At 53.3% G+C, this 57671-nt stretch carries 49 protein-coding genes, 1 tRNA gene and 2 rRNA genes; 24 read left to right on the top strand and 28 right to left on the bottom strand.

What is annotated here, in order from left to right; all coding sequences use genetic code 11:
- The first annotated feature begins 7 nt into the window (after nt 1-7).
- The 3 genes from rrf (ACQE3Y_RS16920) (at nt 8) to rrf (ACQE3Y_RS16930) (ending at nt 415) form a co-directional block, all read left to right on the top strand.
- Nucleotides 8-123 (top strand): 5S ribosomal RNA (gene rrf / locus ACQE3Y_RS16920).
- A gap of 14 nt (nt 124-137) precedes the next feature.
- Nucleotides 138-213, top strand: a tRNA-Thr gene (locus tag ACQE3Y_RS16925).
- A gap of 86 nt (nt 214-299) precedes the next feature.
- Nucleotides 300-415 (top strand): 5S ribosomal RNA (gene rrf, locus ACQE3Y_RS16930).
- Nucleotides 416-594: 179 nt separating this feature from the next.
- Here the strand turns inward: rrf (ACQE3Y_RS16930) and ACQE3Y_RS16935 are convergent.
- The 17 genes from ACQE3Y_RS16935 to ACQE3Y_RS17015 form a co-directional block, all read right to left on the bottom strand.
- The gene (locus ACQE3Y_RS16935) at nt 595-1350 is read right to left on the bottom strand and encodes an amino acid ABC transporter ATP-binding protein (protein ID WP_426982136.1); all 756 of its coding nucleotides are present in this window, start codon (nt 1348-1350) and stop codon (nt 595-597) included.
- An 11-nt stretch (nt 1351-1361) separates the two neighbouring features.
- On the bottom strand, nt 1362-2462 hold the full coding sequence (locus ACQE3Y_RS16940) for an amino acid ABC transporter permease (RefSeq protein WP_426982137.1): 1101 nt from the start codon (nt 2460-2462) through the stop codon (nt 1362-1364).
- A 15-nt stretch (nt 2463-2477) separates the two neighbouring features.
- The gene (locus ACQE3Y_RS16945; RefSeq protein ID WP_426982138.1) at nt 2478-3656 is read right to left on the bottom strand and encodes an amino acid ABC transporter permease; all 1179 of its coding nucleotides are present in this window, start codon (nt 3654-3656) and stop codon (nt 2478-2480) included.
- A gap of 65 nt (nt 3657-3721) precedes the next feature.
- Nucleotides 3722-4747, bottom strand: coding sequence for an amino acid ABC transporter substrate-binding protein (locus tag ACQE3Y_RS16950; RefSeq protein WP_426982139.1), 1026 nt, complete (start codon nt 4745-4747; stop codon nt 3722-3724).
- A 417-nt stretch (nt 4748-5164) separates the two neighbouring features.
- Nucleotides 5165-6085: a kdo(2)-lipid IV(A) palmitoleoyltransferase gene (gene lpxP, locus ACQE3Y_RS16955; RefSeq protein ID WP_250651568.1), complete on the bottom strand. Its 921-nt coding sequence runs from the start codon at nt 6083-6085 to the stop codon at nt 5165-5167.
- Between the two features lie 192 nt (nt 6086-6277).
- Nucleotides 6278-6574, bottom strand: a complete 297-nt coding sequence (fis, locus tag ACQE3Y_RS16960; RefSeq protein WP_000462905.1) for a DNA-binding transcriptional regulator Fis — start codon at nt 6572-6574, stop codon at nt 6278-6280.
- Nucleotides 6575-6598: 24 nt separating this feature from the next.
- Entirely contained in the window at nt 6599-7564 is a 966-nt protein-coding gene (dusB, locus tag ACQE3Y_RS16965; RefSeq protein WP_250651569.1) for a tRNA dihydrouridine synthase DusB, read from the bottom strand.
- A 311-nt stretch (nt 7565-7875) separates the two neighbouring features.
- Nucleotides 7876-8610, bottom strand: a complete 735-nt coding sequence (locus tag ACQE3Y_RS16970; RefSeq protein ID WP_426982140.1) for a carbonic anhydrase — start codon at nt 8608-8610, stop codon at nt 7876-7878.
- Nucleotides 8611-8781: 171 nt separating this feature from the next.
- The gene (gene prmA, locus ACQE3Y_RS16975; protein WP_250651571.1) at nt 8782-9663 is read right to left on the bottom strand and encodes a 50S ribosomal protein L11 methyltransferase; all 882 of its coding nucleotides are present in this window, start codon (nt 9661-9663) and stop codon (nt 8782-8784) included.
- Between the two features lie 11 nt (nt 9664-9674).
- On the bottom strand, nt 9675-11126 hold the full coding sequence (panF, locus tag ACQE3Y_RS16980) for a sodium/pantothenate symporter (RefSeq protein WP_426974878.1): 1452 nt from the start codon (nt 11124-11126) through the stop codon (nt 9675-9677).
- On the bottom strand, nt 11116-11376 hold the full coding sequence (locus tag ACQE3Y_RS16985) for a YhdT family protein (RefSeq protein WP_426974877.1): 261 nt from the start codon (nt 11374-11376) through the stop codon (nt 11116-11118). Before ACQE3Y_RS16985 ends, panF begins: the two co-directional genes overlap by 11 nt.
- 59 nt (nt 11377-11435) lie before the next feature.
- Nucleotides 11436-12785, bottom strand: a complete 1350-nt coding sequence (accC, locus tag ACQE3Y_RS16990) for an acetyl-CoA carboxylase biotin carboxylase subunit (protein ID WP_426974876.1) — start codon at nt 12783-12785, stop codon at nt 11436-11438.
- A gap of 11 nt (nt 12786-12796) precedes the next feature.
- Nucleotides 12797-13264 (bottom strand): acetyl-CoA carboxylase biotin carboxyl carrier protein, encoded by a 468-nt coding sequence (gene accB / locus ACQE3Y_RS16995; RefSeq protein ID WP_426974875.1) that lies wholly within the window; start codon nt 13262-13264, stop codon nt 12797-12799.
- A 21-nt stretch (nt 13265-13285) separates the two neighbouring features.
- Nucleotides 13286-13738, bottom strand: a complete 453-nt coding sequence (aroQ, locus tag ACQE3Y_RS17000; protein ID WP_250651574.1) for a type II 3-dehydroquinate dehydratase — start codon at nt 13736-13738, stop codon at nt 13286-13288.
- Nucleotides 13739-13973: 235 nt separating this feature from the next.
- Complete coding sequence (gene msrQ / locus ACQE3Y_RS17005; RefSeq protein ID WP_426982141.1) at nt 13974-14579, bottom strand: protein-methionine-sulfoxide reductase heme-binding subunit MsrQ; 606 nt, start codon at nt 14577-14579, stop codon at nt 13974-13976.
- Nucleotides 14580-15584, bottom strand: a complete 1005-nt coding sequence (gene msrP, locus ACQE3Y_RS17010; protein WP_426982142.1) for a protein-methionine-sulfoxide reductase catalytic subunit MsrP — start codon at nt 15582-15584, stop codon at nt 14580-14582.
- A 118-nt stretch (nt 15585-15702) separates the two neighbouring features.
- Nucleotides 15703-16686, bottom strand: a complete 984-nt coding sequence (locus tag ACQE3Y_RS17015; protein ID WP_426982143.1) for an MDR family oxidoreductase — start codon at nt 16684-16686, stop codon at nt 15703-15705.
- A gap of 212 nt (nt 16687-16898) precedes the next feature.
- Between ACQE3Y_RS17015 and csrD the strand changes: the two genes are divergently transcribed.
- The 8 genes from csrD to tldD all read left to right on the top strand — a co-directional run bounded on the left by csrD (nt 16899) and on the right by tldD (nt 29394).
- Nucleotides 16899-18848: an RNase E specificity factor CsrD gene (gene csrD / locus ACQE3Y_RS17020; RefSeq protein WP_426974871.1), complete on the top strand. Its 1950-nt coding sequence runs from the start codon at nt 16899-16901 to the stop codon at nt 18846-18848.
- Nucleotides 18849-19153: 305 nt separating this feature from the next.
- Nucleotides 19154-20197, top strand: a complete 1044-nt coding sequence (gene mreB / locus ACQE3Y_RS17025) for a rod shape-determining protein MreB (RefSeq protein ID WP_003855260.1) — start codon at nt 19154-19156, stop codon at nt 20195-20197.
- A gap of 69 nt (nt 20198-20266) precedes the next feature.
- Nucleotides 20267-21325: a rod shape-determining protein MreC gene (gene mreC / locus ACQE3Y_RS17030; RefSeq protein ID WP_426982144.1), complete on the top strand. Its 1059-nt coding sequence runs from the start codon at nt 20267-20269 to the stop codon at nt 21323-21325.
- Nucleotides 21322-21810, top strand: a complete 489-nt coding sequence (mreD, locus tag ACQE3Y_RS17035) for a rod shape-determining protein MreD (RefSeq protein ID WP_085068391.1) — start codon at nt 21322-21324, stop codon at nt 21808-21810. Before mreC ends, mreD begins: the two co-directional genes overlap by 4 nt.
- 8 nt (nt 21811-21818) lie before the next feature.
- The gene (locus ACQE3Y_RS17040) at nt 21819-22406 is read left to right on the top strand and encodes a Maf family protein (protein WP_426982145.1); all 588 of its coding nucleotides are present in this window, start codon (nt 21819-21821) and stop codon (nt 22404-22406) included.
- Nucleotides 22406-23875 (top strand): ribonuclease G, encoded by a 1470-nt coding sequence (rng, locus tag ACQE3Y_RS17045; protein WP_250651580.1) that lies wholly within the window; start codon nt 22406-22408, stop codon nt 23873-23875. Before ACQE3Y_RS17040 ends, rng begins: the two co-directional genes overlap by 1 nt.
- A gap of 178 nt (nt 23876-24053) precedes the next feature.
- On the top strand, nt 24054-27884 hold the full coding sequence (yhdP, locus tag ACQE3Y_RS17050; RefSeq protein ID WP_426982146.1) for an AsmA2 domain-containing protein YhdP: 3831 nt from the start codon (nt 24054-24056) through the stop codon (nt 27882-27884).
- A 64-nt stretch (nt 27885-27948) separates the two neighbouring features.
- On the top strand, nt 27949-29394 hold the full coding sequence (gene tldD, locus ACQE3Y_RS17055; RefSeq protein WP_085068385.1) for a metalloprotease TldD: 1446 nt from the start codon (nt 27949-27951) through the stop codon (nt 29392-29394).
- Between the two features lie 33 nt (nt 29395-29427).
- Here tldD and aaeR read toward each other — a convergent pair whose 3' ends face one another.
- On the bottom strand, nt 29428-30348 hold the full coding sequence (gene aaeR / locus ACQE3Y_RS17060) for an HTH-type transcriptional activator AaeR (protein ID WP_426974868.1): 921 nt from the start codon (nt 30346-30348) through the stop codon (nt 29428-29430).
- 271 nt (nt 30349-30619) lie between these two features.
- Between aaeR and aaeX the strand changes: the two genes are divergently transcribed.
- The 5 genes from aaeX (at nt 30620) to ACQE3Y_RS17085 (ending at nt 35658) form a co-directional block, all read left to right on the top strand.
- Nucleotides 30620-30823 (top strand): p-hydroxybenzoic acid efflux pump operon protein AaeX, encoded by a 204-nt coding sequence (aaeX, locus tag ACQE3Y_RS17065; protein ID WP_085068381.1) that lies wholly within the window; start codon nt 30620-30622, stop codon nt 30821-30823.
- An 8-nt stretch (nt 30824-30831) separates the two neighbouring features.
- Nucleotides 30832-31764, top strand: a complete 933-nt coding sequence (gene aaeA / locus ACQE3Y_RS17070; protein ID WP_250651584.1) for a p-hydroxybenzoic acid efflux pump subunit AaeA — start codon at nt 30832-30834, stop codon at nt 31762-31764.
- 11 nt (nt 31765-31775) lie between these two features.
- A complete protein-coding gene (gene aaeB / locus ACQE3Y_RS17075; protein ID WP_426974867.1) occupies nt 31776-33740 on the top strand; it encodes a p-hydroxybenzoic acid efflux pump subunit AaeB in 1965 nt (654 codons plus the stop codon).
- 131 nt (nt 33741-33871) lie between these two features.
- On the top strand, nt 33872-35323 hold the full coding sequence (locus ACQE3Y_RS17080) for an NAD-dependent succinate-semialdehyde dehydrogenase (RefSeq protein WP_426982147.1): 1452 nt from the start codon (nt 33872-33874) through the stop codon (nt 35321-35323).
- A 47-nt stretch (nt 35324-35370) separates the two neighbouring features.
- Complete coding sequence (locus ACQE3Y_RS17085; RefSeq protein ID WP_426974865.1) at nt 35371-35658, top strand: barstar family protein; 288 nt, start codon at nt 35371-35373, stop codon at nt 35656-35658.
- Between the two features lie 152 nt (nt 35659-35810).
- Here the strand turns inward: ACQE3Y_RS17085 and yhcN (ACQE3Y_RS17090) are convergent, their stop codons facing one another.
- From yhcN (ACQE3Y_RS17090) to argR, 3 genes are all read right to left on the bottom strand, one after another.
- Nucleotides 35811-36080, bottom strand: a complete 270-nt coding sequence (gene yhcN, locus ACQE3Y_RS17090; RefSeq protein ID WP_426974864.1) for a peroxide/acid stress response protein YhcN — start codon at nt 36078-36080, stop codon at nt 35811-35813.
- A 118-nt stretch (nt 36081-36198) separates the two neighbouring features.
- Entirely contained in the window at nt 36199-36462 is a 264-nt protein-coding gene (yhcN, locus tag ACQE3Y_RS17095; protein WP_085068369.1) for a peroxide/acid stress response protein YhcN, read from the bottom strand.
- Nucleotides 36463-36971: 509 nt separating this feature from the next.
- On the bottom strand, nt 36972-37442 hold the full coding sequence (argR, locus tag ACQE3Y_RS17100) for a transcriptional regulator ArgR (RefSeq protein ID WP_250651589.1): 471 nt from the start codon (nt 37440-37442) through the stop codon (nt 36972-36974).
- Between the two features lie 440 nt (nt 37443-37882).
- On the opposite strand from argR, the gene mdh reads away from it, so the two are divergent.
- On the top strand, nt 37883-38818 hold the full coding sequence (gene mdh, locus ACQE3Y_RS17105) for a malate dehydrogenase (protein ID WP_426974863.1): 936 nt from the start codon (nt 37883-37885) through the stop codon (nt 38816-38818).
- A 99-nt stretch (nt 38819-38917) separates the two neighbouring features.
- On the opposite strand, the gene degS is transcribed toward mdh, so the two are convergent.
- The 3 genes from degS to zapG form a co-directional block, all read right to left on the bottom strand.
- Nucleotides 38918-39973 carry an outer membrane-stress sensor serine endopeptidase DegS gene (gene degS / locus ACQE3Y_RS17110; protein WP_426974862.1) on the bottom strand — a complete coding sequence of 352 codons (1056 nt, stop codon included), beginning with the start codon at nt 39971-39973 and terminating at the stop codon, nt 38918-38920.
- A gap of 94 nt (nt 39974-40067) precedes the next feature.
- Nucleotides 40068-41438 carry a serine endoprotease DegQ gene (gene degQ, locus ACQE3Y_RS17115; protein ID WP_426974861.1) on the bottom strand — a complete coding sequence of 457 codons (1371 nt, stop codon included), beginning with the start codon at nt 41436-41438 and terminating at the stop codon, nt 40068-40070.
- Between the two features lie 108 nt (nt 41439-41546).
- Nucleotides 41547-41948, bottom strand: a complete 402-nt coding sequence (zapG, locus tag ACQE3Y_RS17120) for a Z-ring associated protein ZapG (protein WP_085068359.1) — start codon at nt 41946-41948, stop codon at nt 41547-41549.
- Between the two features lie 174 nt (nt 41949-42122).
- Here zapG and zapE point away from each other — a divergent pair, with 174 nt between their 5' ends.
- The 5 genes from zapE to sspB all read left to right on the top strand — a co-directional run bounded on the left by zapE (nt 42123) and on the right by sspB (nt 45746).
- A complete protein-coding gene (gene zapE, locus ACQE3Y_RS17125; protein WP_426982148.1) occupies nt 42123-43250 on the top strand; it encodes a cell division protein ZapE in 1128 nt (375 codons plus the stop codon).
- A 225-nt stretch (nt 43251-43475) separates the two neighbouring features.
- Nucleotides 43476-43904 (top strand): 50S ribosomal protein L13, encoded by a 429-nt coding sequence (gene rplM, locus ACQE3Y_RS17130; RefSeq protein ID WP_006121722.1) that lies wholly within the window; start codon nt 43476-43478, stop codon nt 43902-43904.
- 15 nt (nt 43905-43919) lie between these two features.
- On the top strand, nt 43920-44312 hold the full coding sequence (rpsI, locus tag ACQE3Y_RS17135; RefSeq protein ID WP_085068355.1) for a 30S ribosomal protein S9: 393 nt from the start codon (nt 43920-43922) through the stop codon (nt 44310-44312).
- Between the two features lie 298 nt (nt 44313-44610).
- Nucleotides 44611-45252 (top strand): stringent starvation protein SspA, encoded by a 642-nt coding sequence (gene sspA, locus ACQE3Y_RS17140; protein WP_249893174.1) that lies wholly within the window; start codon nt 44611-44613, stop codon nt 45250-45252.
- A 5-nt stretch (nt 45253-45257) separates the two neighbouring features.
- Nucleotides 45258-45746, top strand: a complete 489-nt coding sequence (gene sspB, locus ACQE3Y_RS17145) for a ClpXP protease specificity-enhancing factor (RefSeq protein ID WP_085068351.1) — start codon at nt 45258-45260, stop codon at nt 45744-45746.
- Nucleotides 45747-45797: 51 nt separating this feature from the next.
- On the opposite strand, the gene ACQE3Y_RS17150 is transcribed toward sspB, so the two are convergent.
- Together ACQE3Y_RS17150 and gltB are read right to left on the bottom strand one after the other, a co-directional pair.
- The gene (locus tag ACQE3Y_RS17150; RefSeq protein ID WP_085068349.1) at nt 45798-47216 is read right to left on the bottom strand and encodes a glutamate synthase small subunit; all 1419 of its coding nucleotides are present in this window, start codon (nt 47214-47216) and stop codon (nt 45798-45800) included.
- Nucleotides 47217-47226: 10 nt separating this feature from the next.
- Complete coding sequence (gene gltB / locus ACQE3Y_RS17155) at nt 47227-51696, bottom strand: glutamate synthase large subunit (protein WP_426974859.1); 4470 nt, start codon at nt 51694-51696, stop codon at nt 47227-47229.
- A gap of 858 nt (nt 51697-52554) precedes the next feature.
- On the opposite strand from gltB, the gene arcB reads away from it, so the two are divergent.
- Together arcB and mtgA are read left to right on the top strand one after the other, a co-directional pair.
- A complete protein-coding gene (arcB, locus tag ACQE3Y_RS17160) occupies nt 52555-54891 on the top strand; it encodes an aerobic respiration two-component sensor histidine kinase ArcB (protein ID WP_426974858.1) in 2337 nt (778 codons plus the stop codon).
- Nucleotides 54892-55808: 917 nt separating this feature from the next.
- Entirely contained in the window at nt 55809-56495 is a 687-nt protein-coding gene (gene mtgA, locus ACQE3Y_RS17165) for a monofunctional biosynthetic peptidoglycan transglycosylase (RefSeq protein WP_426982149.1), read from the top strand.
- Nucleotides 56496-56503: 8 nt separating this feature from the next.
- Here mtgA and npr read toward each other — a convergent pair whose 3' ends face one another.
- Nucleotides 56504-56776: a PTS phosphocarrier protein NPr gene (npr, locus tag ACQE3Y_RS17170; protein ID WP_085068341.1), complete on the bottom strand. Its 273-nt coding sequence runs from the start codon at nt 56774-56776 to the stop codon at nt 56504-56506.
- Entirely contained in the window at nt 56773-57627 is an 855-nt protein-coding gene (gene rapZ / locus ACQE3Y_RS17175) for an RNase adapter RapZ (protein ID WP_250651597.1), read from the bottom strand. The genes npr and rapZ overlap by 4 nt, the downstream gene beginning before the upstream one ends.
- Between the last annotated feature and the right edge of the window lie 44 nt (nt 57628-57671).

Genomic DNA, 57671 nt, shown 5'->3' on the forward strand with positions numbered 1-57671 from the left:
GAATTTGCCTGGCGGCGAGAGCGCGGTGGTCCCACCTGACCCCATGCCGAACTCAGAAGTGAAACGCCGCAGCGCCGATGGTAGTGTGGGGCCTCCCCATGCGAGAGTAGGGAACTGCCAGGCATCAAATTTAGTGTGCTGATATGGCTCAGTTGGTAGAGCGCACCCTTGGTAAGGGTGAGGTCCCCAGTTCGACTCTGGGTATCAGCACCAGTTTTATCAGGGCGGCAGTAATGTGGCCCATGCTTAAAAAGCAACAGTTTAAATAAGTCGTCTTAGACAACTTATAAAAAGATTTGCCTGGCGGCAAGAGCGCGGTGGTCCCACCTGACCCCATGCCGAACTCAGAAGTGAAACGCCGTAGCGCCGATGGTAGTGTGGGGTCTCCCCATGCGAGAGTAGGGAACTGCCAGGCATCAAATAAACGACAGAGCCTCAGCGAAAGCTGAGGCTTTTTCGTTTCTGCTTATCAGAGAAGTTTTGCCGGCCGTTAATAGATATATTCTGTTGGGCAGTTAGAAACTATCTACCCCAGCCCAGCCCAGCCCAGCCCAGCCCAGCCCAGCCCAGTTCGGAGTAGATCTCAAAACTGGCTTAATGAATAACCTGCGATAAAAACATACGCGTACGTTCTGATTTAGGATACGCGAAGAATTCTTCAGGCGGTGCCTGTTCTACAATCTCCCCGCAATCCATAAAAATCACCCGATCGGCCACGGTACGGGCGAATCCCATCTCATGTGTGACGCAAAGCATCGTCATACCATCTTCTGCCAGACCAATCATGGTATCCAAAACTTCTTTTACCATCTCAGGATCAAGCGCTGATGTTGGCTCATCGAACAGCATAATTTTAGGTTTCATACAAAGTGAACGAGCAATCGCTACCCGCTGCTGCTGACCGCCAGAAATCTGTCCGGGAAATTTATGGGCATGTTCAGCGATACGAACCCGCTCAAGGTAATGTATCGCTAACGCCTCAGCCTCTTTTTTTGGCGTCTTTCGCACCCAGATTGGCGCAAGGGTACAGTTCTGCAACACTGTGAGATGCGGGAAAAGATTAAAATGCTGGAATACCATGCCGACTTCAGTACGGACTTTTTCAATATTGCGCAGGTCGTTATTTAAATGAATGCCATCCACAATGATTCGTCCCTGCTGATGCTCTTCAAGATGATTAATGCAGCGTATTGTTGTTGATTTTCCGGAGCCAGAAGGGCCGCACAGCACGATACGTTCACGCGGTTTTACCGTGAGGTTAATATTTTTCAGCACATGAAACTGCCCGTACCACTTGTTCACATTTTCAAGCGTAATCATTGTATCTGTAGAATGAGTCACTGGTTTCATTAGAATACTCCTTAATGTGCTTTACGCCCGGTGTTAAAACGGTTTTCAAGGTGCTGACTGTAACGCGACATACCGAAGCAAAAGATCCAGTAAACCAGCGCAGCAAAAACGTAGCCTTCGGTCGACGTACCGAGCCAGGCTGGATCGACAGTAGCCTGCTGTACGCTACTGAACAGATCAAACAGACCGATAATGATTACCAGGCTGGTATCTTTGAACAGGGCGATAATGGTATTGACCAGGCCAGGGATGGTGAGTTTGAGAGCCTGAGGGAGAATAACCAGCAGTTGGGTTTTCCAGTAGCCGAGCGCCAAAGATTCCGCCGCTTCAGTTTGTCCTTTTGGCAACGCCTGTAATCCGCCGCGCACCACTTCTGCAACATAGGCCGACTGAAAGAAAATAACGCCAACCAGGGCCCGTACCAGCTTATCTATCGATGTTCCCTCAGCCATAAACAGCGGCAGCATAACGGATGACATAAAAAGTACGGTAATCAGGGGCACGCCGCGCCAGAACTCAATGAAAATCACTGACAGCGCCCGTACCACCGGCAGGGTTGAGCGGCGTCCCAGAGCCAGTAAAATGCCCAGCGGTAAAGCGCCGGCAATCCCAACAGCCGCAATAATCAACGTCAGCGTTAAACCACCCCATTGACGCGTTTCTACGCGCTCAAGGCCAAACAGACCGCCATAGAGCATCAGCCAGACAAAAAGGGGAAATACCATAGCCCAGACGGCAATATAGCGACCACGGCGTGGCATTTGCCTGATAAACATTGGTATAAGAGAAAGCAGCCCGATGATTAACGTAATATTGATACGCCAGCGCAGTTCATGCGGATAAAGCCCATACATAAATTGGCCAAAACGGGCATGAATAAATACCCAGCATGCCCCTTCTTTTGTACAGTCGGTACGGCTTTCGCCAAACCAGTTAGCTTGAAAAATCAACCAGTTCAGCGCAGGCGGGATAACGCTCCATATAATCCATAAGCAGAGCAAAGTAAGCAGCGTATTGAACCAGCTGGAAAAAAGATTTTTCTGAGCCCACCGCGACATGCGCATAACAACATTTGTCGGGACGGGAGACGGATCGTGTGTGGTTACTGTCATGGTAAGCCGTACCTTTTAACGTTCAACCAGGGCGATTTTGCGGTTGTAGATGTTCATAAGTAGCGAGATCAACAGGCTGATCGTCAGATAAACCGCCATCGTCATGGCAATCGTCTCTATTGCCTGGCCGGTCTGGTTAAGAACCGTGCCGGCAAACAGCGAAACCATATCGGGATAGCCGATGGCAGCCGCCAGCGAGGAGTTTTTTACGATATTCAGATACTGGCTGGTTAGCGGTGGAATAATGACCCGCATCGCTTGCGGAAGGATGACCTGTCGCAAGCTAACCGGATTAGGCAAGCCCAACGACATGGCTGCTTCATGTTGTCCATGCGGTACTGATTGAATGCCTGAACGGATCACCTCGGCAATAAACGAAGAGGTATAAATAGAGAGCGCCAGGGTGAGCGCAGCCAGTTCAGGTATCAATACAAAACCGCCACGAAAGTTAAAACCACGCAGTGCAGGAATATCCCAGTGCATCGCCGCGCCGAACAGCAAATGTGCGATCAGCGGTAAAATAACCAGCATTGCTACAGCTGCGGGCCAGGTGCGGCGTAGCCTGCCGGTTTTCAACTGATAGTTGCGATTAAAACGAAACTGGGCAACGGTAGCGATAGTGGCCAACAGCAGGGCGACGATAAAAGGCCACGTCCCCGGAGCATACTCCGGCCAGGGAATATAAAGCCCGCGATTACTGATAAACGCCAGATCAAAAGCATTCAGCGCCTGCCTGGGCCCGGGCAAATTACGCAGCACGGCGAAGTACCAGAAGAATATTTGCAGCAGCGGCGGGATATTACGGAAGGTTTCGATATAGAAGGTTGAGATTTTACGCAGCAGCCAGTTATCAGAAAGGCGCGCCAGACCGATAAAAAAGCCCAGCACGCAAGCAAAAACAATACAAAGCGCAGAGACCAGCAGCGTATTGGTTAAGCCAACCAGAAAAACACGCGCATAGGTATCGCCGTCAGAATAATCGATAAGGTGCTGAACGATCCCGAAACCAGCGCTGCGTTCCAGGAAGCCGAAGCCGGAGGTAATGCCCCGGTTGGCCAGATTGAGAACGGTATTATGGATGAGATATCCCACTACGGCGAAAACGGCGACAACGGCGAAAATCTGGTAAAGCCAGGCGCGAACCGCAGGATTAGAGAATGAAAAGTCCCTTTTCACGGTTGGGCGTTGAGACATGATCGACCTCAAAAGCGAAAATACTGGCGAGGGCACCGTAGCGGTGCCCGGTGTACTGGCAGGAATTAACGTACGGGAGGCGCGTATTGGATGCCGCCATCTTTCCAGAGCGCGTTTTGCCCACGCGCTATTTTAAGCGGGCTATCTTTACCTACGTTGCGATCGAAACTCTCCTGATAGTTGCCGACCTGTTTGATGATGTTATAAGCCCATTTATTATCCAGCTTCAGATTTTTACCGAAATCGCCTTCTGAACCCAGCAAATGCGCCATATCCGGCGTGCTGGGTTTGGCCACCATTTGGTCGACGTTTTTCGAGTTGATGCCCATCTCTTCGGCATTCAGCATGGCGTAGAAAGACCATTTTACGATAGTGAACCAGTCATCATCACCTCGACGAACAACCGGGCCAAGCGGTTCTTTTGAAATCACTTCAGGCAGGACAATAAATTCGTCAGGCTTGCCCAGCTTGATGCGCAAGGCATAGAGTTGTGACTGATCGGAAGCCAGCGTATCGCAGCGACCGCTGTCGAGCGCCTTCGCTGACTCATCGGAGCGATCGAAGGTTACGGGCGTGTACTGCATCTTGTTTGCTTTAAAGTAATCCGCCACGTTTAGCTCAGTATCGGTCCCGGCCTGGATACATACGGTGGCACCATCAAGCTCTTTCGCACTTTTCAGCCCGGCTTTGTTATGGGTAAGAAAGCCGATGCCATCATAGTAGTTGACGCCAGCAAACAGGAAGCCCATCCCGCCGTCGCGTGAGGATGTCCATGTCGTGTTACGCGATAAAATATCCACTTCTCCCGATTGCAGGGCAGTAAAGCGCTCTTTAGCGGTAAGCGGGGTATATTTAACTTTGCTTGCGTCGCCAAATAGCGCAGCGGCGGTGGCCCGGCACAAATCGACATCCAGTCCGGTAAATTTACCGTTGGCATCAGCCCAGGAAAATCCTGGCAGACCATCGCTAATCCCGCACTGAATAAACCCTTTCTTTTTAATGGCGTCAAGCGTAGCGCCGGCATGAGCCTGATTCGCGATAGCCAGCAGCGACGCGGTAGCTAACACAGCGGAAAGCATCATTTTATTCATAAATCATCCTGTGTGGCGTGATCATATCGTTATGGGGTGACGAGCGCTTGTGCTGCGCTTTTCCTGTCTGCGGCGGTTAGCCATTCACAACAGTGCAAGGAGAGTGCCAGAATTGCAGGATCCTGGTTCTTTGTAGAAACGCGATTAATAACGGAAGGTAACGGAAAAGTTTGGCTACTATCGCGCACCAGTATGAGGCGAGGTAAGGTGTGGCGATCACAAAGAGTGCAAGAGTGCAAGAGTGCAAGAGTGCAAGAGTGCAAGAGTGCAAGAGTGCAAGAGTTTAAGAGTTAAAGAGTTAAAGAGTTAAAGAGGATAACTGGAATGTGAACTGGCGCGCACATTACACTTGTGCCGCAACCTGCATAAAAAAGCCCGTTAGTGTTACCACTAACGGGCTTTCATCGATCGGATTAACTAATAGAGTGAGGCAGTGCCTACCGGACGGGTTTTAAAACGTCGGTGTAGCCATAGATATTGGCTGGGCGCGCGCAGAATTTCCCGTTCAATAATTTTATTCATATAGGCAGCGGCAGCCTGTTCATCTTCCAGCGGATAGTTTTCCAGCTCTGGCTGTATAACCAGTTCATATCCCTGGCCGCGCTCTTTACGAATCAACACCACGGTAATCATCGCCGGTTTCGCCATGCGGGCCAGCATAAAGGTACCGTTAGTGGTCGCCGCCTGCGGAACCGCAAAAAGCGGAGCGAATACGCTGCCTTTCGGGCCGTAATCCTGATCGGGAGCAAACCATACGGCCTCGCCTTGCTTAAGCGCTTTTACCATACCGCGCAGGTCACGACGATCGATCATGGCTTTATTAGAGCGCATACGGCCTTTGGTTTGCACCCATTCCATCAGCTTGTTGTTATGCGGGCGGTACATCGCCATCATCGGCTGACACAGACCCATCGTGCGGCCGCCCAATTCCAGCGACATAAAATGCACGCCAATAATCAGCGCGCCGCGTTTGTTTTTCTGTGCTGCATGGAGGTTATGTAAACCATTAACGGTAAACCAGCGCTTTACGCGTGCGTCGGACCAAAACCACGCCATGCCGGTTTCCATCAGGCCCATGCCTAACGATTCGAAATTATGGATGATGCGCTGTTCCAGCTCAGATGGGCTAAGATCGGGGAAGCAGAGCTCTAAATTACGACGTGTAATACGTACGCGGCGCGGCAAAAAGCGCATCGAGGTACGACCCATCCAGACACCCAGCTTCTCAAGCAGCGGAAAAGGAAGCTGAACCAACAGAAACAGAACGCCAAGACCAAACCAGGTAAGCCAGTGGCGAGGATGCAGCATATCAAGGGTAAAACGTGGTGATGATTTCATGACGCTCTCATATGCGTAAAAAAAGATGTAACGCATAAAGATGGCAATCAGTCGCGGTACAGTTTCTCAGACAACGATGGTACACAGAAGTTAGGCCGGGCAGGCCAGATTTACAAAAAACGGACAATTCTTGAGGTCCAGACATTAAAAAAGGCGCATCCGAATGGAGCGCCTTTTTTCACAGCGAAGAAATTAATTCATGCCGTATTTTTTCAGTTTCTTACGCAGCGTACCGCGGTTGATACCCATCATCAGGGCTGCACGGGTCTGGTTGCCACGGGTATATTGCATCACCATGTCCAACAGAGGCTGCTCTACTTCAGCCAGTACCAGCTCATACAGATCATTAACATCCTGACCATTCAGTTGAGCAAAATAGTTCTTCAGTGCCTGTTTTACCGAATCACGCAGCGGCTTTTGCGTCACCTGATCCTGTGAGTTAACGGTAGAAACGGTCAGTACGTCAGAATTTACGCGTTGTTCGAACATAGTTCTGTCAGCTCTTTATTTCGTTTACGCAAGTTTTTCGAAGTATGCCTCCAACGCCTCCAGCTGTTCGCTGGCATCCTCAATGGCGTTGAATGTGCGCCGAAACTGGTCGTTTGGGGCGTTTTCCTGGAGATACCAGGAAACGTGTTTTCGTGCAATACGGTATCCCTTGCCGTGACCGTAAAAGTCGTGCAGTTCCCGTATATGCCCGATGAGCAAGCGCTTCACTTCTGCCAGCGGCATGGGTGGGAGCAACTCCCCAGTGTCCAGATAATGCTGGATTTCCCGGAAGATCCACGGTCTTCCCTGAGCGGCGCGTCCTATCATCAGAGCATCAGCTCCTGTATAGTCGAGCACCGCCCTGGCCTTGTGCGGGTCAGTAATGTCTCCGTTCGCGATAACCGGAATGGAAACGTTCTGCTTAACTGTCCGAATGCTGTCGTATTCAGCGTTGCCATTGAACAAACAGGCGCGGGTTCGGCCATGAATGGTCAAAGCCTGGATACCACAACGTTCAGCCAATTGGGCAATTTCAGTGCAATTACGATTATCTCTATCCCAGCCGGTACGAATCTTTAAGGTAACCGGCACCTCTACTGCATTAACCACAGCGGTAAGAATATTCTTCACCACGTCGGGATATTGCAGCAGCGCAGAGCCTGCCATCTTACGATTAACTTTTTTGGCCGGGCAGCCCATATTGATATCAATAACCTGAGCGCCGGACGCAACATTAATCCGTGCCGCTTCAGCCATTTCATCAGGATCGCAACCGGCAATCTGCACGGCGCGAATTCCGGGCTCGTCACTATGTACCATACGCAAACGAGACTTATCGCTGGCCCAAACCTCTGGGTTTGACGACATCATCTCGGAAACGGTCATTCCGGCCCCCATCTGATAACAGAGCGTTCTGAAAGGCCTGTCAGTAATACCGGCCATCGGAGCGGCTATCAGTTGATTACGGAGCTGGTGTTGTCCAATGCGCATGAAAGAAGTGACCGTATCTACTCGCAAGGCGGCGTATATTACGCATTTTTTACTGAAGATGAAAGGCCAAACTTTGAACAATCATTGGGTGAAAATCATAGAAAAGTCGGTTACTCCATGACCCTTCAAAGTTTATCCTTTAAAAACATGAGTTTAAAATTTCGCGCTTAAATTGTGAGCAAAGATTTTTATTAAAATGTGATCTCATCCACAGGATAAAAGCGGCTTTCCGGCGCTTAAAACCACAGATATAACATCAATAACCCCTCTGAAACCCGCTATGGCTTTACCTGGATAGCGTTAAGGCACACTTATTCCACAATTTGCCGGCCATGGAGCGGCTGCAATGGGCGGTTATTTGCCCTGTGCATCGCTTGCGCAAAACGTGCCAGCTGCGCTTTTGATGCTTCCACCGGCTGTTTCATTACCAGCCATATCACGCCTTCCGTACAGGGCGGGGTGGTCAGGGAACCGCTGAACCGGTAATAATGTTTATCCTGTGGAAAAAGCGATGCAAAAGAGAGGTTTTTATGCAGCGCTTTTTCCTGATTTTGCCGTTGCGGCAACGCATCAAGGATCCAGTCCAGCGCTGGATTGGGCTTACCGGCTACCAGCATGACGGCGACTACCGCCCATTCACCATTACGGTTAGCATGAACGAAATGCACCTCCAGCGGAAAGCTTTGACCGTTGATATGATTTTCGCTCGGGGTATGAAAATGGAACTGCTTTAGCTCCCAGCTTTGCCTGTCCAGCATAAAGCTATTTCCATGCCCAACAGCGATTTGGATCGTGTGACCGTTGTTGATAATGCTGGCTGCCAGGGTGGAGAAATCAACCGTTAACGGCGGCAGATTTCCCGCTACAGGATCGCTGATATCAATGGGTGACTGGTATCGTCCTTTATTGCAGAAAAACCACTGCTCGTTGAGTTCGCTCCAGTGCCCTGGTGAAGCACTCCCTTCATATGACCATTGATTTTCCGCAAGGGCCGATGCCGCCCAGGCCAGCGGCAAGCTCAGCAGCACGGCTATTGTTTTTTGCATCTTGCTATCCCTTTTTTGTTTATCAGAGGCGTCTCAGCGCCTTACCGATCGAAGCAGGAAGCTTTGAACCGTGCTGATAGTACAAAAAGCAGACAGTTATCTGTAAGTAGAAAAGAGGAAAAAGGAAATGGCGCGTTGCGATAGCCGTTCACAACGCGCGGGCAGGCAGGCTTAGCGGCGAATACCGGTAATGCGGCACCATTCCTCTTTTTCCGCCACAGGGTCAAGCTCAAAGCGTTCGCTGTAAGCTTCACAAACGCTGTCTGCCTGACTGGCAAGAATACCCGACAGACCTAAATGGCCACCCGTTTTCGGCAGGACGCTGATAAGCGGTGCCAGCTCACGTAGCGGTCCGGCAAGGATATTCGCGACCACCACATCAGCGCTCAGGTTATCCGGCTGCTGGTGGGGCAGATAGAGCGATAAGCGTTCGGATACGCCATTGCGTTCGGCATTATCGCGGCTGGCCTGAATGGCCTGCGGATCGATATCGATCCCGATCGCCTGCGCAGCGCCAAGCTTCAGGGCTGCGATAGCGAGAATACCGGAGCCACAGCCGAAATCGATCACGGTTTTGCCCTGTAGATCCAGCCCGTCAAGCCAGCTCAGGCACATCGCGGTCGTGGGATGCGTACCGGTTCCAAAAGCGAGACCCGGATCGAGCATCACATTAACCGCAGTGGGATCGGGCACGTCGCGCCAGCTTGGGCAGATCCATAAACGTTGCCCAAAGCGCATCGGATGGAAATTTTCCATCCATTCGCGTTCCCAGTCTTTATCTTCGATCTGTTCGATCTTATGGCGAAAGCCCTGGCCCAGCAGCGGATCCTGCTCCAGTAGGCTAACCACTTCCGCCATATCCGTTTCGGCATCAAACAGGCCGATAGCATCGGTATCGCCCCACAGGCGCGTCTCGCCCGGCAGCGGCTCAAACACCGGCGTATCGTGAGTATCCTGGAAGGTTACCGACACGGCTCCCTGTTCCATTAACAGGTCACCCAGCGCTTCTGCATCCGCGCCGGTTGTGTTGATCTTGATTTGTATCCAGGGCATAGCGATTCTCTTTATTCATACAGTGAGGAGGCGTCCGACGCTGAAGCCGGGCGACCAAACTGGTTACCGATAATAAATGCCAGCAGGCTTAACAGCAGGGCCGGCACGATAGGATGAAAGCCTGCTGGCTGCAGCTGCAGCGCTGCCAACAGGGTATAACAGGTCGCGCCGACAATCATCGCACTCAGAGCGCCGGCGGCATTGGCTTTTTCCCAATAGAGGCCTAACACCAGCGGCCAGAGAAAGACCGCCTCCAGCCCGCCGAACGCCAGCAGATTCAGCCAGATCAACATATCGGGCGGATTCCACGCCGCCAGCAGCAGCAACATCCCCAGCACCAGCGTAACGATGCCGGAAAGACGGCGCAGCCGTGGCTCGTTCTCCAGCTGCTGTGGATAAAGCCGCAGATAAAGATCTTTAACGATCGTTGCAGAGGATTGCAGCAGCTGAGCATTGATCGTCGACATAATTGCCGCCATCGGCGCGGCCAGAAAGATCCCGGCGGCAAAGGGTGGCAGGACGGTCAGCATCAGGGTGGGAATAACCCGATCCGGGATAGTCAGATCGGGCAGCAGCGCACGACCGAGCGCACCAGCCAAATGCATACCAAACACCATCACCGAAACCACTATCGTGCCAACGATAATGCCGCGATGCACCGCTTTGCTGTTTTTATAGGAGATGCAACGCACGGCGGTATGGGGCAGGCCGATAACGCCAAAACAGACCAGAACAATAAAAGAAGAGAGAAAAGTAGGCGTAATAATATTATCGACGCCCTGCGGCGTGACCAGACGTGGATCGATATGCTGCAGTTTACTCACCGCCGCATGCATACCGCCTGCCTCATGTATCACGGCGAACAGCAGCAAAAAGGTGCCGATCAGCATCACCAATCCCTGCATTGCATCGTTCAGCACGCTGGCACGAAAACCACCGAACGCGGTATAGAGCGCAATGGTACCGCCGAAAATCAGCAAACCGGTATCGTATGGAATGCCAGCTGCGGTTTCCAGCAGCCGGGCGCCGCCGATAAACTGTACGGTCATGGCACCAACAAACGCCACCAGCAGGCTAATGCTGGCCAGCCAAACCACCAGCGAGCTGCGGTAGCGCGCATAAAGCATATCGTTAAGGGTCACCGCATTGTAACGTCGCGCCAGAATGGCGAACTTTTTACCCAGCACACCAAGCGATAACCAAACGGCGGGAACCTGAATCATCGCCAGCAGTACCCAGCCCAGCCCATATTTATATGCTGCGCCAGGCCCGCCAATAAAGGAGCTGGCGCTGATATAGGTAGTGGTCAGCGTCATTGCCAGTACGAAGCCGCCCATAGAGCGTCCGCCAAGAAAATATTCGTTAAGAAAGTTTCCCTGACGACGTTTACGCATGGCGTAGACCGAGAGCAGGGCAATCAGCAGCAGGTAACCAAGCAGGGGAAGAATAACTTCAGTTTGCATCATCATCCTCCAGCGGAATATCACGGAAGCAGACGCGAACCATCAACCAGCACAGGAAAATAAACAGTAGGGGCGCAAACAGACAGGAAAGCTCGAACCAGCGCGGCAGGCCGGTAAAGCCGGGTTGTACACCGCCCAGCCAGGCTGCAAGCGCCCAGACGGTAAGATAAGCCACTGCCAGCCAGAAGGACCAGCGGGCCTCACGGTGTGCCTGAATAAAGCGCGTATCGAGAGAAGTGCTTTTCATCATCAGCAAAACCAGAAAGAAAAAGGCCGGACAAGCCGGCCTCAGACAGGGCAACAGAAAAATTATTTCTCTGCCAGACCCAGCTTTTTCTCCAGATAGTGGATATTGGTACCACCGTGCTGGAAGTTTTCATCGCACATGATCTTCATCTGCAGTTCGACGTTGGTTTTAATCCCGTCGATGATCAGCTCAGCCAGCGCGTTTTTCATGCGGGCAATCGCCACGTCACGGTTTTCACCGTAAGTGATCAGCTTGCCAATCATGGAGTCATAGTACGGCGGTACGGTGTAACCGGCATAAATATGCGATTCCCAACGTACACCAAAACCACCCGGCGCATGGAAGCGCGTGATTTTGCCCGGACTTGGCAGGAACGTATTCGGATCTTCCGCGTTGATACGGCACTCCACCGCGTGGCCTTTCACCACAACTTCTTCCTGCTTGATCGACAGCGGCTGACCTGCAGCCACACGCAGCTGCTCTTTGATCAGATCCACGCCGGTAATCATTTCGGTCACCGGATGCTCAACCTGAATACGGGTGTTCATCTCAATAAAGTAGAACTCGCCGTTTTCATACAGGAACTCAAAAGTACCCGCGCCGCGATAGCCGATCTCAACGCAGGCCTGGGTGCAGCGCTCACCGATATAACGGCGCATTTCAGCGGTAATACCTGGTGCAGGCGCTTCTTCCACGACTTTCTGGTGACGGCGCTGCATAGAACAGTCGCGTTCAGCCAAGTAGATCGCGTTGCCCTGGCCGTCAGCCAACACCTGAATTTCGATGTGGCGTGGGTTTTCCAGGTACTTCTCCATATAAACCATGTCGTTGTTGAAAGCGGCTTTCGCTTCCGCACGCGTCATGCTGATGGAGTTTTCCAGCTCTTTATCGCTGCGGACAACGCGCATACCGCGTCCGCCGCCGCCGCCGGAGGCTTTGATAATGACCGGATAGCCGATGCGTTTCGCGATCGACCGGTTCTTATCCATATCATCGCCCAGCGGGCCGTCAGAGCCAGGCACGCAAGGCACGCCCGCTTTTTTCATCGCGTTAATCGCGGAAACTTTATCGCCCATCAGACGAATCGTTTCGGCACGAGGGCCGATGAAAATAAAGCCGGAGCGCTCAACCTGCTCGGCAAAATCAGCGTTTTCTGACAGGAAGCCGTAGCCCGGGTGAATAGCTACCGCGCCGGTGATTTCCGCAGCGGAGATCAACGCCGGAATATTCAGATAACTTTTTACAGACGGCGCCGGACCGATACAAACAGTCTCGTCTGCCAACAGCACATGTTTTAAATCACGATCCGCGGTGGAGTGTACTGCAACGGTTTTGATGCCTAATTCTTTACAGGCACGCAAAATACGCAGGGCAATCTCACCACGGTTGGCAATAACAATTTTATCCAGCATGGTTCGCCTCGTTATTCGATGACGACCAGCGGCTCGTCAAACTCAACAGGTTGACCGCTCTCGACCAGGATAGCTTTAACCACGCCCGCCTTGTCTGCTTCGATCTGGTTCATCATTTTCATGGCTTCAACGATGCACAGGGTATCGCCGATATTCACCTTCTGGCCCACTTCAACAAACGCTTTAGCGTCCGGGCTAGGGGTACGGTAGAACGTCCCGACCATCGGTGAGCGAACAATGTGACCACTCAGTTCAGCGGCAGCAGGCGATTCAATAGCCGGCGCGCTGGCTGGGGCAACGGCGGTCGCCAGCGCCGGCTGCGGAGCCGGTACGGCGTAAGCCTGTTGCATCATGGGATAAGGAGCGGCTGCAGGTGCGCGGCTGATACGAACTGATTCTTCGCCTTCGGAAATTTCAAGTTCAGCGATACCGGATTCTTCAACCAGTTCGATCAGTTTTTTAATCTTACGAATATCCATGAGTGTGGTTCCGTACTCTGTTTAATTTGATTTTGACAGGCGTTTTACTGCCGTTTGTAAAGCCCAGGAGTAACCGTCGACGCCAAGTCCACAGATTACGCCGGCAGCAATATCAGAAAGCCAGGAATGGTGGCGGAAAGACTCACGGGCATGCACGTTGGTGATATGTACCTCGATAAAAGGAATATCCACCGCCAGCAACGCATCACGTAGCGCAACGCTGGTATGCGTGAACGCCGCCGGGTTGATAATGATGTAATCAACATTGCCTTTCGCCTCGTGAACACGATCAATCAGAACGTGTTCTGCATTCGACTGTAAATGGCTTAATTTCACATTTAACGCGCTGGCCTGCGATGTCAGATCGTCTACGATCCCGGACAGCGTGTCATGCCCATATTTGTCTGGCTCACGCGTCCCCAATAAATTGAGGTTGGGGCCATTCAAGAGCAGAATATGAAAATCATGCGCCATTTTGCTGCTATCTCCTGCAATAAGTGAGGCATCGCGTAAAATACCTCGTGAAAAGCCATTTGTCACCTTTCTGAAGTGAAAAAGAGTCTTTCATAGCAACCGAAGCCGGGCATTATATCTATTTCGTTACTTTTCGCAGCTAAATACTGGTCGTATCTGCGGAGATTATCAACGCAGGCGGCAAAAGTTTCCTGGGAGTTAGACAGATATGTGGGATGCGGCACAAATTATGCCGCTATTTAGACCACCATCGGCGAAATTTCTTATAACGCCAGGCCAGCAGGATTATGGCCAGTAATGCGTAAATAAGCGGCTGCGGAGAGAGTGCTTTTACGGACCAGATATAGTGAACTGGCGCGAGAATCGCCACCAGATAGACAAAGTTATGCAGCGTTTGCCAGCGAGGTCCCATTTTACGCTGGAATTTTTGTAATGAGGTTACCGCCAGCGCCAGCAGCATCGCCCAGCTGATAATGCCCAGCGTTAAATAGGGACGTGAAATAAGCTCTGAACCCAGCAGCGACAGATTACTGATTCCCAGTTCCAACAGCGCATAGCTCACCAGATGCAGCGTAGCCCAGGCAAAGCACCATAAACCCAGCAGGCGGCGCACACGAATCAGCAGCGGCTGACGGCCATAGCGCGCCAGCGGAGACACCAGCAGCGTAGCCAGCAAAAACTTTAGCGCCATACGCCCGGTAAAATGCTGAACATCTTTTGCCGGATCGGCGCTAAATCCTGTGCCCTGCAGGATGGAAAATATCAGCCACAGCAAGGGCAGTAATCCCGCCAGGTGCAGCAGAACCTTCAGCCCCGTTATCTGTTTTAACGTCAGGCGCACTCAGTAATTCTCCCTTAAATCAAGCCCGCGGTAGAGCGACCCAACCTGCCCGGCATAGCCGTTAAAGAGCTGCGTCGGCTGACGTTTCACATCCAGAATGCCGCCGCTGCCGATAAAGCGTTCGCTGGCCTGCGACCAACGCGGATGGTCTACATACGGGTTGACGTTGGCAAAGAAGCCGTACTCATTCGGTGCCAGCTGATTCCAGGTCGTTGGCGGCTGCTCACGCGTTAGCCTGATATGAACAATCGATTTAATGCCTTTAAAACCATACTTCCACGGCACCGTCAGGCGGATTGGAGCGCCGTTTTGCGGCGGCAGCGCTTTGCCGTAAACGCCGGTGGTAAGCAGCGTCAGCGGATGCATCGCTTCATCCAGACGCAGCCCTTCAACATAGGGATAATCCAGTCCACCGCCAATAAAGCGATCTTTTTGTCCTGGCATCTGATCGGGCGCATAAAGCGTCTGGAAGGCGACATAGCGCGCATGACTGGTGGGTTCAACGGCTTTCAGCAGCGCGCCCAGCTCGAAGCCGACCCAGGGGATCACCATCGACCAGGCCTCCACGCAGCGCATACGGTAAATACGCTGCTGCTGGGGAAAGCGTTTAAAGATATCGTCCATATCCAGCGTGAGCGGTTTCGCCACTTCACCGTCGATGCGGATTTTCCAGTTTTCCGTTTTCAGCGTGCCGGCGTTGGCGGCAGGGTCCGCTTTATCCAGACCAAATTCATAAAAGTTGTTGTAACCGCTGACTTTGTCCTCTGGCGTGAGCGGCAACGCGGACTGCCACGCCTCGGGTTTGCTGAAATCCAGCGGGCGGCCAGCGGGCGCAGGCGGACGATCGTTGCCCCTGAACCAGGAAAGCACATCGGCCCGTGCGCCTCCCGGCACGCTGAGCGCCGCCGCGCCTAAACCCAGCGCCTTAAGCACCTGACGACGCTGCTGGTGGAAAATCGTTTCGGGGGTGATATCCGCTTCGGTGAGCTTATTTACCGGCTTCATGGTTCTACTCCTGTGCAGGCCCTCCGCAGCGCTGGCGGAGAGCAGATAACTAAGCATGAAGCAAAACGTCGAACCAGCGCAGGTTTTCAGGTGAAAATATGAAATTTCCTGGCGTGCATTATCCCTGCGCGATTTTCACCAGCGTACGACCCGTGACTTTATTATCCAGCAGGCGCTGGGCGGCATCAGCCGCTGCCGATAATGTCACCTCGGTGGTAGCCTGTTGAAAGAAGCTGGCCGGTATGGTTTTCACCAGGCGTTTCCAGGCTTCAATCCGTCGGGGCGCTGGCGTTTGCACCGAATCCACGCCCTGCAAACGAACATTGCGCAGAATAAAAGGCATGACAGAGGTGGGCAGCGCGTATCCGCCAGCCAAACCACAGGCGGCCACCACGCCGGAATAGTGCATTTGCGCCAGCACCGAGGCCAGCACCTTATCACCAACAGTATCGATCGCGCCTGCCCAGCGCTGTTTCTCCAGCGGGCGGCTTTCGGCAGCAAACTCGCTGCGCGGTAGCACCTTAGCGGCACCAAGCTGACGCAAGTAATCCGTATTGCTGTCCCGGCCGCTGACGGCGGTGACCTGGTAGCCCAGCGCGCTGAGCAGAGCCACTGCCGTACTGCCGACGCCGCCGCTGGCACCAGTCACCAGCACATCACCTTTATCCGGGGTGATGCCGCCTTCCTCCAGCGCCATAACGCACAGCATGGCAGTAAAACCCGCCGTGCCTAAAATCATTGCCTGACGCGCCGTCAGTCCTTCCGGCAGCGGCACCAGCCAGTCGCCATCGACTCGCGCCTGTTCCGCCAGGCCACCCCAGTGCGTTTCACCCACGCCAAAGCCGGTTAGTAAAACCTGCTGTCCCACATGGAAGCGCGGATCTTCGCTGTGGTGCACGGTGCCCGCAAAATCGATGCCGGGCACCATCGGAAACTGGCGAACAATTTTGCCTTTACCGGTAATTGCCAGCGCATCTTTATAGTTGATGCCCGACCAGCTAACATCTACCGTCACATTACCTGGCGGCAACTGCTGTGGCGAAATATCGCTCAGCGCTGCGTGATAAGCGCCGTCAGCTTGTTCAATCAGTAAAGCCTGCATGAGATTCTCCTGAATTTTGTGAGTCGATGGTAACGATAAAGTCTTTGGCAACTATACTCGCCGAATGGTAGCAGAGGCTGACCCGCCGCAAATAAATCGCAGGCTATTGATTTTTTAGCGCTGGCCGGGCGAATAACCTCCATATGTTTACCCTCTGACACCCGCTTCTCATCGTTGCGGCGTGGTCATAACGCAGTGAAAAAGGCACAGGGATGCGATCAACCACAAAACTCTCAGCGTTTGTAACGCTGCTTATTACTCTGGCAATAGTATTAATGTTGGTGGGCAGCACGCTGAGCTTTTTCTGGCTACGTAGCGAATGGGCCGAGCAGCAGATAGAGACGCTGAAAACAGAAGTGGATCAGGCGCTGCTGACTCAAAGTCCAGCTGAACTGACGCCATGGTTACAGCGTACAATGCCGCTTATGGATATAGAACGCTTACATATCCTCAGTAAAGAAAAGGCCATTCTTGCGCTTTCTCACCGTCAGTATCCTCTACTCGATGACGTTCCCAATCGCTTCCGCCGTTACGATCTGCCGCTAATGCATCAGCCCGGCTGGGTGTTGCGTGTTGAGGTACTTGATCCGGCGAATACCTGGTTTAAATCTTTTATCGGTTCCTCGGTAATCATTGCCGTTGTGCTGGTAGCGGCATTTATGTTGCTGTTGCTGGTGCCTACGCAGCGCTGGTTATGGCGTCAACTCAAAGGAATGGAGAGTCTGGAAAAGCGAGCAGAACGCATTATTGACGGCGAACGGCGCGGGATTGGTCGCGGCAACGTCAATGAGTGGCCATCGAAAGCCTCCACGGCTATCGATCTGCTGCTGGACGATCTCCAGGAAGCGGGCGAGCAGCGTACCCGCATTGATACTCTTATCCGCGCCTTTACCGCGCAGGATGCGGCGACCGGCCTGAATAATAGGCTCTTTTTTGATAATCAACTGGCGACCCTATTAGAAGATCAGGAAAAAGTGGGCACCCACGGCGTGGTAATGATGATCCGTCTGCCCGATTTTGACAGCCTGAGTGAAAAATGGGGCAGCGGGGCGGTACAGGATTATCTCTTTTCTCTGGTTAATATGCTTTCGACGTTTGTTATGCGCTATTCCGGCGCTCTGCTGGCGCGCTATTTTCGCAGTGATTTTATGGTGCTGTTGCCGCACCGCACGCTAAAAGAGGCGGACGGCATCGCGGCTCATCTAATCAAAGCGGTTGATGCGCTGCCGCCGACGGCAATGATCGATCGGCAAAATATGATTTATATCGGCATTAGCGCCTGGCGTAGCGGACAAACCACACAACAGGTGATGGAGAGCGTTGAGCAGGCCACACGCCATGCTGCGTTGCAGGGCGGCAACACATGGGTGACGGCGGAAGGAATGGATGTGGATGGCGGACGCGGCAGCGTTCAATGGCGTACGCTGCTGGAGCATACGCTGAAGCGCGGCGGCCCACGGCTCTATCAAAAGCCGGCCGTACTGCGCGATGGTCAGGTGCATCATCGTGAAATGTTGCCGCGCATTTTTGACGGCGAAAAAGAGCTGCAGGCAGCAGAGTTTATGCCGTTAGTGCAGCAGATGGGGCTGGCTGAGGCGTACGACCATCAGCTGATGCAGCGTATTATGACGCTCTCTGCCTGCTGGCCGGAAGAGACGCTGGCGGTGCCGATGACGATTGATTCATTATTACAGCCGACGTTTCAGCGAACGCTGCGCGATATGCTGCTGCAGTGTACTAAATCGCAGCGGCAACGTTTTTTATTTGAACTTGCTGAGGCAGAAGTGTGTCAACACTTCAATCGTTTGCAACCGGCGCTGCGATTGCTTAAAGGTTTTGGCTGTCGTCTGGCGGTCAGCCAGGCTGGCTTAACGGTAGTCAGCACCGCCTATATTACCCAGGCGGGCGTTGAGCTTATTAAGCTTCATCCGGGTCTGGTGCGTAATATTGAAAGACGAACTGAAAACCAGCTGTTTGTGAAAAGCTTAATTGAGGTGTGCAGCATGACGCCGACGCAGGTTTTCGCCGCAGGCGTCAGAACGCGGGAAGAGTGGCAAATGCTGTCAGCGCTTGGCGTTGCAGGTGGCCAGGGCGACTTTTTCTCTACTTCACAACTGGTTAATAGTAATGTGAAAAAATATTCGCAAAGAGTTCGGGTTTAGCCGGATGATTTGACATAATGGCGCGCGGTTAAGGAGCCAGCGGCTATTTGCGGCTGCCAACCGCCGTGGAATTTAAATGTTAGATTTTATAACTGTTATGTCCGCTTATCAGCCCGATTTCGCGGGTATTCAGCTGCTTTTTCGGCCGAATATTGCTGCATCAGTTCGATAACATGGTAACAAGCGCGAGATAGCTTGATTTTTCACCGAAGTAGAACGTTTTTGCGCCTTGTGGCGGCTTCGCGTGGTTGGTAAAGTAAGCGGATTTTATTTTCCGCCCCCAGCTTGCAGGATTATCCTTTAGTATGTTTAAAAAATTTCGTGGCATGTTTTCCAACGACTTGTCCATTGACCTGGGTACCGCGAATACCCTGATCTACGTCAAAGGCCAGGGTATCGTGCTGAATGAGCCCTCAGTCGTTGCCATCCGCCAGGATCGTGCCGGCTCTCCCAAGAGCGTTGCGGCTGTCGGTCATGATGCAAAACAGATGCTTGGTCGTACGCCAGGCAATATTGCCGCTATTCGTCCAATGAAAGATGGCGTAATCGCTGATTTCTTTGTTACTGAGAAAATGCTGCAACACTTTATTAAGCAGGTGCATAGCAACAGTTTTATGCGTCCCAGCCCGCGCGTGCTGGTATGCGTTCCGGTCGGCGCTACTCAGGTTGAGCGCCGCGCAATTCGCGAATCTGCTCAGGGAGCAGGCGCGCGTGAAGTTTTCCTGATCGAAGAGCCAATGGCTGCCGCAATCGGCGCAGGCCTGCCGGTATCTGAAGCAACCGGTTCTATGGTGGTGGATATTGGTGGCGGTACCACCGAGGTCGCGGTGATTTCTCTTAACGGTGTGGTCTACTCCTCCTCCGTACGTATCGGCGGCGATCGTTTTGATGAAGCTATTATTAATTATGTACGCCGTAACTACGGCTCACTGATTGGTGAAGCAACCGCAGAACGTATCAAGCATGAAATCGGTTCTGCCTATCCGGGTGATGAGGTTCGCGAAATCGAAGTGCGCGGCCGTAATCTGGCTGAGGGCGTGCCGCGTGGCTTTACCCTTAATTCCAACGAAATCCTGGAAGCCCTGCAAGAACCGCTGACCGGTATCGTTAGCGCTGTAATGGTTGCGCTTGAACAGTGTCCGCCAGAGCTGGCATCCGATATTTCAGAGCGCGGCATGGTCCTGACCGGCGGCGGCGCGCTATTACGTAATCTTGATCGCCTGCTGATGGAAGAGACCGGCATTCCGGTCGTGGTAGCGGAAGATCCGTTGACCTGTGTCGCTCGTGGCGGCGGTAAAGCGTTGGAAATGATCGACATGCACGGCGGCGATTTGTTCAGCGAAGAATAATCTGCCAGAAGGGAGTGCACGGCGAAAGCAACACTCCCTTTTTTTGATGTCGGGGAATACGCAGAGTTTATGAAGCCAATTTTCAGCAGGGGGCCCTCCCTGCAGCTCCGCCTTTTTCTGGCGGTTATTGTGGCCATCGGCATCATTGTCGCCGACAGCCGCGTGGGTTCGTTTACCCAAATCCGTAACTATATGGACACGGCCGTAAGTCCATTCTATTTTCTGGCCAATGGGCCACGACAAATTCTGGACAGCGTTGCTGAAACGCTGGCCTCTCGCCAGCAGCTTGAAAAGGAAAATAAAGCGCTGCAGCGCGAACTCTTTCTGAAAAACACTGAGCTGCTGATGCTGGGACAATACCGGCAGGAAAATGCGCGTCTGCGCGAGCTGTTAGGATCGCCGCTGCGTCAGGATGAGCATAAAATGGTGACTCAGGTGATTTCTACCGGCACCGATCCCTATACCGATCAGGTGGTGATTGATAAAGGCAGCGTCAATGGCGTCTATGAAGGACAGCCGGTAATCAGCGATAAGGGCGTGGTCGGGCAGGTGATTGCGGTGGGGCAGATGACCAGCCGCGTACTGCTGATTTGCGATGCGTCTCATGCTCTGCCGATTCAGGTGCTGCGTAATGATATTCGCGTTATCGCTGCCGGCAACGGCTGCACCGAAGATCTGCAGCTAGAGCATCTGCCGGGCAATACCGATATTCGCGTTGGCGACGTGCTGGTCACCTCCGGCCTCGGCGGGCGTTTCCCGGAAGGGTATCCGGTCGCGGTAGTATCATCCGTGAAAGTGGATACGCAGCGCGCCTACACGGTGATTCAGGCGCGTCCAACGGCAGGGCTGCAGCGTCTGCGCTATTTGCTGCTGCTGTGGGGCGCAGATCGTAACGGCGATATGCCGATGGCACCGGATGAAGTGCATCGGGTAGCGAACGAGCGCCTGATGCAGATGATGCCGCAGGTGCTGCCGCCAGCCGGAGAAATGGGGCCGCCGTTACCGCCAGCCGCTGAAGGCGCGCCGGCGCAGGCAAATCCTTCAACGCCTGCCTTAGCGACGCCTTCAACCGATAGCCGCACCGCCGTACCGGGCAGCCAGCCTGCCGCGCAGGGAGGCCGTCCTTGAGTCGCTATCGCAGCCATGGCCGCTGGGTTATCTGGCTATCCTTTCTGGTGGCGCTGATCCTGCAAATTATGCCGTGGCCGGACAATTTTTATATGTTTCGTCCCTCCTGGCTGCTACTGATCCTGATTTACTGGCTGCTGGCGCTACCGCATCGGGTGAGCGTTGGCACCGGTTTTGTCATGGGCGGCATTATGGATCTGATCTCCGGCTCCACGCTGGGGGTACGGGCGCTGGCGCTGAGCATTATCGCCTATCTGGTCGCTTTCAAATTTCAGCTTTTCCGTAACCTGGCGTTGTGGCAACAGGCGTTAATGGTTATGGTGCTGTCGCTGGCAATGGATGTCATTGTTTTCTGGGCTGAGTTTTTAGTTATCAATATTTCGTTCCGACCAGAGATTTTCTGGAGTAGCGTGGTAGACGGTATTTTGTGGCCCTGGCTATTCTTATTGATGAGAAAGATTCGTCGTCAATTCGCTGTTCAGTAAGGACAACTATGTTATCCCTTTATCTTGCCTCCGGTTCACCGCGTCGTCGTGAACTGCTGACGCAGCTTGGCCTGCATTTTGAACGTGTTATTACCGACGTAGAAGAGCAGCGCCGGGAGGACGAGAGCGCGCTGCAATATGTGCGTCGGCTGGCGCGGGAAAAAGCGCAGGCGGGCGTGGCTGTGGCACCGCAGGATCTGCCGGTGCTGGGCGCTGATACGATTGTGGTACTGAACGGCGAAGTGCTGGAAAAACCGCGCGATGCGCTGCATGCTGCAGAGATGCTGACGCGTCTCTCTGGCCAGACGCATCAGGTACTGACGGCCGTGGCGCTGGCGGATCGTCAGCGTGAGCTTGACTGTCTGGTGACAACGGATGTGACCTTCCGGCTGCTGACGGCACAGGATATTCAGGCGTACATCGCCAGCGGCGAACCGATGGATAAGGCGGGCGCATACGGTATACAGGGGCTTGGCGGCAATTTTGTCAGAAAAATTAACGGAAGCTATCACGCCGTGGTTGGCCTGCCGCTGGTGGAAACCAGCGAACTGCTCAGCCATTTTCAATCGTTGCGTGAGGTAAGTAAGGGGACATGATGACGGCTGAGCTACTGGTTAACGTCACGCCATCAGAAACACGCGTGGCCTATATTGACGGCGGTATCCTGCAGGAAATCCATATTGAGCGCGAAGCGAAGCGCGGCATCGTCGGCAATATCTACAAAGGTCGCGTAAGTCGGGTTTTGCCAGGCATGCAGGCTGCTTTTGTGGACATCGGCCTGGACAAAGCGGCGTTTCTGCATGCCTCCGATATTATGCCGCATACCGAATGCGTGGCTGGCGAAGAACAGAAGAATTTCAGCGTCCGCGATATCGCAGAGCTGGTGCGTCAGGGTCAGGATCTGATGGTGCAGGTGGTGAAAGATCCGCTTGGCACCAAAGGGGCGCGTCTGACCACCGATATTACCCTGCCTTCGCGCTATCTGGTTTTTATGCCGGGTGCCTCTCACGTTGGCGTATCACAGCGCATTGAAAGCGAAGCCGAGCGCGACCGTCTGAAAGCTGTGGTTTCCGCCTATTGCGATGAGCAGGGTGGATTTATCATTCGCACGGCGGCGGAAGGCATTGGCGAAGAGGAGCTGGCGCAGGATGCCGCTTTTCTCAAGCGCCTGTGGACCAAAGTCATTGAGCGAAAAAAGCGTAATAAAACGCGCTGCCGTCTGTATGGCGAATTAGCGCTGGCGCAGCGCGTACTGCGTGATTTCGCTGGCGCCGCGCTCGATCGCATTCGCGTTGATTCACGGCTGACCTATGAGCTGTTGCTGGAGTTCACCTCAGAATATATGCCGGAAATGACAGCCAAGCTGGAACATTACAGCGGACGTCAGCCGATTTTCGATCTTTATGATGTGGAAAATGAGATCCAGCGTTCGCTCGATCGCAAGGTTGAGCTGAAATCGGGCGGCTATTTGATTATCGACCAGACGGAAGCAATGACGACTATCGATATCAATACCGGTGCCTTTGTGGGGCATCGCAATCTGGATGAGACCATTTTTAACACCAATATCGAAGCGACGCAGGCGATCGCACGTCAGCTGCGGCTGCGTAACCTGGGCGGCATCATCATTATCGATTTTATCGATATGAATAATGAAGAACATCGCCGTCGCGTACTGCACTCGCTGGACAGCGCGCTGAGTAAAGATCGGGTGAAAACCAGCATCAACGGTTTTTCGGCGCTGGGGCTGGTGGAGATGACGCGTAAGCGTACCCGCGAAAGCATTGAGCATGTCTTATGCCAGGATTGTCCGGTCTGTAAAGGACGCGGTACGCTGAAAACGGTGGAAACCGTCTGCTACGAGATCATGCGTGAAATTGTACGCGTTCATCATGCTTATGACTCCGACCGCTTTTTGGTCTATGTTTCACCCACCGTTGGCGAAGCGCTGAAAAGCGAAGAGTCGCATGCGCTGGCTGAAGTAGAGCTGTTTGTCGGCAAGCAGGTAAAGGTGCAGATCGAACCGCTCTATACCCAGGAGCAGTTTGACGTGGTGATGATGTAAAATCTGGTTAATATTTTGGTCTGTATTTGAAGATTTCACTCCGGTCAAGCGCTAAAAATGCGCCTCTGTTTCAGGTAAACTCTGCTGACCTGATTCTCCCTGGCTGCTGCAACGGCACGTTCGGGAATATGAACCAGCTTATTCATCCGTACAGTTTGCGCAAGACAAGGAGAGGAGTGTGAGGCAACTGCCCAGGATCCTGTTACTTACAGGCGCTGCGGTAATCGTTATCGTTGCGCTACTGGTCAGTGGCTTGCGGCTGGTGATGCCGCAGTTAAATCATCATCGCAGCGCGCTGCTTGACGCCGTTTCCTCCGCGACCGGTTTAAAAATTGATGCTGCCTCATTGCAGGGGCGCTGGGAAAACTTCGGCCCGACGCTGGATGTGCGCCAGTTGGCCGTTTCCCTGCCTGATGGCGGTTCGCTGGATATTGGCCGCGTGACGCTGGCGCTGGATGTCTGGCAGTCCCTGTTGCACGCCCGCTGGCAGTTTCGTGAGCTGACTTTCTGGCAGCTCGACCTCGATAGCCGTTCGCCGCTCATCAGCAATGATAAAAATAATCACACGCTAAAAGCGGGTCAGATCAATGATCTGTTCCTGCGTCAGTTCGACCATTTTGATCTGCGCGATAGCCGTATTCGTTTTCAAACGCTTTCCGGGCAGCGCGCCGAGCTGGCGATCCCACGGCTGAGCTGGCTGAATGAAAAAGCACGCCATCGGGCGGAAGGAGAAGTCAGCCTCTCCAGCTTTACCGGCCAGCATGGCGTGGTACAGGTACGCTTAGATCTGCATGATGAGAATGGTCTGTTGAATGACGGACGCATCTGGCTACAGGCGGACGACGTGGATGTTAAACCCTGGCTGGGGCAGTGGATGCGCGATAACACCACGCTTCAGAGCGCACGTTTTAGCCTGGCCGCCTGGCTTAGCCTGAGAGAGGGCGAAGTGTATGATGGCGATGTCTGGCTGAAACAGGGCGGTGCACGCTGGCAGGGCGATAAGCAACCGCATCGGCTGGAGGTAGATAACCTGACGATGCATCTGGCGCGCTGGCGCAGCGGCTGGACGGTAACCGTGCCGCAAAACAGCTTACGCACCGATGGCCAGCCCTGGCCAAAAGGGCACTTTTCTCTGGCATGGCTGTCGCAGCATGCTATCGGCCCGGAGCCGCAAAGCGTGGAAGAGCTGCGCGTACGCGCCACCGGGCTTAATCTCCAGCGGCTGGCGCCGCTAATTCCGTTATTCTCCCGCCTGTCGCCACAGATGCTGGAGAACTGGCGCACCCTGCAGCCGCACGGGCAAATTGATGCGCTGGCGCTGGATATTCCGTTGCAGCAGCCGGATCAAAGTCGCTTTCAGGCGCGCTGGCGCGATTTAAGCTGGCAACACTGGCAGCTGCTGCCGGGCGCGCAGCATGTTACCGGCACACTGAGCGGTAGCCTGGCGGATGGTCGGCTGGATATTGGCATCAAGGACGCGGTAATGCCTTACGGCACCATGTTTCGGGCGCCACTGGAGATCAAAAGCGCCACCGGCACCCTGAGCTGGCAGCAAAGTAAAAATGCGCTGGCGCTGCAGGGCAAAAATCTTGATGTGCAGGCGCGCTCGCTGTGGGCCAAAGGGGATTTCAGCTACCGTCAGGGCACCGGGCTGCCGCCGCGCCTCGATATTCTGGCCGGGATCCATGTCACCGATGCCGGCGACGCCTGGCGTTACTTCCCTGAACCGCTGATGGGCACTCACTTAACCGACTATCTCAGCGAGGCGATTAAAGGCGGGCAGGCCGCTAACGCCACATTACTGTTTGCCGGCAACCCGAAGCTGTTCCCTTTCCGCCATAACGAAGGCATGTTTGAAGTCTCTGTGCCGCTGCGTCGCGCAAGCTACGCTTTTCAGCCCGGCTGGCCGGCGCTTGAGAACCTGGATATCGATCTCGATTTTGTTAACGATGGCCTGTGGATGACGGCGAAGCAGGCGATGCTCGGCAAGGTTCAGGCAAACAACGTCAGCGCTGTGATACCGGATTACCTGAAAGAGCAGCTGATCGTTAATGGCGATCTGCGCGGCGAGGCGGCTGACATCCGCGATTACTTTAACCAGACGCCGCTGCGATCTTCGCTGGGTGCCGCGCTGGATGAACTGCAGCTGGGCGGAGAAACCGGCGGACACCTGCAGCTGGATATTCCGCTGGATGGCGAGCAGGTTCATGCGCGCGGTGATGTGCAGCTGGCGAATAACACGCTGCTTATTGCCCCGCTGAATAGTCGTCTTACCGCACTTAACGGCAGCTTTACCTACGATAATGGTAACCTGCGCAGCGATACGCTGCGGGCCAACTGGTTTGGGCAGCCGGTCAGCGTTAATTTTCATACCGAAGAGCGGCCGCAGGATTATCAAATTGGCGTTAGTCTGGCGGCTGAGTGGCAGGTTAATAAACTTGCGCCACTGCCCGCAGGCGTAAGCCAGCAGCTGAGGGGCACGCTTCCCTGGCAGGGCGATGTGGCTATCACGTTGCCAAATAAGGGCGGAGCGAATTATAAAATTGATCTTGCTGGCGACCTGAAGAATGTAAGCAGTAACTTACCCTCTCCGCTGGCAAAAAAGCGCGGCGAAGCGCTGCCGATAAAGATAACGGCAAGCGGCGATCTGCAGCACTTTGACTTACAGGGCGTAGCAGGTGATCAGCAGCGCTTTAACAGCCGCTGGTTGATTGGTAAACAGCTGCGTCTCGATCGCGGTATCTGGCTGAACGAGGCGAAAAGCACGCCAGCCTTGCCGAATACGCGCGGTATGGTGCTGCATCTACCGCCGCTGGACGGCGACAGTTGGCTGAAACTGCTGATGGCCGATGGCGGAACGCAGAAAGCCACCTCAAAAACCGGCGGCGGCAGTGCGATAACCGGTTACCAATTGCCTGGCGATATCACGCTGAGTACGCCCGCTCTCGAGCTGGCAGGACAGCAGTGGCGCGATACGCAGATTACGCTGCGCCAGCTAATGGCCGGGGGAATGCAGGTCGAGGCGCAGAGCCGTGAAGTCAACGGCAAGTTAGATATTCCTGCCAGTGGGCCATGGCGCGCGCATCTTGGCTGGCTTTATTACAACCCGGAATGGCAAAGCGGCAGCGAAGAGGCCTCGCCCGCTCAGCCGCAGGAAAGCAGCACAATTAACTTTGCCGGCTGGCCAGCGCTGCAAATCAACTGTGACGATTGCTGGCTGCGCGGACAAAAGTTCGGACGCATCCAGGCATACCTGACGCCGCAGAAGGACACGCTAATGCTGACCAACGGGCTGGTGGATACCGGCAGCTCGCGCCTGACCGTTAGCGGCGAGTGGGTTAACCGCTCCGACGAACAGCGTACCTCGCTGAAAGGCAAACTCAGCGGCAGCAATATCAATAATGCCACCAACTGGTTTGGCGTGAATACGCCGCTACGCGATGCGCCTTTCACGCTCGATTATGATCTGCACTGGCGTGCTGCGCCCTGGCAGCCATCGGAATCGTCGCTAAGCGGCGTGCTGAAAACCCATTTTGGCAAAGGGCAAATCGCTGATGTCAGCAGTGGACGCGCTGGTCAGCTGCTGCGGCTGGTGAGCTTCGACGCACTGCTGCGCAAATTGCGCCTCGATTTTAGCGATACCTTTAGCGAGGGGTTCTGGTTTGACTCCATTAACGGCACGGCATGGATCAAAGATGGCGTGATGCAAACCGACAATCTGCTGGTAGATGGACTGGAAGCGGATATCGCCATGCAGGGCAAGCTGGATCTGGTGAAGCGGCAGATTAATATGGAAGCCGTTGTTGCGCCTGAAATTTCAGCATCGGTAGGGGTTGCGACCGCGTTTGTAATCAATCCGGTGGTCGGCGCAGCGGTTTTTGCTGCCAGCAGGGTGCTGGGACCGTTGTGGAACAAAATCTCGCTGCTGCGTTATCACATCAGCGGCCCCATCGATAAACCGGAAATTAACGAAGTGTTGCGCAAACCGCGTGAAAAGAGCGCGAAGTGAATTTGACGCCGCAGGGGAATTACCGCAGGCTATAGCAATAATGTCACACAACGAGTGAGAAACGATGAGTCTGAATCTGGTAAGTGAGCAATTGCTAACTGCGAACAACATCAATCAGCAGGATTTGTTCACCCTGCTTGGGCAGCTTTCAGAACGTCGCCTGGATTATGCCGATCTCTATTTCCAGTCCAGCTACCATGAGTCCTGGGTGCTGGAGGATCGCATCATTAAAGATGGTTCCTGGAATATCGATCAGGGCGTTGGAGTACGCGCCGTTAGCGGTGAGAAAACCGGCTTCGCCTATGCCGACCAGATTACTCTGAACGCGCTGCAGCTAAGCGCGCAGGCTGCTCGCAGCATTGTTCGTGAGCAGGGCAACGGCAAGGCGCAGGCGCTGGCTGCGGTATCGCATCAGGCGCTTTATCCCGCTTTCGATCCTTTACAAAGCCTGTCGCGCGAAGAAAAAATCGCGCTGCTGCACCGCGTCGATAGCGCGGCGCGTATGGCGGACAAGCGCGTGCAGGAAGTCAGTGCCAGCCTGACCGGCGTATATGAACTGGTGCTGGTGGCGGCGACCGACGGCACGCTGGCGGCAGACGTGCGTCCTTTGGTGCGCCTGTCGGTCAGCGTACTGGTGGAAGAGGATGGCAAACGCGAGCGCGGTTCCAGCGGCGGCGGCGGACGTACCGGCTATGATTTCTTCCTTGCTGATGAAGCGGGCGAAGTGCGGGCCGAGCGCTGGGCGCGCGAAGCGGTACGCATGGCGCTGGTTAACCTCTCCGCCGTTGCGGCGCCTGCGGGCTCAATCCCGGTGGTGCTGGGCGCAGGCTGGCCTGGCGTGCTGCTGCACGAAGCGGTCGGGCATGGGCTCGAAGGTGATTTCAACCGACGCGGCACCTCTATGTTCAGTGGGCAGATGGGCAAACTGGTGGCATCTGAACTCTGTACGGTGGTAGATGATGGTACGCTGGATGGCCTGCGCGGTTCGTTAGCCATTGATGATGAAGGCGTACCGGGCCAGTACAACGTGCTGATCGAAAATGGCATATTGAAAGGCTATATGCAGGATAAGCTTAACGCGCGCCTGATGGGAGTTAAGCCCACCGGTAACGGTCGCCGTGAATCTTATGCGCATCTGCCGATGCCGCGCATGACCAATACCTATATGCTGGCGGGGCAGTCGACGCCGCAGGAAATTATTGAAAGCGTGGAGTATGGCCTCTACGCGCCTAACTTTGGCGGCGGGCAGGTGGATATCACCTCCGGCAAGTTTGTTTTCTCTACTTCAGAAGCCTATTTGATCGAGAAAGGAAAAGTGACGCGTCCGGTAAAAGGCGCGACGCTGATTGGATCGGGTATTGAAGCGATGCAGCAAATTTCCATGGTCGGCAACGATCTGGCGCTGGATAAAGGCGTGGGCGTATGCGGCAAGGAAGGGCAGAGCCTGCCGGTAGGCGTCGGCCAGCCAACGCTGAAACTGGATCGTTTGACCGTAGGCGGCACCGCCTGATTTATCTTCCCTGGCAGGCTCTCTGCCAGGGATTTAACCGCTGTTGCGATGTTCCTGATAGATCTCCGCCACCTTTTTAAACCAGGCGCTGAGATAATCAATACATACCTGTACTTTCAACGGCAGCTTATCTTTCTGCGTATAAAGGGCATAGACCGGACGCGGATCTGACTGATAGCGACTAAACAGAATCTCCACTTCACCCGCCTTAATCTCTTCAATCACCCACATCAGCGGAACATAGGCGATGCCGCAGCCTGCCTTCAGCCAGCGGATCAGCGTTTGTGAGTCATTGGTAACAAAGCGCCCCTGCGGCGAAAGATGCGTGCTGATCCCTTCCGGCGCAATCAGTTCGAAATCGCTGTCTGGCCGCACGCTATATTCCAGCCATGAAAAGTTAGCAATATCGGCGGGTTTCTCGGGCGTACCGTGCTGCTCAAGATAGTGTTTCGCGGCGCAAACCACCATCGGCATTGAGCCCAGTCGACGCGAAAACAGGCTGGAATCCTGTAAGGCTCCGACCCGGATCACCACGTCCAGCCCATCGGCAATCAGATCGGGTGCCGGAATACCGGTTACCAGATTCACCGTCAGGCCGGGATATTCCTGCAGCATTTCCGCCGTCATATTTGCCAGCACGTTTTGCGCCATGGTGGATGAGCTGCCGATGCGCAGCGTGCCGATCGGCGAGTTATTAAAAGCATACAGCTGTTCATGGACCTGATGCGCTTCCGTCAGCATCCGGCGACAGCCCTGATAGTAAATACGGCCCGCTTCAGTCAGCCCAAGGCTGCGGGTGCTGCGATTGAGTAATTTAACCTGCAGTTCATCTTCCAGTTTAGAGACAATCTGGCTTATAGAGGAAACGCTCATCTGTAACTGACGCGCAGCGGCAGTAAACGACCCCAATTCAACCACTTTGGCAAAAACCGACATACCCTTGAGTCGTTCCATTATTCACTCTGGCTTAAAAGTGATTTAGATCACATTATGTAGATAACTTATAGTCAGGCGCGTTACTATATGACGCCGGGTTGCCGTCTGGTGACTCACCTTTTGTGCCAGGACACTTAAGTACACGCTATGCTTTAGGTGCTGATATTCGTCTGACAGTGTACCTGTCGTCCGATCATCATCAACCCGTAATATGAAACTACCTGTATTTGCAGGCCGTTTCGCGCTGGCATCACGGTATGGCCCGGTTACGTATCAACAAGGATAAAAGATGAGTGTGTTACCGGTTATTGTCATATTTGGGCTCTCTTTTCCGCCCATATTTTTTGAAATCATTGTCTCGCTCTTGCTGTTCTGGCTGGTACGTCGCGTACTGCAGCCGGTTGGTTTGTATGATTTTGTCTGGCATCCGGCGCTGTTTAATACCGCACTCTATTGTTGCCTGTTCTATTTAGTATCCTGTCTGTTCGTCTGAGGTTTTAAGTGAAAGCTCTAATAAGAAAAATTGCGCGCTATGCCATTACCCTGATTCTGGTTGTTATCGCCGTGGTGGTTGTTTTCCGCGCCTGGGCTTTTTATACCGAATCGCCCTGGACACGAGACGCTAAATTCGCCGCGGACGTGGTGGCTATCGCCCCTGACGTCACCGGTCTGATTACTGACGTGCGCGTACGTGATAACCAACTGGTAAAAAAGGGCGACGTACTGTTTACCATCGACCAGCCGCGTTTCGAGAAAGCGCTCGCGGAAGCAGATGCGGATGTGCAGTATTACCAGGCGTTGGTTAATGAGAAACGTCGTGAAGCGGCCCGCCGCAACAAGCTGGGCGTGATCGCTATGTCACGCGAAGCGATCGAGCAATCCAATAACGATCTGCAAACCGCCGAACATCAGTTGGCGAAGGCGCAGGCCTCACGCGATTTGGCGAAGCTGGATCTGGAACGTACGGTTATCCGTGCGCCAGCTAATGGCTGGGTTACCAACCTCAATGTATTTACCGGTGAATTTATCACGCGTGGCACAACTTCCGTGGCGCTGGTAAAACAGAACTCCTACTACGTGATGGCCTACATGGAAGAGACCAAGCTGGAAGGCGTTCGTCCCGGCTATCGTGCTGAGATCACGCCGCTGGGCAGCGATCGCGTGCTGCGTGGTACGGTTGATTCGGTGGCGGCTGGCGTAACCAACAGCAGCAGCAGCGTCGACAGCAAAGGCATGGCTACCATCGATTCGAATCTGGAGTGGGTGCGTCTGGCGCAGCGCGTGCCGGTCAAGATCCGCCTCGATCGGCAGCAGGGTAACCTCTATCCTGCAGGCACCACGGCCACCATCGTTGTCACCGGCGAGAAAGATCGCGAGCAGAAACCGGAAAATCCTCTGACCCGGCTGCTGCATCGCCTGCGTGAGTTCGGCTAAGCGAGGGCGTGATGCAACTCGAACGATTACGCTTTCCGGTTAAGCTGACTTTTGCCATTCTTATCGCGCTACTGATTGGCTTTCACTTTAATCTGGAAACGCCGCGCTGGGCGGTGATGACTGCCGGTATCGTCGCTGGCGGTACCGCCTTTGCCGCAGGCGGCGACCCTTACTCTGGCGCGCTGCGTCACCGCGGTATGCTGCGTATCATCGGCACCTTCCTGGGCTGTCTGGCGGCGTTGGTAATTATGATCGCCACTATTCGCGCGCCGGTGGTAATGATGCTGCTCTGCTGTATCTGGGCCGGGTTCTGCGTTTGGGTTTCCTCTTTAATGCGTGTAGAAAACTCTTATGCGCTGGGGCTGGCGGGTTACACCGCGTTGATTATCGTGGTCAGCGTGGATTTAACTGCCGGCACGCCAATGCTGGCTCCGCAGTTTGCGGTAGAACGCTGCAGTGAGATTATTATTGGCATCATCTCAGCAATTTTGGCGGATGTGGTGTTCTCGCCGCGCTCGATCAAGAAGGTGATCGATAAAGAGATCGAAACGCTGCTGTTAGAGCAGTACCGCCTGCTGCAGCTCTGCGTGGCTCATGGCGATAAAGAAGAGGTGGATAAGGCGTGGGGCAATCTGGTGCGACGCACCACGACCCTTAACGGCATGCGTAGCCAGCTGAATATGGAGTCGTCACGCTGGCAGCGGGCAAACCGCCGCCTGAAAGGGATGCACACGCTTTCGCTGACATTGATTACGCAGGCAGCGGAAACGTTCCTGATCCAAAACTCGCGTCCTGAATTTATACCGCCGCAGTATCGTGTTCTGCTGGAAAAAGAGGTCAACAACCTCAGCGATCTGCACAAGCATCTGAAAAATCTGCGACGTGTGATAAGCGCATCCGGCAGTAAAAGCACGCCGATGACGCTGGTGAGCTGGGTAGGCGCTGCGACGCAATATTTGATGCTGTTAAAGGGCGTACAGACCAATAGCAGCATGAGTCAGCAGGAAGAAGCTCTGCTGAGCCACGAAGTGGAAGTGGTGCGTGCGCGCTCAGCGGAAACCCATCATGCGATGATTAACGGCATCCGTACTTTTGTTGCTACGGCGCTGGGGACGCTCTTCTGGCTCTATAGCGGCTGGACGTCCGGCAGCGGCTGTATGCTGATGCTGGCGGTGATTACCGCGCTGGCGATGCGTGCGCCGAATCCGCTGATGATGGCGAAAGACTTTCTTTACGGGATGACGGTGGCGGTACCGCTGGGCGCGCTCTATTTTATGGTGATTATGCCCTCTACGCAGCAGAGTATGCTGCTGCTCTGTATCGCGCTCGGTACGTTAGCGTTTGTCGCCGGTATCTTTATCCAGCGGCGGCAGTTGGGTACGCTCGGTGCGTTTGTCGGCACGCTGAATATTGTGGTGCTGGATAACCCTATGACGTTCTCAGTAAACTCCTTCCTTGATAGCGCGCTGGGTCAGGTTATCGGCTGTTTTGTGGCGCTGATGGTGATCCTGATTATTCGCGACAACTCACGCGCCCGCACTGGACGCACCTTGCTGAATCGCTTTATGTATGCAGCAGTATCGGCTCTGACGACCAATCAGGCGCGACGTAAAGAGAACCATCTGCCTGCGCTTTATCAACAGCTGTTTTTGCTGTTGAATCTGTTTCCCGGCGATATTGATAAGTACCGTCTGGCGCTGACTTTGATTATTGGTCATCAGCGCTTGCGGAATGCGGAGATCCCGGTGAACGCCGATCTCTCGGCGTTTCATAAGCAGCTGCGTTATACCGCTGACCGGGTGATAGCTTCACGTAGCGATGACAAGCGACGTTATTATTATCATAAGCTACTGCGCGAGTTTGATACCTATCAGGAAAAGCTCCAGCACTATCAGGCGCCGCTAAGCGTTACCGAGCCGGTTAAGCGCCTGGCCGATATGCTGAAAAAATATCAGAACACCCTGATCAATATTTAATCCTGCCGTCGGTGCCCTCAGGCACCGGCCTTTGCGCCCGTTCTCCCTGTTTTCCTGCCGTGCTGAAACCGAAGGCCCACGCTTTGCCAACTATACTTGGCACAACGGGACAGTAAAAACAGGAGCGTAAAATGACCCATTCCCTGCAAGATCATGAACTTTTCCAGACGGGCTGTCTGATTAACGGCCAGTGGCAAACCCTGAGCGAAACCTTTGAGGTGCTGAATCCGGCTACCGGCGAGGCGATCGCGCGCGTAGCTAAAGGCGGCAAGCGCGAAACCGAACAGGCGATTGCTGCAGCCGAGCAAGCTTTTCCCGCCTGGCGTGCCCTGACCGCGAAACAGCGATCGGAGATTCTTTATCGCTGGTATCAGCTGATTATCGAGAATAAAAGCTGGCTGGGACAGCTGATGACCGCTGAACAGGGGAAACCATTGAAAGAGGCTGAAGGTGAAGTGGAGTATGCCGCCAGCTTTATTCAGTGGTTTGCCGAGCAGGCCAAACGCGCCAATGGCGAAATCATTCCACCGGCCAAAAGCGGCGCGCGCATACTGGTCACGCGGGAACCGGTAGGCGTGGTAGCGGCCATTACGCCATGGAATTTTCCAATGGCGATGCTGACGCGTAAGCTGGGCCCTGCGCTGGCAGCAGGCTGCACCGGCATTATCAAGCCTGCCAACAATACGCCGCTTTCCGCCTTTGCGCTGCTGGCGCTGGCGCAAAAGGCGGGCGTACCCGATGGCGTGCTGAACGGCGTTGCTGGGGATACCCATGCCATCAGCGATGCCATTATGGCCAGCGGCGCGGTGCGTAAAATCTCCTTTACCGGCTCCACGGCCGTAGGCAAAACCCTGATGCGTAACGCTGCAGAAACCATGAAAAAAATTTCTATGGAGCTGGGCGGCAATGCGCCTTATATCGTGTTTGAGGATGCGGATATTGAGGCTGCGGTTAAAGGGGCGCTCGCCAATAAATTCCGTAATGCCGGCCAGGTTTGCGTTAGCGTGAATCGCTTTTTTATTCACGATGCGGTTTATGAGCGCTTTGTTGAGCGGCTGGCAGAGGAAGTTAACAAACTCAGGGTCGGCAACGGTATGGAGGAGGGCGTAGTGGTTGGCCCGTTAATCAACCATGCTGCGGTAGAAAAAGTTGAGGAGCATGTAAAAGATGCGCAGGCGAAGGGCGGACGTATCGTGACCGGCGGCGCACGGCATGCATTAGGCGGTAATTTCTGGCAGCCCACGGTTATCGCCGAGGCCAGTGAAGAGATGAAGTTAGCGCATGAGGAGACTTTTGGCCCGGTAGCAGCCTGTTTTCGTTTTACTGATGAAGATGAGGTTATCCGTCGGGCAAACGCCACGGAATATGGCCTTGCAGCCTATTTTTATACGCAAAACCTGCAACGGATCTTTCGCGTCTCTTCCGCGCTGGAAAGCGGCATGATCGGTATCAATGAGTGTGCAGTATCAACCGAACTGGCACCTTTCGGTGGCGTAAAAGAGTCCGGTCTGGGACGTGAAGGCTCGGTATTAGGTATGGAAGAATATCTGGAAGTAAAAGCCCTGCATATTGGTGGCCTGTAAGCAGATTGGGCGCGTGGCGCCCAATATCCTGGTAAGGAGCAACCGGCATGAAGAAAGAGATTTTTGACTTTAATGAGATCGTCGATCAGGCGCATTTTTATCGTCAGTTTAGCGAACGCTTTGCGCTTAACGATCGGTTAATTGTTGATCTGGATTCATTATGGGATGCCGTTACGCAATCGCAACTGCCATTACCGCTAGAAATAGAGTTTATTCATTTAGGAGCCGGGCAAAAACGCCGCTATGGCGCGCTGATTTTGCTGTTCGATGAAGCAGAAGAGGAGCTGGAAGGTCAGCTTCGCTTTAATGTCCGTCAGACGAGAAAAAACCAATAAAAAAGGCCCTAAACAGCAGGGCCAAGGGGTTCGTCAAACAGCTGACGAGGAATGACTGATAGCGCTTTATTAAATGTCACGTTCAGCCTGTCAGACCCGCTAATAATTCAGGTATTTGACGGGATATCATGTTCAGGCCGTCGGCCCGGTAATTATTTGTAGATTTCAGCGGTGGCGTGGTAGTTACCGTTGGTATAAGCCTCAACAACGCGATAGGCAGAAGCGCCTTCTTTGTCTGCTTTCTGCGACAGATGCTGACGAATGGCGGTTGGGCTGGCATCAATACCGCTTACGGAAATGGTGCCGATGGGTTGCAGATTCTGGCTGGCAACGTCTTGCTGAGTAACCAGATCGGCTGCAGCTGCGCCAAATGAAAGCACGGAAGCCAGACCTAAAGCAGCAAAGGTAAATGTAGTTTTCATTTCTTACTCCTGAATATTGATGTTACGGCAGCCGGGATGGCTTGATAGCGATTATTATTTCTGAGGCTGCCTGAGTCGTTCATGCATTAAACCGGTGCACCCGGCAGTCACGTTGCGCTTATTTATACAGCTCAGCAGTAACGTGATAGTTATCGTTGTTACGCGCTTCGATAATGCGATAAGCGCTGGCACCCTGACGCTCAGCTTTTGCCTGCAGCGCCTGATGGATATCCATCGGCGTACCTGCAATGCCGCTGATGCTTACCGTACCAATTGGCTGCAGGTTTTGTGCCTGATCGGCGTTGATAGATTCTGCTGCAAAAGCGCTGAATGAGAGAGTAGAAGCAAGTCCTACGGTTGCGATGATAGTTTTAATGTTCATTGATCTGTTCCTCGTCTTCTATTTTTGTCTTTGTTTGCTCTGTGATCCACATCACGAAAACAAGTATAGATCTAATAACGCATGAAATTAATATTCTGCTAATAATGTTTTGTTGTTACGCTTTAGCTAATGACGCTTTTTTTATAACCAAGAGTTATATACAAAGGCTATTTATTGCGCAGAATTGGTTATTTTTTAATTAAAACAGTGTGATAAGTGGCTTTATCTATTTGTGCTTTGCTTTTTGGTCGAATCAACCAGTAAACATGCTTAGATGGTCACATCTCCTGCCTGGTGGTAATGCAGGCAGCACGATATGCGAATATGTTGATATAACAGCCAATAAAAAAAGGCGCTCTTATTCCATTTAACGTTGAGAGTGGCGTTTTGAAACACAGTAAGGCAGGAAGAAGGAGAAGAACGGGTAGAGGATAATATGCGCAAAAAGCAATCATACTGAATTAACAGAAAACAGGATCGCCCACTAACAGCCAGCGATCCCGCTTTGCTTACAGTTCCTGTTCAAACAGATTCAGGATAGCTTCATAAAGTTGTTTCACGGTAAAGGCGCGCGCTGGCGTGATAAAAATGGTGTCGTCGCCTGCAATCGTACCAAGGATCCCTTCCGCTTTGCCTAATGAGTCCAACAGGCGGGCAATCAACTGTGCTGCGCCGGGACTGGTATGAATCACCACCAGCGCATCATTGTAATCAATATCCAGCACCAGGTTTTTAAGCGGAGAGGTTGTGGTGGGCACCCCCAGTTCGGCTGGCAGACAGTAAACCATTTCCATCTTCGCGTTACGGGTACGCACCGCACCAAACTTGGTCAGCATACGGGAGACTTTCGACTGGTTGATATTGTCGAAGCCTTCATCCTGCAGGGCTGTCACAATTTCACCCTGCGAGCTGAATTTTTCCTCTTTCAATAAAGCCTTGAATGCTTTAATCAGATCTTCTTGTTTCGATGGGTTACGCATAGGCTACCGATAATATAAAAATGCTGTGAAGCCCGGCCAGCAGGCAATACATTATTATGCATTTAAATGAATGTTTATGCAAATACGCTGCGGTGAACAGTGCCGTTACCGCGCAGTGGGCGCGCATTTTACCAGACTTTTGGCGCAGATAAAATTTACGCGAAGCGCATAGCTATGGCAGACGAAGTGAAGGGATTGTTATAAAATTGATGTTGTTCTGCTAAGCGCGGACGGTGTAAGGTATTGTTGATTAATTTATCTGTATCCGGTTACGCCCAGTGTCAGGCCTGTACGTAATGCGGTCATTTTCACCCGTTTCTGCTGGCTTTATCGGCCAGGTAAAACGATGACAACGTCCTCGCTATTACTTCTCAGGTCGTCCAGCATAGTACCCCGCTGGATTCCGACATTTTTATGCTCACAATAATAAGGAGTTTAGGATGAAAGTTGCAGTTCTCGGTGCGGCTGGTGGTATCGGCCAGGCACTCGCACTTCTGCTGAAAACCCAGTTACCTGCGGGTTCAGAACTCTCTCTGTATGATATTGCTCCCGTAACGCCCGGTGTGGCCGTTGATTTAAGCCACATTCCTACGCCGGTTAAAATCAAAGGTTTCAGCGGTGAAGATGCAACGCCTGCGCTGCAGGGCGCCGATGTGGTATTGATCTCTGCCGGCGTGGCACGTAAGCCGGGTATGGATCGCTCGGATCTGTTTAATGTTAATGCCGGTATTGTACGCAATCTGATCGAGCAGGTGGCTAAAACCGCTCCTAAAGCGCTGATTGGTATCATTACCAATCCGGTAAACACCACCGTTGCCATTGCCGCAGAGGTGCTGAAAAAAGCCGGCGTTTACGATAAAAATCGTCTGTTCGGCGTGACTACGCTGGATATTATCCGCTCAAACACTTTCGTGGCGGAGCTGAAAGGCAAACAGCCGACCGAACTGAATGTACCGGTAGTGGGTGGACACTCCGGCGTCACCATTCTGCCACTGCTTTCACAGGTGCCAGACGTCTCTTTCAGCGAACAGGAAGTAGCCGATCTGACCAAACGTATCCAGAACGCGGGTACGGAAGTGGTTGAGGCCAAGGCGGGCGGCGGATCCGCTACGCTGTCAATGGGACAGGCAGCTGCGCGCTTTGGTCTGTCACTGGTACGCGCGCTGCAGGGTGAAAGCAATGTGGTAGAGTGCGCCTATGTTGAGGGCGATGGTGAATATGCGCGATTCTTCTCGCAGCCGCTGCTGCTGGGCAAAGAGGGCGTGGCTGAGCGTCGTCCCATTGGCCAACTGAGCGACTTTGAGCAAAAAGCGCTGGAAGGCATGCTGGAGACGCTGAAGAAAGATATTCAGCTGGGCGAAGAGTTCGTTAAGTAATATTACTGATATTAAAAAGGGAGCCACAGGGCTCCCTTTTTTATTACGCAGCAGAAGACCGTTTTAAAAGGAGCCTTCGAGCGTCTTGTTACGGCGTCGCTATTGCGCCGGATATTCCTGAATGGTGACTTCCAGCGTCAGTTTCCGATCGTTACGAATAACCTGCACATCAATCACCGAGCCGGGACGTATCTCAGCCACCTGATCCATGGTTTCCTGCGCAGAAACGGCGGGCTTGCCGTTAACGCTGGTAATCAGGTCATTCGCCTGAATACCGGCTTTGGCTGCCGGGCCTTCAGGCGCAACGGTATTCACTACAATTCCCTGAATATGATCCACACCGGCATTCTGTCCATGCAGCGGTGGCACTTCACGCCCGGTAATCCCGATGTAGCCGCGAATAACGCGCCCGTCACGAATAAGCTTATCCATGATTTTTGTCGCCAGCGCGGTGGGGATTGCAAAGCCGATCCCTTCCGGCGTCTCGCCATCGTTACTTTTATCAAACGAAAGCGTATTGATGCCCATCAGCTCGCCCAGTGAGTTGATAAGCGCGCCGCCAGAGTTGCCCCGGTTAATCGAAGCATCGGTTTGCAGAAAGTTTTGTCGCCCGGAAGGGCTTAAGCCTACGCGGCCAGTGGCGCTGATAATGCCCTGGGTGACGGTTTGCCCAAGGTTATAGGGGTTGCCGATAGCCATTACGATATCGCCCACGTGCGCGATGCGTTCCGGGTTAATGGGAATAACCGGCAGGTTAGTGGCGGTGATTTTCAGTACCGCCAGATCGGTCAGGCTGTCAGAGCCAACCAGCATAGCCTCAATAAAACGTCCGTCCTGTAACGCGACAATAATCTGATCGGCACCGTTGATAACGTGACGGTTGGTCAGGATATAACCTTTATTATTCATTATCACGCCGGAGCCGAGCGTAGTAATACCTCGTCCGTTACTGCTCGACGCGCTGCGGTTATAGACGTTTACCACGGCCGGAACGGCGCGGCGTACTCCCTGATTAAAGCTAAATGGCGTTTGATCGGCGCTGCTTTCCGGCACAGAAAGCAGGCTGCTGCCGATGCGCAACGCGGGCATCACCGCCAGTAAAATACCTGCGACGATCAGCCCCAGAACTACCGAGCGCAAGAGTTTAAGAAACATGATGTTAAGCTATATCGGAAAAGAACTGGGGCAGAATATCATGAGTTGCGCGGACACACACGGGCTTGTGTCCGCAACATGATATGGCGCTTTTTTAGCGCAGCAGCAGATAGAGGCTTTCACCGCCGCGTACGATATTCAGTGCCAGGAAAGGCGGCTTGCTGGCCAGTGCCTTACGCATCTCATCCAGGTTCTGAACGCGCGTGCGGTTAACGCCAATGATGACATCATCTTTTTGCAAACCGATCTGCTCCGCCGGCGTCGCCTTTTGTACGCTATCTACCTTAACGCCTTTATTACCGTCAGGCAGCTGACCATCGCTGAGCGCCGCGCCCTGTAACGCAGGCGTCATGAGTTCGTCGCTGGTCATAGTACGCGCGCTGGCATCAAGCTTCACCGTGACGCTAAGCGGTTTCCCTTCGCGCAGCAGGCCGATTTTTACCTCTTTGCCCGGCGGCGTGGTACCGATTTTCACCCGCAGTTCAGCAAAGCTGGTAATGGACTTGCCGTCCACAGAAGTAATAATGTCGCCAGACTTGATTCCAGCGGTCGCCGCCGCGGATTTAGGCAGCACTTCAGAGACGAAGGCGCCGCGTTGGGCATCCACATTAAAGGCGCGCGCCATATCAGCGGTCATTTCCGTGCCTTTAATGCCCAACTGACCACGTTTTACTTCGCCGGTCTCAATCAGCTGCTTAGCCAGCTCCATAGCCATATTGCCCGGAATAGCAAAGCCGATGCCAATGTTGCCACCGCTGGAGGCAAGAATAGCAGTATTGATGCCGATCAGCTCACCGTTAAGATTTACCAGCGCGCCGCCGGAGTTGCCGCGGTTAATTGCAGCATCGGTCTGAATAAAGTTCTCCAGGCCTTCCAGGTTCAGCCCGCTGCGGCCCAGCGCAGAGATAATGCCTGAGGTTGCTGTCTGACCGAGGCCAAAGGGGTTGCCGATGGCGATAGCGAAGTCGCCGACCCGTAACTGATCTGAATCTGCAACTTTAACCTGCGTCAGGTTTTTCGCATTCAACACCTGAATAAGCGCAATGTCGGTCTGAGCATCGCGGCCCAGCAGCTTAGCGTCATATTCACGGCCATCGCTCAGCTGAACACTGATTTTATCAGCGCCGTTAACCACATGGTTATTGGTTAAAATATAGCCTTTCTGGGCATCAATAATCACGCCCGAACCCAGTCCTTCGAAAGGCTGAGGTTGCGCATCCCCCTGTCCCTGACCGAAAAAGCGTTTTAACGGCTCAGGCAGATCCTGCGCGGCGTTTTCGGTTGCCGTGCCCTCAACATGAACGCTGACCACGGCCGGCAACACTTTCTCCAGCATGGGCGCCAGACTGGGCAGGGCCTGATTCTGGACCTGGGAAGGCAGCGAAGCCATGGCTGAAGGTGCCAGGCTGAAATTTAAACCAACGGATAAGGCTACCGCGCTCAACAATAATGATCTTTTCTTCATCGTTACGACGCTCTCGCTGCTTAACAGGGGATTGACAGAGTGACTTGCCAGCTCAGGTAGCTGGCTTGAAAAAGCGAAAGAAGACAGGGCGCTGGCGCGCCCCGTGAATCAATTGCGTGGCGTGCGCTCACCACGTAGCAGACCGGACGCATTTTCTGAATAATCACGCGGGATCTGCACCGGTGCCTGATCGTTATCCGCTTCCGCTTCGGTAAGCTGATAAGAGAACGGATTTTTCTCACCCGGCAGGTCAGGCAGCAGATCGTTAGATCCTTTCGCCATATGCTGATAAAGCTGACGATAATCACGCGCCATGTTATCCAGCAGCTCTGCGCTATGAGCAAAGTGGTTGGTCAACTCTTCGCGGTAATCCGCCAGCTCCGCTTTGGATTTCTCCAGTTCATACTGCAGCGAGCGCTGCTCGCGCAATTTCTTATTACCAAAACGCATGGCGACAGCGCCGATAATAATGCCAACGACTAAACCAATTAGCCCGTATTCCCAGGTCATAATGACTCCCGTATTGTCCTCGTTGTTCCGTAGGGCGTTCCACTTCAATAGTAGCCACTATAACCGTTAATCTAATGGAAGTGGAATCCTGCGGCAGCATCGCTTAGTGTAGAACGAACTTTTTTTCGACAAACAGGCAGTTGCCTGACATTTTTTAGGGAAGCAGGAGCAAGAATGCAAACGATGTCTCCGCTGGCGCGTTATCAGCAGGCGCTGGATAAAGGTGAATATCAACCTGATGAAGTTCAGCATAAGGCGATAAGCCGCCTGGATGCGATTCAGCGGGCGCTTATCGCCCGTCAACTTTCAGAACAGCAACCCACTTCAGGCTGGCTGGCCAAGTTCAATAAGCTGCTGGGAAAAGAGAAAAGCAGTCAGCCGCCGCCGGTGCGTGGCCTTTATATGTGGGGCGGCGTCGGGCGCGGCAAAACCTGGGTGATGGATCTCTTTTTTCAGTCTATTCCTGGCGAGCGCAAGCTGCGGCTTCATTTCCATCGTTTCATGCTGCGGGTGCATGAAGAGTTAACCGCGCTGCAGGGTGAAAGCGATCCGCTGGAAATCGTGGCGGACCGCTTTAAAGCCCAGGCGGATGTGCTCTGCTTCGATGAGTTTTTTGTCTCTGATATTACGGATGCCATGCTGCTGGGCACCCTGATGGAAGCCCTCTTTGCCCGTGGCATTACCCTGGTCGCCACTTCCAATATCCCGCCTGATGAGCTCTACCGCAACGGTCTGCAGCGCGCGCGCTTTTTACCTGCTATTGAGCAGATCAAGCAGCATTGCGAAATCATGAACGTTGATGCAGGCATCGATTACCGCCTGCGTACGTTAACGTCAGCGCATCTCTGGATGTCGCCGTTAAGTGAAGAAACGCGTCAGGCGATGAGCCGCATGTTTATCGCGCTGGCAGGGCAGGCGGCCGAAGAGCGGCCGGTGCTGGAAATCAATCACCGTCAGTTACCGACGCAGGGTGTGGAAAAGGGCGTACTGGCGATCGACTTCGCCACGCTGTGCGGAGAAGGGCGCAGCCAGCATGATTACATTGAGCTTTCGCGGCGTTTTCATAGCGTGCTGCTGCTGGATGTCCCGGTTATGCAGGCGCGCAGCGAAGACCGTGCGCGGCGTTTTCTGGCGTTAGTGGATGAGTTTTACGAACGGCACGTAAAGCTGGTGGTTTCCGCCGAGGCGTCGCTGTTTGATATTTATCAGGGCGAACGGCTGAAATTCGAGTATCAGCGCTGCCTGTCGCGTCTGCAGGAGATGCAAAGCGAAGAGTATTTGCGCTTAAAGCATCTCACCTGAGCCCGGCACTTTTTTTGTTGAAAAGTGATCGATCTTTGGCAGCGACTTCTCTATAATCTTGCGACCCCACGTTACGGCAAAGTTTTTTTTCCCAGAAACTTTGTAGCACCGGCAAAACTGTCCGAGGGGGTGGCTTGCTGGTCGATAAGGTCGTGTGAGCCTCAACCGTTTATTCAAGCGTTTGGGATTTCACCAACGTGTAACTTAATTTGGGTAAGCTTTTAGATGAAAACTTTTACAGCTAAGCCAGAAACCGTCCAACGTGACTGGTATGTCGTTGACGCGACGGGCAAAACTTTAGGTCGTTTAGCGACTGAACTGGCTCGCCGTCTGCGTGGCAAGCATAAAGCGGAATACACTCCGCACGTTGATACTGGTGATTACATCATCGTTCTGAACGCAGAAAAAGTTGCCGTAACCGGTAACAAGCGTAGCGATAAGATCTATTACCATCACACCGGTCATATCGGTGGTATCAAGCAAGCGACCTTCGAAGAGATGATTGCTCGCCGTCCTGAGCGCGTAATTGAAATCGCGGTTAAAGGTATGCTGCCGAAGGGCCCGCTGGGTCGTGCTATGTACCGTAAACTGAAAGTTTACGCGGGCAACGAGCACAACCATGCGGCACAGCAACCGCAAGTTCTTGACATTTAATCGGGATTACAGGCAATGGCTGAGAATCAAAACTACGGCACTGGTCGCCGCAAAAGCTCTTCCGCTCGCGTCTTTATCAAGCCGGGTAGCGGTAACATCGTTATCAACCAGCGTTCTCTGGAACAGTACTTCGGTCGTGAAACTGCCCGCATGGTAGTTCGTCAGCCGCTGGAACTGCTGGATCTGGTTGGTAAATTCGATCTCTACATCACCGTTAAAGGTGGTGGTATCTCTGGTCAGGCTGGTGCGATCCGTCACGGTATCACCCGCGCTCTGATGGAGTACGACGAGTCCCTGCGTGGCGAACTGCGTAAAGCTGGCTTCGTTACTCGTGATGCTCGTGAAGTTGAACGTAAGAAAGTCGGCCTGCGTAAAGCACGTCGTCGTCCGCAGTTCTCCAAACGTTAATTGTTTCTGCTTCGGCAGCAACAGTTACAAAAAACCCGGCGCCTTGCGCTGGGTTTTTTTATGCGTAAAAAGCCGTAAAACAGAGGTAAATGCCGCCTTTTTACCGGCAATTCTTTTTGCCCATCCCCACAAGCTGCCTAAAATCTGGTAAACTGACTGTCACTTTGCGCCCGTTAAACGGAGAGCGTCCTGACAGGAAAGGATTGGCGTCGCTCCGCTGCGGGTGGTTTCGTCAAGCAGGTTAGTCGCCGCGCGGTTGGCTATTCGCACTGTATTCTGGATAAACTTGGAGGTTTTCATGGCTGTCGCTGCCAACAAACGTTCGGTAATGACGCTGTTTTCTGGTCCGACTGACATTTTCAGCCATCAGGTGCGTATCGTACTGGCAGAAAAAGGTGTCAGCGTTGAGATCGAGCAGGTTGAAATGGATAATCTGCCGCAGGATCTGATTGACCTCAACCCGTATCGTACCGTGCCTACGCTGGTCGATCGTGAGCTGACGCTGTATCAATCACGCATCATTATGGAATACCTCGACGAGCGCTTCCCGCATCCGCCACTGATGCCTGTTTATCCGGTTGCACGTGGTGAAAGCCGTCTGATGATGCATCGTATTGAGCAAGACTGGTACAGCCTGATGCGCACTATTGAAACCGGCTCCGCTCAGCAGGCGGAAACGGCACGTAAGCAGCTGCGTGAAGAGCTGCTGGCGATTGCGCCGTTGTTTACGCGCACGCCTTTCTTCCTGAGTGAAGAGTTCAGCCTGGTAGACTGCTATCTGGCTCCGCTGTTATGGCGTTTGCCGTTGCTTGGCGTGGAACTGGTGGGCAGCGGAACGAAAGAACTTAAAGGCTACATGACACGCGTATTTGAGCGTGACTCTTTCCTCGCTTCGCTGACCGAAGCAGAACGCGAAATGCGCCTGCAAGCCCGGGGCTAACGGCTATGGAAATGTCTCAGCTTACCGCTCGCCGTCCTTACCTGCTGCGCGCTTTTTATGAGTGGCTGTTGGACAATCAGCTCACGCCGCATTTAGTGGTGGATATCAATCTGCCTGGCGTGTTGGTGCCGCTTGAGTATGCACGCGATGGACAGATTGTATTGAACATCGCGCCGCGTGCCGTCGGCAATCTGGAGCTGGGTAATGATGAGGTGCGCTTTAATGCGCGCTTCGGCGGCGTTCCTCGTCAGGTTAGCGTGCCTATCGCGGCAGTGCTGGCTATCTATGCGCGTGAGAATGGTGCTGGCACCATGTTTGAGCCAGAGCCCGCTTATGAGCTGCAGGATATGGATGAGCTGTCTCAGGGACAGGAAGAGACGGTCATGTCCGTGATTGACGGCGACCGTCCTGATGATGCCGAACCCGAAGGCGATAATCCTGATGACGATCCGCCGCCGCGCGGTGGCCGTCCTGCATTACGCGTCGTTAAATAAAAATAAAAAGCCCGCCAAAATCAGGCGGGCTTTTTTTATTGGGCAGTCTGGTCAGACTTCCAGATAGTTCATAATCCCTTCAGCAGCTTTACGCCCTTCAGCAATCGCAGTAACCACTAAATCAGAGCCGCGTACTGCATCACCGCCGGCAAAAATTTTCGGGTTAGTGGTCTGGAAAGCATTTTCTTCTGCTTCTGGCGCAATGATTCGGCCCTGTGCGTCAAGCTCGACGCTAAACTGCTCCAGCCATTCCATTTTATGCGGACGGAAGCCAAAGGCAACGACGACCGCGTCGGCGGGCAGAATATGCTCAGAACCGGCAACGATTTCAGCACGACGACGACCTTGTGCATCGGGCTGGCCCATTTCAGTGCGGGCAACCCTGACGCCGCAGACACGACCGTTACCGTTTATCTCCACGCCTAACGGCTGCAGATTGAACTGGAATTCCACGCCTTCTTCACGTGCGTTTTTAACTTCCCGGCGTGAGCCCGGCATGTTCTCTTCATCACGACGATAGGCGCAGGTTACGTGCGTCGCGCCCTGACGAATAGAGGTGCGTACACAGTCCATCGCCGTATCGCCGCCGCCCAATACCACCACGCGTTTGCCTTGCATATTGATATAGGGTTGCTCAGCCAGCTCATCAAAGCCCATGATTTGACGCGTATTGGCGATCAGGAACGGCAGGGCATCGTACACGCCCGGCGCATCTTCATTTTCCAGTCCGCCACGCATTGACTGATAGGTGCCAACGCCAAGGAACACCGCATCAAAATCACTGATCAGATCGCTTAGCTGAACATCACGGCCAACTTCAGTATTCAGCTGAAACTCAATGCCCATCTCAGTAAACATGGTACGGCGACGCGTCATGACCTCTTTTTCCAGCTTGAAAGCCGGGATACCAAAGGTGAGCAGGCCGCCGATTTCCGGATGCCGATCGTAAACCACCGCTTTGACGCCATTGCGGGTTAAGACATCAGCGCAGGCCAGGCCAGCCGGACCCGCACCGATGATCGCCACGCGTTTACCGGTGGGCTTAACGTGCGACAGATCCGGACGCCAGCCCATCTCCATCGCTTTATCATTGATATAACGCTCAATGTTGCCAATGGTGACAGCACCAAACTCATCGTTAAGCGTACAGGAGCCTTCGCACAGGCGATCCTGCGGGCAAACGCGCCCGCATACTTCAGGCAGACTATTTGTCTGGTGCGATAGCTCAGCCGCTTCGATAATTCTTCCCTCATTGGCCAGCTTAAGCCAGTTCGGGATGTAGTTGTGTACCGGACATTTCCATTCGCAGTAGGGGTTACCGCATGACAAACAGCGATCCGCCTGGGCTTTCGCCTGACTTCCCGAAAAAGGTTCGTAGATTTCTACAAACTCAATTTTACGGATCTTGAGCGGTTTTTTCGGCGGATCAACGCGCTGCAAGTCGATAAACTGATAAACGTTTTGGCTCATTGATTACCTCTTACTGCGCCTGCACCCGCAGCTCAGCTGCGGAACGACTGCGATGCCCCAACAAGGCTTTGACATCACTGGATTTTGGTTTGACCAGCGCAAACCGGGAAGCCCACTCCGGCCAGTTAGCCAGGATCTCTTCGCCGCGCGCCGATCCGGTATACTGAACATGCTCGGTGATTAAACCACGCAGATGCTCTTCATGAATCGCCAGCTCGTCCACCTTCAGCACTTCTACCAGCTCCGGGTTAACCCGCTTGCGGAATTCGCCATCTTCATCCAGTACGTAAGCAAAACCACCGGTCATCCCTGCGCCAAAGTTGACGCCGGTTTTACCCAGGATGCAAACAATGCCGCCGGTCATATATTCACAGCCGTTATCGCCGATGCCTTCTACCACAGTAATCGCACCTGAGTTACGCACGGCGAAACGTTCACCTGCGCGGCCTGCCGCAAACAATTTGCCACCGGTAGCGCCATACAGGCAGGTGTTGCCGGCAATGGTGGCTTCGTGGCTGCGGAACGCTGAACCCACTGGCGGACGGATAGCCAGTGTGCCGCCAGCCATCCCTTTGCCCACGTAGTCATTGGCGTCGCCGGTAAGGATCTGCTCAACGCCGCCGGCGTTCCATACGCCAAAGCTTTGTCCTGCTGTCCCGCTGTAGTGCACTCTGATCGGATCGGCTGCCAGTCCCTGATCGCCATGGATCGCGGCGATAGCACCGGAGAGCGTCGCGCCAACGGAGCGATCGGTGTTGCGAATGTCAAACCAGAACGTTTTGCTCTGCTTCGCTTCTACGTAAGGCATCGCCTGTTGCAACAGCGCTTTGTTAAGGTCGCCATTATCAAACGGCGGGTTACTGCTTTCAGTGCAGTACACCGCTTTACCCGGCATCGGCGTAGCCGTTACCAGCAATGAAGAGAGATCCAGGTTCTGCTGTTTCGCTGTGAAGCCTTCCAGCACGGTTAACAGGTCAGTACGGCCAATCAGATCCACCAGCCGTTTAACGCCCAGCTCCGCCATAATTTCCCGCGTTTCCTGTGCGATAAACTGGAAGTAATTGGTTACGCGATACGGCAGACCGTGGTAATGATTTTTACGCAGCTTTTCATCCTGGGTTGCCACACCGGTCGCACAGTTATTCAGATGGCAAATACGCAGATATTTACAGCCGAGCGCCACCATGGGGCCGGTACCAAAGCCAAAGCTCTCTGCACCGAGAATCGCCGCTTTGATGATATCTCGCCCGGTTTTCAGACCGCCATCAACCTGCAGGCGGATCTTATGGCGCAGGCCGTTGGCCACCAGCGCCTGCTGCGTTTCCACCAGCCCCAGCTCCCATGGGCAGCCAGCATACTTCACTGAGCTGAGCGGGCTGGCGCCGGTACCGCCATCATAGCCAGCGATAGTGATTAAATCGGCATAGGCTTTTGCCACGCCGGTAGCGATCGTTCCCACGCCCGGTTCTGAAACCAGCTTCACGGAAATCATCGCCTTCGGGTTAACCTGCTTCAGATCGAAAATCAGCTGCGCCAGATCTTCAATCGAGTAGATATCATGATGCGGCGGCGGTGAAATCAGAGTTACGCCCGGTACGGAATAACGCAGCTTAGCGATATAAGGCGTCACCTTATCGCCCGGCAGCTGTCCACCTTCGCCAGGTTTCGCGCCCTGCGCCACTTTGATCTGGATAACATCTGCGTTAACCAGATAAGCGGGCGTAACGCCAAAGCGGCCGGAAGCAACCTGTTTAATGCGCGACACTTTATTGGTTCCGTAACGCGCCGGATCTTCACCGCCTTCGCCGGAGTTAGAGTAGCCGCCCAGGCTGTTCATCGCCTCAGCCAGCGATTCATGGGCTTCCGGGCTCAGCGCGCCAATGGACATCGCAGCGGTATCAAAACGCTTGTAGAGTTCACTGGCAGGCTCAACCTCATCCAGCCTTACCGGCTGGGTGCCTGGCTGGATCGCCAGCAGATCGCGCAGCGTAGCGACCGGACGCTCGTTTACCTCGCGGGCATAGAGCTGGTAATCGCTATATTCCCCACTCTGCACCGCTTTTTGCAGCGTTGCCACTACATCGGGGTTATACGCATGGTACTCCCCGCCATGCACATATTTCAGCAGACCGCCCTGTTCCAGCGGCTTGCGCTGAAGCCAGGCGCGTTTTGCCAGATTAATCAGATCCTGCTGGAAATCTGCGAAGCTGGCGCCATTGATACGGCTAACCACGCCCTGGAAGCAGAGCGAAGAGACTTCTTTATGCAGGCCAACCGCTTCAAACAGCTTAGAGCAGCGGTAAGAGGCGATGGTTGAGATGCCCATTTTGGACATGATCTTGTACAGGCCTTTGTTGATACCGTTACGGTAGTTCAGCATCAGCGTACGGTAATCTTTCTCAATCACGCCGCTATCGGCCATTTTCGCCAGTGATTCATAGGCAAGGTAAGGATAGATAGCGGTCGCGCCGAATCCCAGCAGTACGGCGAAGTGATGCGGATCGCGCGCGCTGGCGGTTTCGACAATGATATTGGCGTCGCAGCGCAGGTTTTTCTCAACCAGGCGCGCCTGAATCGCCCCCACCGCCATCGGCGCCGGGACCGGCAGACGATCTTCCGCAATAGCCCGATCGGAGAGCACCAGCAGTACGGTACCGTTACGCACCATGCTTTCAGCCCGATCGCAAAGCTGATGCATCGTCGCTTCCAGCGTTTGTTCCGCAGGATTAAAAGTGCAGTCAAGCGTATCGGCGCGATAGTATTCGCCTTCCATCGTCGTTAGCTGACGGAAGTCGGAATAGAGCAGGATCGGCGACTTAAACGAGACGCGATGTGCCTGGCCTTCCGCTTCGCAGAAGACATTCATCTCGCGACCGATGCTGGTCGCCAGCGACATAACATGATTTTCACGCAGCGGATCGATCGGCGGGTTAGTGACCTGCGCGAACTGCTGGCGGAAATAGTCATAAATAATGCGGGGACGGCTGGAAAGCACGGCGAACGGGGTATCATCGCCCATTGAGCCCACCGCTTCCTGACCGTTTTCACCCAGCACGCGAATAATCTGATCCAGCTCTTCACTGCTGTAGGCGAACTGTTTCTGGTAAGTGGCAAGCGTGGTGTCATCCAGCTCGCGGCGGCCAACCTGATCGTCAGGCAGATCCTCAAACGGGATCAGGCGCTTAACGTTTTTCTCCATCCATGACTGGTAAGGATGACGGCTTTTCAGATCGTTATCGGTTTCGGCGGAGTGCAGAATACGGCCCGCTCGGGTATCGATAACCATCAGTTCGCCTGGCCCAACGCGGCCTTTTTCCAGCACCTCATCTGGCTGATAATCCCAAATACCGACTTCAGAGGCACAGGTGATCAGCTTATCTTTGGTGATCACATAGCGCGCCGGTCGCAGACCGTTACGGTCGAGGTTACAGGCTGCATAGCGACCATCAGACATTACAATGCCGGCCGGGCCATCCCACGGTTCCATATGCATGGAGTTAAAGTCAAAAAAGGCGCGCAGCTCAGGATCCATATTGGGATTATTTTGCCAGGCAGGCGGCACCAGCAGACGCATCGCGCGGATCAGATCCATCCCGCCATTCAGGAACAGTTCCAGCATATTATCCATGGAGCTGGAGTCAGAGCCGGTTTCATTCACGAACGGTGAGGCATCCTGTAAATCGGGGATCAGCGGCGTCTGGAATTTATAGGCGCGTGCGCGTGCCCATTGCCGGTTGCCGGCAATGGTATTGATTTCACCGTTATGCGCCATATAGCGGAACGGCTGCGCCAGCGGCCAGCGCGGCACGGTATTCGTGGAAAAGCGCTGATGGAACAGACAGATGGCCGATTCCATGCGCAGATCCGCCAGGTCAAGGTAGAAGCGCGGCAGGTCCGCCGGCATACAGAGACCTTTATAGATATTGACCTGGTTGGAGAAGCTGCAGATATAGAACTCTTTATCGCCCAGCGCTTCGATACGCTTTTCAATACGACGACGCGCCATATACAGGCGGCGCTCCATATCACGCGGACGCCAGCCAGCAGGGGCGTTAATAAAAATTTGCTCAATGCGCGGCAGAGAGGAGAGGGCGATTTCGCCCAGCACGTCCTGATTGGTTGGCACTTCGCGCCAGCCAACGATCGATAAGGTTTCGCGCAGCACTTCTTCTTCGACAATGCGACGGCTGGCGCGGGCTTGCTCATCGTCCTTGCTCAGGAACAGCATGCCGACCGCGTAATTTTTGGCTAAGCGCCAGTTCTGTTCTTCCGCAATGATGCGGAAAAAACGATCGGGCTTTTGTAATAGCAGGCCACAGCCGTCACCGGTTTTGCCATCAGCAAGAATTGCGCCGCGGTGCTGCATGCGAGCCAGGGCATGAATCGCGGTGCGCACTACTTTATGGCTGGGTTCGCCTTCAATATGAGCGATCAGGCCGAAACCACAGTTATCCTTTTCAAGGGATTTATCGTACAACATTTCAGTGAACCTCCCCAGGCTCTGCGGATTCCCGGCGCCGACGGCGGGCGTAGAAAGGGCTGGCGGCAGGATTGCGCATCATACGCTACCGGTCGCGTGCTCCCATTCATGGCCTCAGGCATCGGTGTCACAAGTATTGCGGACTTGTTTCAGAGGGAATCTCAATTACTGCATAAATATGATGAGTGGAACACTCATCCGAAAAGCTTCCAGCGGATTTCCAACTTATCGGGAAAGCGCAAAGAGGTCAAATAGCGTTCTTACTTATGCTTTTTTACGGTTCTTTGAATTAACTCATTGTTAAATATGATTTTTTAAGTGGTTTTGGTGGCAGGCGATAACGGTAAGCATACCCGCATAGTGTGAGCTGTCTCACTATAGTGCAGCGGCCAAATCTCTGCACCATGCTAGTGCTGACGCGTATTGCAGCATTATATGCTGTTAAATCTCTATGAACTGCAGGATGCATCTGTTTTTCTTATGGCGTCTTTTTTGTATAAACCACGGCAGAGTTATAAGGAAAATTAATCAAGCGAAGAGTGACTAAAACGCTGCTTAATTTGAATGATTATTCGTTGAGGTAATGGAGGGACAAAGACATTGCGCAGGCATTGCCTTGAAAAGCATCAGATGTCGGGAAATAAACCTGTTATTAACAGGGCCCTTCAATGTATGCGAGTTAATAAAATAGTCAATGCTTTTGACCCGCTAACCTTCTTTACTGGCTAAAACGGGTTTATTCGCACTTTAATAGTGCAGCTTCGGCTATTTCTCTGTTGAAGACGTGTTTGAGCTTGTCACGTCCCGCTGACATTAAAGTGGGGTATGATGGAAGAAGAGACCCCAAAGGAAGCTGATATGAAACAAATTCGTCTGTTGGCGCAATATTATGTCGATTTAATGGTAAAGCTGGGGCTGATTCGCTTTTCCCTGCTGTTAGCCTCGGCGCTGGTGGTACTGGCGATGGTAGTGCAAATGGCGGTTACCATGCTGCTGCGCGGCCATGTTGAAAGTATTGATATGGTGCGCTCCGTGTTCTTTGGGCTGCTCATTACGCCGTGGGCCGTCTATTTTTTGTCGGTTGTTGTTGAGCAACTGGAGGAGTCGCGACAGCGGCTTTCGCGTCTGGTAGATAAGCTGGAAGAGATGCGCCACCGCGATCTGGAGCTTAATCAGCAGATGAAGGAAACCATTAGCCAGCTCAATCAGGAGATTGCTGACCGTATTAAAGCGGAAGAGGCACGTTTGCTGGTAGTGGATAAGTTAAAAGAGGAGATGGCGCGTCGCGAGCAGGCGCAAATCGAACTGGAGCAACAATCCTCTTTCCTGCGATCCTTTCTGGATGCCTCACCGGATCTGGTTTTCTACCGCAATATTGATCAGCAATTTTCCGGCTGTAACCGGGCAATGGAGCTGTTAACAGGAAAAAGTGAAAAACAGTTGATCGGCCTGACGCCAAAAGAGGTTTACGATGAAGAAGCCGCGACAAAAGTGCTGGAAACGGATGAAAAAGTTTTCCGGCATAATGTTTCGCTAACCTATGAGCAGTGGCTGCAATATCCTGACGGACGCAAAGCCTGCTTTGAGATCCGTAAAGTGCCTTATTATGACCGCGTAGGCAAACGCAGCGGCCTGATGGGTTTTGGCCGCGATATTACCGAGCGTAAGCGCTATCAGGACGCGCTGGAGAACGCCAGCCGTGAGAAGACCACCTTTATCTCAACCATCAGCCACGAGCTGCGTACGCCGCTTAACGGCATTGTTGGCCTCAGCCGTATTTTGCTGGATACCGAGCTGAATCAGGAACAACTTAAATATCTCAAAACCATTCATGTTTCTGCGATAACGCTGGGCAATATTTTTAATGATGTGATCGAGATGGATAAGATCGAGCGTCGTAAGGTACAGCTGGATAATCAGCCGCTCGATTTTACCGGCTTCCTCGCAGACTTAGAGAATTTATCCGGCCTGCTGGCCCAACCGAAAGGATTGAAGTTTGTCCTGCAACCTCAGCTGCCGCTGCCTCATAAAATCGTCGCCGACGGCACGCGCCTGCGTCAGATCCTGTGGAACCTGATTGGTAACGCGGTGAAGTTCACTCAACAGGGTGAAATTATCGTGCGGGTTGCCTATGAGGCAGAGAAACTACGCTTTGAAGTGGAGGATTCCGGGATGGGGATCCCGCTTGATGAGCAGGATAAAATCTTTGCGATGTATTATCAGGTTAAAGACCAGCACGGCGGCAAACCCGCTACCGGCACCGGTATCGGCCTTGCGGTATCCCGACGTTTAGCGCAGGCCATGGGCGGGGATATCACCGTGCGCAGCCAGCCAGGTGAAGGGGCGTGCTTTACGGTGACGCTGAACGCGCCGCAAATCGCTGAAGAGGTAGAGGATGAGATGCTGGCCGACGAGATGCCGCTGCCTGCGCTACACGTGCTGCTGGTTGAGGATATTGAGTTAAATGTTGTCGTTGCGCGTTCTGTACTGGAGAAGCTGGGGAATAGCGTTGAGGTCGCCATGACCGGACAGGCGGCGCTGGATATGTTTGATCCCGATGAATTTGATCTGGTGCTACTGGATATTCAGCTGCCGGATATGACGGGTTTGGATGTGGCGCGCGCCATTCATCAGCGCTTTAGCGGGCAGAGCCTGCCGCCGCTGATCGCGCTGACGGCCAATGTCCTGAAAGATAAAAAAGAGTATCTGGATGCGGGCATGGATGACGTACTCAGTAAACCGCTGGCGGTGCCGGCATTAACGGCAATGATCAAAAAGTTTTGGGACTATCAGGAGATCGCTCCGATCGAGCCGCACGCTCAACTGGATGAGAAGAAACTGGCGTTACTGGACCTGCCAATGCTGGAGCAATATGCCGAGCTGGTCGGCCCGTCACTTATTACCCGCAGCCTTGATATGTTTGAGCAGCTGTTGCCTGGCTATCTGGCGGTGCTGGATTCCAACATGATGGCGCGCGATCAAAAGGGAATTGCTGAGGAAGGGCATAAAATCAAAGGCGCTGCGGGCTCGGTTGGCTTACAGCACCTACAGCAGCTAGCGAAGCAGATTCAGAGTCCGGAGCTGCCAGCATGGTGGGATAACGTCCAGGAGTGGATTGACGAACTCAAACAAGAATGGCGGCATGATGTGGCCGTATTGCGGGAATGGATTGAACAACAGGAAGCAGGACGCTGAAAAAAATGACCCCGGCTTGTGCCGGGGTGCGCGAATACTGCGCCAACACCAGGGAAAAGGTTGCTCACGCCATTTCTTTGAAGAGTTCACAAGCGGCACAAGCATGGTATTGGTTAACGCTTTGACACACCTTAGCAAATCTCAACGTATCTGTTAAATGATTCATTAAAATATGTGATGTGCGCCAGCGTTCATATACAGAAAACATTAATTTACTGACACAGTCAAGCAAGGAATTAACTGAGGCCCTATATTGGCGTCAGTTTAAGCTTTTGTAAAGGTTTTCATTACAAAAATCTTTTCGCTTTAAGAAGCTCTGGCTGGGCTCTTATTTTTTAACACTTCTTCGTACCGGATCAACATAAAATTTGTAATTAAACTCTTAATATTACTAAATTTTACTGAGTGATAATTCATGCCAAAACCGGCTGAATAAAAGGAGCGTCTAACCCTTTAGACGGCCTGGTTGTTTACTGGTGGTGGAAACGCATACAACCGGCGATAAAAAGCATTTATAAAATGAAAATCAGCTACCGGCAAGAGGATGAAAGGGAAGATTACTTCAATTAATTTTGCCATTTCCATCTTTTAAGTGTTGAGTTATCGTCCTATTTATAAATAGTTTAAATGTTTTTTCTTATGGGTGTTCGGCGGTATGTTTGGGTAAAATCGCGTTAAACAACAAATAGACTAAACTTTGGAACCGATTCCGCTGGCATGGAAACCATTGATGTAGGAAGAATTTTACAAATTCTAAAGTTGTGATTCAGAAAATTCAGTCAAGAAGCGCCATTTTTTATCAGCTTTTTTGCGCTTGATCGCCACGCAAAAGAAGTCAGTAACAACCGTGATTAATAAGTTATAAAACCAATAGCGGAAGAGAGAAAATGAGGAAAAATAAAGGGGGTTTCTTAAGCATGGCTCGGCGCTGGCTGGCGCGAACAGTCATGCTTGTTGGGGGACTTTGGCTGGCCGGAATTGCGCTTTTTGCCTTTTTGCCGGTACCGTTTTCAGCCGTGATGGCAGAGCGGCAGGTTTCTGCATGGCTAACAGGGGATTTCACATGGGTGGCACATTCTGACTGGGTTTCCAGAGATGAGATATCCCCCTGGATGCCGCTGGCGGTAATTGCCGCTGAGGATCAAAAATTCCCGGCTCACTGGGGGTTTGATGTTGAAGCCATTGAGTCGGTACTTGATAACCAGAACGGCCGACTGCGTGGCGCCTCTACATTGACGCAGCAAACGGCAAAAAATTTGTTTCTGTGGGATGGGCGCAGCTGGCTGCGTAAAGGTCTGGAAGCAGGTTTAACGCTGGGGCTGGAAAGCGTATGGAGCAAGAGACGTATTCTGACGGTCTATCTGAATATTGCTGAGTTTGGCGACGGGATCTTTGGCGTTGAAGCCGCTGCGCAGCGCTATTTTCATAAGCCTGCCAGCAGACTGACTATGTCAGAAGCGGCGCTTTTGGCTGCGGTCCTGCCCAATCCGCTGCGCTTTCGCGCCGATGCGCCTTCAGGCTATGTACGGCAGCGTCAGGCGTGGATTATGCGCCAGATGAGCCAGCTGGGCGGCACGGGCTTTATCCGGCAGCATAATCTGTAGAGGTACGCTTACTCTTCGTCGAAGCCGGCTTCAAACAGCTCGATTACCGCCGCCAGCGCCTGCTGTTCTTGCGGGCCGCTGGCTTCAATTTCTATATGACCGCCTTTTGCCGAGTCGAGCATCAACAGCGCAATGACGCTGCTGGCCTCGGCTTCGGTGCCTGTCTCATTGCGCAACAGCACTTCAGCATCAAAACTCTGCACCAGTTCAAACAGCTTCATTGCCGGGCGCGCATGCATGCCCAGCTTATTCTTGATTTCAACGGTTTGTCTGACGGTCATGATTTACGTTTTTCCAGCGTACGATGACGGGACTGAACATTTTTACCGCGTGAACGGAAGTAATCGGCCAACTGTTCGGCAATATAAACGGAACGGTGCTTACCGCCGGTACAACCAATGGCAACAGTTAAATAGCTGCGATTATTGGTCTCCAGCATGGGCAGCCACAGCTCCAGATAGCTGCGCGTCTGATAAATAAAGTTATGCACTTCCGTATGGCGATCGAGGAAAGCCGCCACCGGGCGATCGAGGCCGGTCATTGGACGCAGCTTGGGATCCCAGTGAGGGTTCGGCAGAAAACGCACGTCAAACACATAGTCGGCATCGATAGGAATACCATGCTTATAGCCGAACGATTCAAACACCATCGTCAGTTCGCGTTCACGCTTGCCCAGCAGGCGGGTACGCAGCATTTCTGCCAGTTCATGCACGGACATTTCGGAAGTATCAACAATCAGATCGGCACGTGAGCGCAACGGTTCTAAAAGATCGTTCTCTTCATCAATGGCGCTTTCCAGCGATAAGTTTTTACTGGAAAGCGGATGCAGTCGGCGGGTGTCACTATAGCGGCGGATCAGGGTGTTACGATCGGCGTCCAGAAACAGCAGCTGAGGTGAAAAGCTGTTGGGCAGGCCGGTTAAGGCTTTTTCCAGCACGTCCGGTGATTCCGGCATATTGCGGACATCAATACTGACCGCCGCAGAAATATTGCGTGCGGCCAGCGAGCTTGCCAGCTCGGGCAGTAACGTTACCGGCAGGTTATCTACACAGTAAAAACCCATATCTTCCAGCGCGCGTAACGCGACAGATTTCCCTGAGCCTGAACGACCGCTGACGATCATCAGCACCATTAAGTTATCTCCCCATTCAACCCGTGAATACCGGGCTGTCCCGG

Source organism: Pantoea sp. FN0305 (assembly GCF_050113845.1).
GTDB lineage: Bacteria > Pseudomonadota > Gammaproteobacteria > Enterobacterales > Enterobacteriaceae > Mixta > Mixta alhagi.

Coding starts and splice junctions, on each gene's coding strand:
- ACQE3Y_RS16945 (WP_426982138.1), bottom strand. CDS start 3,656: ATGTCTCAACGCCCAACCGTGAAAAGGGACTTTTCATTCTCTAATCCT.
- yhcN (WP_085068369.1), bottom strand. CDS start 36,462: ATGAACATTAAAACTATCATCGCAACCGTAGGACTTGCTTCTACTCTC.
- sspA (WP_249893174.1), top strand. CDS start 44,611: ATGGCTGTCGCTGCCAACAAACGTTCGGTAATGACGCTGTTTTCTGGT.
- csrD (WP_426974871.1), top strand. CDS start 16,899: ATGCGATCAACCACAAAACTCTCAGCGTTTGTAACGCTGCTTATTACT.
- prmA (WP_250651571.1), bottom strand. CDS start 9,663: ATGCCCTGGATACAAATCAAGATCAACACAACCGGCGCGGATGCAGAA.
- mreB (WP_003855260.1), top strand. CDS start 19,154: ATGTTTAAAAAATTTCGTGGCATGTTTTCCAACGACTTGTCCATTGAC.
- rng (WP_250651580.1), top strand. CDS start 22,406: ATGACGGCTGAGCTACTGGTTAACGTCACGCCATCAGAAACACGCGTG.
- ACQE3Y_RS16970 (WP_426982140.1), bottom strand. CDS start 8,610: ATGCAAAAAACAATAGCCGTGCTGCTGAGCTTGCCGCTGGCCTGGGCG.
- yhcN (WP_426974864.1), bottom strand. CDS start 36,080: ATGAAAACTACATTTACCTTTGCTGCTTTAGGTCTGGCTTCCGTGCTT.
- ACQE3Y_RS17085 (WP_426974865.1), top strand. CDS start 35,371: ATGAAGAAAGAGATTTTTGACTTTAATGAGATCGTCGATCAGGCGCAT.
- sspB (WP_085068351.1), top strand. CDS start 45,258: ATGGAAATGTCTCAGCTTACCGCTCGCCGTCCTTACCTGCTGCGCGCT.
- aaeR (WP_426974868.1), bottom strand. CDS start 30,348: ATGGAACGACTCAAGGGTATGTCGGTTTTTGCCAAAGTGGTTGAATTG.
- ACQE3Y_RS17150 (WP_085068349.1), bottom strand. CDS start 47,216: ATGAGCCAAAACGTTTATCAGTTTATCGACTTGCAGCGCGTTGATCCG.
- arcB (WP_426974858.1), top strand. CDS start 52,555: ATGAAACAAATTCGTCTGTTGGCGCAATATTATGTCGATTTAATGGTA.
- zapG (WP_085068359.1), bottom strand. CDS start 41,948: ATGACCTGGGAATACGGGCTAATTGGTTTAGTCGTTGGCATTATTATC.
- accC (WP_426974876.1), bottom strand. CDS start 12,785: ATGCTGGATAAAATTGTTATTGCCAACCGTGGTGAGATTGCCCTGCGT.
- argR (WP_250651589.1), bottom strand. CDS start 37,442: ATGCGTAACCCATCGAAACAAGAAGATCTGATTAAAGCATTCAAGGCT.
- npr (WP_085068341.1), bottom strand. CDS start 56,776: ATGACCGTCAGACAAACCGTTGAAATCAAGAATAAGCTGGGCATGCAT.
- aroQ (WP_250651574.1), bottom strand. CDS start 13,738: ATGGCGCATGATTTTCATATTCTGCTCTTGAATGGCCCCAACCTCAAT.
- msrP (WP_426982142.1), bottom strand. CDS start 15,584: ATGAAGCCGGTAAATAAGCTCACCGAAGCGGATATCACCCCCGAAACG.
- zapE (WP_426982148.1), top strand. CDS start 42,123: ATGCAAACGATGTCTCCGCTGGCGCGTTATCAGCAGGCGCTGGATAAA.
- ACQE3Y_RS17015 (WP_426982143.1), bottom strand. CDS start 16,686: ATGCAGGCTTTACTGATTGAACAAGCTGACGGCGCTTATCACGCAGCG.
- aaeX (WP_085068381.1), top strand. CDS start 30,620: ATGAGTGTGTTACCGGTTATTGTCATATTTGGGCTCTCTTTTCCGCCC.
- ACQE3Y_RS17040 (WP_426982145.1), top strand. CDS start 21,819: ATGTTATCCCTTTATCTTGCCTCCGGTTCACCGCGTCGTCGTGAACTG.
- mtgA (WP_426982149.1), top strand. CDS start 55,809: ATGGCTCGGCGCTGGCTGGCGCGAACAGTCATGCTTGTTGGGGGACTT.
- rpsI (WP_085068355.1), top strand. CDS start 43,920: ATGGCTGAGAATCAAAACTACGGCACTGGTCGCCGCAAAAGCTCTTCC.
- ACQE3Y_RS16940 (WP_426982137.1), bottom strand. CDS start 2,462: ATGACAGTAACCACACACGATCCGTCTCCCGTCCCGACAAATGTTGTT.
- degQ (WP_426974861.1), bottom strand. CDS start 41,438: ATGAAGAAAAGATCATTATTGTTGAGCGCGGTAGCCTTATCCGTTGGT.
- mreC (WP_426982144.1), top strand. CDS start 20,267: ATGAAGCCAATTTTCAGCAGGGGGCCCTCCCTGCAGCTCCGCCTTTTT.
- gltB (WP_426974859.1), bottom strand. CDS start 51,696: ATGTTGTACGATAAATCCCTTGAAAAGGATAACTGTGGTTTCGGCCTG.
- ACQE3Y_RS16985 (WP_426974877.1), bottom strand. CDS start 11,376: ATGATGAAAAGCACTTCTCTCGATACGCGCTTTATTCAGGCACACCGT.
- rapZ (WP_250651597.1), bottom strand. CDS start 57,627: ATGGTGCTGATGATCGTCAGCGGTCGTTCAGGCTCAGGGAAATCTGTC.
- panF (WP_426974878.1), bottom strand. CDS start 11,126: ATGCAAACTGAAGTTATTCTTCCCCTGCTTGGTTACCTGCTGCTGATT.
- degS (WP_426974862.1), bottom strand. CDS start 39,973: ATGTTTCTTAAACTCTTGCGCTCGGTAGTTCTGGGGCTGATCGTCGCA.
- accB (WP_426974875.1), bottom strand. CDS start 13,264: ATGGATATTCGTAAGATTAAAAAACTGATCGAACTGGTTGAAGAATCC.
- ACQE3Y_RS16950 (WP_426982139.1), bottom strand. CDS start 4,747: ATGAATAAAATGATGCTTTCCGCTGTGTTAGCTACCGCGTCGCTGCTG.
- dusB (WP_250651569.1), bottom strand. CDS start 7,564: ATGCGCATTGGACAACACCAGCTCCGTAATCAACTGATAGCCGCTCCG.
- tldD (WP_085068385.1), top strand. CDS start 27,949: ATGAGTCTGAATCTGGTAAGTGAGCAATTGCTAACTGCGAACAACATC.
- mdh (WP_426974863.1), top strand. CDS start 37,883: ATGAAAGTTGCAGTTCTCGGTGCGGCTGGTGGTATCGGCCAGGCACTC.
- lpxP (WP_250651568.1), bottom strand. CDS start 6,085: ATGAAATCATCACCACGTTTTACCCTTGATATGCTGCATCCTCGCCAC.
- fis (WP_000462905.1), bottom strand. CDS start 6,574: ATGTTCGAACAACGCGTAAATTCTGACGTACTGACCGTTTCTACCGTT.
- rplM (WP_006121722.1), top strand. CDS start 43,476: ATGAAAACTTTTACAGCTAAGCCAGAAACCGTCCAACGTGACTGGTAT.
- ACQE3Y_RS16935 (WP_426982136.1), bottom strand. CDS start 1,350: ATGAAACCAGTGACTCATTCTACAGATACAATGATTACGCTTGAAAAT.
- aaeB (WP_426974867.1), top strand. CDS start 31,776: ATGCAACTCGAACGATTACGCTTTCCGGTTAAGCTGACTTTTGCCATT.
- ACQE3Y_RS17080 (WP_426982147.1), top strand. CDS start 33,872: ATGACCCATTCCCTGCAAGATCATGAACTTTTCCAGACGGGCTGTCTG.